The organism is Burkholderia sp. JPY481 (assembly GCF_038900515.1).
GTDB classification, from domain to species: Bacteria; Pseudomonadota; Gammaproteobacteria; order Burkholderiales; family Burkholderiaceae; genus Paraburkholderia; species Paraburkholderia youngii.
Genome location: NZ_JAYMRT010000021.1, coordinates 1 through 56877, shown reverse-complemented (window position 1 = coordinate 56877; position 56877 = coordinate 1). Strand labels below are relative to the sequence as shown.

The window sequence follows — 56877 nt, the reverse complement described above, 5'->3', positions numbered from 1 at the left end:
AAATCCCGACGCGATCATGTACGGCGGCATGGACGCAACCGGTGGCCCGTTCGCCAAGCAGGCGAAGCAGCTCGGCCTGCGCGCGAAGGTGCTGGCAGGTGACGGCGTGTGTACCGACAAGCTGTCGGACCTGGCCGGCGACGCAACCGACAACATCGTCTGCTCGGAAGCCGGCATGGCGCTCGAAAAGATGGCGGGCGGCAAGGCGTTCGAAACGAAGTACGAGAAGCGCTTCGGTCAGCCGATCCAGATTTACGCGCCGTTCACGTATGACGCGGTATACATCATCGTCGACGCGATGAAGCGCGCTAACTCGACCGATCCGGCGAAGATCCTGGCAGCGATGCCGGCGACCGACTACAAGGGCGTGATCGGCGAAACGACGTTCGACTCGAAGGGCGACCTGCAGCACGGCGTGATCTCGCTGTACAACTACAAGCAAGGCAAGAAGACGCTGCTCGACGTCGTCAAGATGTAAATTCGGTGTGATCGAAGGCGGCGTTTGCGCCGCACTTCGATTCGCTGCTTGAGAGGCACGTGGGCCGCGAGGCTTGCGTGCCTTTTCTTTTGATCACCGCGCCTGTCAGATCTTCAAACGCCGCAGCACCTTCGGCCCGGCGAAGGCGATCATCGCGGCGCACACCGCGACGACCGACAGCCCGATCGTCAGATTGGTCACCTGCGCGACGGCGCCGATGATCACCGGTCCGAGCAGCAAGCCGAAATAGGCCAGTCCCGCGACGTGCGCGAGCCCCTCGGCCGCGTGGATACCCTTCACGCTCGCCGCCGCCGCGAACAGCACCGGCATCATGTTCGCGAGGCCCAGGCCGATCAGCGCAAAGCCGGCGAGCGCGGCCACCGGATTCGGCAGCAGCAGCGCGTCGACCATCCCGGCGCAGGCGAGCGTCGCGCTGATCATCACGAGCTGCGGTGCGCCGAAGCGGGCGCGCACCGCGTCGCCGGCAAAACGGGCGGCCGCCATGCCGCCGGAGAACGCCGCGTAGGCGGCGCTGGCGAGCGCTGGCGTCGAGAGCACGACATCGCGCATATAGACCGTGGCCCAGTCGTACATCGCGCCTTCGGCAATCAGTGCGACCAGCGCCATCGTGCCGAGCGCCCATAGCGCCGGCGAGCGCCAGCGGCTCGCACGCGGCGTCGCGGCATCGGGATGCTCGGCGTGCGGCACGTGCGGCAGCACCGACGGGCATGCGAGCACCAGCACGAGCGCGCTGGCCGCCGCGGCGAGCGCGAGATGCAGCGCCGGCGCCATGCCGCGAGACAGCAGCGCCCCGCCGACCGCCGCGCCGAACATGCCGCCAAGGCTGAACATCCCGTGCAGCGACGACATGATCGGTTTGCCGAGCGCCTTTTCGACGGCGCTCGCTTCGGCGTTCATAGCGACGTCGAGCGTGGCCATGCCGGCGCCGAAGACGGCCAGCACGACCAGCAGAATCCAGTACGCCGGCACGACCAGAATCAGCGCCGCGCAGGCGGCCATCGCGAGTCCGCCGGCCAGGCAGGCGCGGCGCGTGCCGACCCGCGCGATCCACGACGCGTTGGTCACCATCGCGCCGATCGATCCGCCCGCCACCGCGAACAACGCGAACGACAGCATCGCCGGATCCAGATGGAAGCGGTCGCGCACCGTCGGCACGTGCACGCCCCACGACGCGTACATCATGCCGGCGATGAAAAACAGCGCCATCGTGGCGATCCGTGCGCGTTGGCGTGCAGTGACGGACAGGTCGCGATGGGCGGCCGGGAGGACGGCGAATTCGGAGGCGTGGTGATCGGGCACGGAGGTCTCGGGGCGGAGGGCGCGAGAAAGCGCATTGAAAGCGGATCTCCGATTTTATCGAAGCGTGGTGGCTAACGCTTGGAGCCGTGGGATCGGGCGCATACGATTGATGGGCAGTGGATGCAACGAAGCGGGATTGCTGGATGTCATGCTTTGGTGCGCCGCAGTTGTCTTTGAAATGCTGCGCGTGACGGCTTTTGCGCCGCTCACCGCTGTCCGTTCGTTTTTTCTTTCACCGAGGAACGCTCAGTTGAACATTCCCGCTCACGCTCCGCTGCATCTGCTGCACACGGCCGCGGTCGGCACGCTCGCCACGCACGCTCGCCAGCCCGAGGGCTTTCCGTATCCGTCGGTGCTGCCGTTCGCGCCGGACGCGCAGCATCGTCCGACGATCCTCGTGAGCCGGCTCGCGGAGCACACGCACAATCTCAACGCCGATCCGCGCGCCGGTTTCCTGGCCGTCGACGCACCCGATGGCGACGTGCTGGGCGGCCAGCGCGTGACGCTGCTCGGCCGTTTCGAGCCGGTCGACTCGAGCCCGGAACTGTTGCGGCGCTACCTGCGCTATCACCCGGACGCGGAGCGCTATCTGGCGTTGGGCGATTTCACCTTCTGGATCATGGAGATCGAGCGGCTGCGCTACATCGGCGGCTTCGGCGCGATGGGCTGGCTCGACGGCGCGGAACTCGATCCGCTGCCACCGCTTGCCGCCAGCGAGGAGGACGCGCTGATCGCGGAGTTCGGCCGCCGGCTCAGTCGCGCGGGCGACATCGAATTGCTGGGCGTCGATCGTTATGGCGCCGATCTGAAACGCAACGGCGTGCGCCGCCGTTTCGCATTCGATGACGCGCGGTCCGATTCCGGGACATTGCATGCGGCGCTCGAAGTCTGCATCGAGCGGCATGCGAATTAAGCATTTATCGTTTATCGAAAAACAAGCCTGCGCCAGTCGCGAGGGAGGGACACTTGTATCAAAAGGCGTGCTTATTCCAGTCAAAGCTTTCATGCCGTGAAATGTTTCATGTGCAATGGGCGCCTCGGGTCTCATTTTCTGATAGTTGAATCGGATCAATATGCGAATCGGCGGCATTTTTTCAGCGGCGTGCGAAATCAGCGATTTGAAAGGCCGTAGTCCGACCCAGAAGCGGCGCAGGAAACTTTTTGAAACGAATTTAAATTAATTTTTTCCAGGCGCTTATCCAGCCTTTCTATTTTGTGTTAATCTCGCCATCAAATTCCGAGGCATGAAACCTTCAAAGGCGAGTCGGCATAAGACCGGCGTCATTTATCCATACCACAAGGGAACCTATGTCTTCCTACAAGGAACTACTCGCGCAGCGCGAGAAGCTCGAAAAGCAGATTGAAGAAGCGAAGTCGCGCGAATACGCGGAAGTGTTGAATGAAATCAAGCAGAAAATGGCCGACTATGGCATTTCGCTGAGCGAACTCGGCGGCGGCCGCGCACCCAAGGGCGCTAAAGCGAGCCGGCCGCGCGCAGGCGTCGCACCTAAATATCGCGATCCCGAAAGCGGCAGCACGTGGTCCGGTCGCGGCAAACCGCCGCGCTGGATCGCAGGGCTTGATCGCGAAAAGTTTCTGATCCAGAAGTAATCGCGATCCGGCGGACGGTAAGGGTTGCCTGCACGTAATGCGAATACTGGCAATCCACCGCGTTTATAGCCTGCTGCTGAATCTCAGAAAGCCGCGCACCGTTCAGGGCGCGGTTTTGTCATTTGCGGCGCCCGTTTTCTGGCGCATGCACTTCAGGCAACTGGAACGCGAATGCTTTTCGTTTCGATAAGCGACTGATTTAAAAAGGTTTTTTCTTGGGCTTCCCTGCGCAAGCGAATTGTGGCGGGTACAATAACAACAATTAACCTTTCCGCCTTTTCAGCATGTCGTCCGCCGCGATCGCCCAAACCGCCGAGAAACAACGCGTTGCACGCAAGAGTACCTTTGCGAGTATTGCGGTCAATACCGTATTGATGACGCTGCAAATCATCATCGGCACGATCGCGCACTCGCAGGCGCTGGTTGCCGACGGTATCCATTCGCTCGCCGATCTGATTTCCGATTTTGTCGTGCTGATTGCCAATCGGCATAGCGGGGCCAAACCCGACGCCGATCACAATTACGGTCATAGCCGTTATGAGACGGTGGCGTCCTTATTTCTCGGCGCGCTGCTGATCTCGGTCGGCGTCGGTATGTTGTGGCGCGCCGGTACGCGGCTCGCCGATCTACAAAATATCCCCGCCGTGCATATCAGCGCACTCGCGGTCGCGGCGCTCGTACTGGTCTCGAAGGAAGCGCTGTTTCGCTACATGCTGAGCGAGGCGAATCGGGTGCGTTCCGCGATGCTGATCGCGAACGCATGGCACGCCCGTTCGGACGCGGCGTCGTCGCTGGTGGTGGGGATCGGCGTGGTCGGCAGTCTGGCCGGCTTGCGGTTGCTCGACCCGATCGCGGCGGCTATCGTCGGCTTCATGGTCGCGCGCATGGGCTGGACCTTCGGTTGGGACGCGCTACAGGATCTGTCGGACCGCGCGCTCGACGAAACCGCCGCCGCCGACATGCGCGCGCTGCTGATGTCCACCCCGGGCGTGCGTGACGTGCACGAAATGCGCACGCGCAAGACGGGCGATTTCGCGCTCGTCGACGCGCATATCCTCGTCGATCCGATGATTTCGGTGTCGGAAGGTCATTACATCGCGGAGTCGGCGCGTCTGCGTGTGCTGACCGACAAGCGCGTGCTCGACGCGCTGATCCACGTTGACCCGGAAAACGACGCGCTCGCGCATCCACCGGTCGATCTGCCACCGCGTGAGCGCGTGACCGCCGAGGTCGACGCGGCGCTGGCTGCCGGTGGCCTGCGGGCCGCTGCGGTGAATCTGCACTACCTGAGCACCGGGCTCGATGTGGAGGTTGTGTTGCCGGCGGCGGGGTCTGCTGAAGGGTGTACTGCGGAGGGCGCCGAAGCCGCTCGTCTGCTGGAGAGCGAGGCGCAGTCGCTCGGCCGCGTCGATCTGGCGGCGCTCAAGCGTCGTCTCGGCGCACGCAACCTCGACGTGCTGCTGCAACGGGATATCTCTGCCGCGCAAGGCGGTTCGACGGCGGAGCTCAAGACCGGCGCGGCCCCCGCCGGTCGGTCAACCGCCAGCGAGCCTCACAACGCCGACTGAGTTTGGCGAGTTTCGGACGCCCGAAACCGCGAACTTCCATGCCGCCCGCGGCAGCGGCATCCGTCACAACGGCAACTGCGTATCAAACTTGATTTCGCGCAGGACCACGCTCGTGCGCACCTGCGCAACGGCCGGAATCTTGAAAATGCGTTCGTGCAGAAAGCTGTCGTACGCCTTAATGTCCGGCGCGACGATCTTCAGGATGTAATCGGATTCACCGGTCGTGCTGTAGCACTCGGTCACTTCAGGGCAGGTAGCGATTTCCCGCTCGAACTGCTCGACGCCGCCTTCGGTGTGACGCGTCAGATGGATATGCGCGAGCGCACACACGTGCAAGCCGAGCTTTTCGCGATCGAGGAGCGCGGTGTAGCGCTGGATCACGCCCGACTGTTCCATATCCTTGATGCGCCGCCAGCACGGCGTGCTCGACAACCCGACCTGGTCGGAGATTTCCTGCACGGAACGGCGTGCGTCGAGCTGCAGCAGGCGCAGGATCTTCTGTGAGAACGTATCGAGTGTCAACTGCGCCTCCGTTAGCGTCGCCGTATCAACGAATGGTAGAGGGCGCGAAAACGAAACGCAATGTAAAACGGCTCTCGCGAGCGAGATTGCCTAATTTACCGGGTCCGGAGCGGCGTTTTGCCCTGAGCCGTCCCCATCATCCTTGCCGTCCCCCGGCAGCTCGGGCTGACGCGCGCGCAAGTCCTTCAGCATGTTGCAAAAGAGGGCACCCTGCTCGATGGCGTCGTCGAGTGCGACGTGCGTGTGCGGATGCTCGTCGAACCAATGTTTCGGAAAGCGCGGCTTGATGTTCTTGCGGTACGGCAGGCCGGTCATCGCGAACGCGAGCGTCTTGATATCGAGCGCCGACCACGAGAACGGGCAGCGGCCGACGAAGCGCATCATGTACCAGAACATATAGGTGAAGTCGAAGCCAGCCGGCATCGCGACGAACACCGGCTTGCCCGGCAGCGCCTCGACCCAGTCGACATAGGCGCTCAGGGCGGCCTCGGGCTTCTGCAAATCCTGGCGGCAAGCCGCCCATGCTTCCGGCTGGGTCTTCCACCACGCTTCCTGCACTGGATGCGGCGCCGCGCCTTCGAGTAGTTCGAGATTCGCCGAGAACGTCGCGATCAGCCGCTTGTCCTCTGTGTACGCGGCGGATGCAAAGCTCAGCATCGAATGCGGGCCTGGAATGGGGCCGTCCGCTTCGACGTCGGTACTGACATAGATTTCGCTGCTCATGCGCCCACTCCGTCGGCGACGTAGGGATTCGTGCGGCGCTCGGCGCCGAACGTCGAGGTTGGGCCGTGGCCCGGCACGAACGTGACGTCGTCGCCGAGCGGCCAAAGTTTGTCGCGGATCGAGCGGATCAGGTCCGCGTGGTTGCCGCGCGGGAAATCCGTGCGGCCGATCGAGCCGGCGAACAGCACGTCGCCGACCAGCGCAAGCCGGTGCGCGCGGCTGAAGAAGACCACGTGGCCCGGCGTGTGGCCGGGGCAGTGGTAGACCTCGAAGGTTTCGTCGCCGAACTGCACGGTGTCGCCGTCTTGTAGCCAGCGGTTCGGCACGAAGGCATCGGCGGCCGGGAAGCCGAAGCGCGTGCTTTGATCCGGCAGCTTGTCGAGCCAGAAGCGTTCGTCGGGATGCGGACCTTCGATCGGGACGCCGTAATGGCCGGCGAGCGTCTTCGCGCCGGCGCAGTGATCGATGTGGCCATGGGTCAGCAAGACCTTCTCGACGGTCACGTTCTGCCGCGCGATCTCACGTTGGATCACGTCGAGGTCGCCGCCCGGATCGACGACGGCCGCGCGCCCCGTGGTCTCGCAAACGAGCAACGAGCAGTTCTGCTGGAACGGCGTGACTGGGATCAGGGTGACTTTCATGGCTGGAACGACGCGCTGGAAAAACGTTGATTGTACCGGCCTCGCGACAGTCTCCGTCGCCGATGCGACGAGGCTTACGCATGGCACTGTTGCGCCTGTGGTAGGGCCATTTTTGCGATAAATGTGAAGATTGATCAAGGATTGGGGGCGCTCGCCATCCCAAAATTTTTTTTGGGTATAATGGAGTCCATGCACAAGAGTTGTGCAGCCACAAGGCGACGCATCCCCACAAAACGGGGACGCCGCTCGCTATTCAAGTAAGGGCTGTCGGCATGCCGATGGCCATCAAGTATCGATGCGTTCGATGCACACGTCTTGCCCAGCCAGGCGCCGCGCGCCTGCTACGGAATTAACCTCCGTGACGCTGGGTGGGGCCTACGCCGCCGTTCCTGCGCGCTGAGTTGCGCGCGCAAGAACGTGTTTGCCACGTTCAATTGGCGGCATGTGGGGTCTGGTCAGGCTGCCGGGGACAGGTTGCGCCAGACGTGAAAATTAACCGTGCGGTAGCGGCTGAGTCAGCCGTATCCGGGCTTTGACGTACTGCGCTTTTTCGCGCGGCGCGTCGTCGTCCCTACCGCCGGAGCCGCAAGCAACATGCCCAGCAGTTTCGCGGGTGACGCGGCTCGACTATGTGTTTGCACGTCTTATGAAAACTCGGCTATCCCGTGGTCTAGGGACTCTTTTTGCCTTTTTTGTACTGGCCGGTTGCGCCACGCCTCCTGGCGCGAGCGACACGTCCGCGAACGACACGCCGCAACGTACGAAGAACGTGCACCTGAGTTCTTTCGGACCTCAATCGTTCGGTAGCGCGCCGGCCTCGAGCCCGAGCACGTCGAACGCGCCTGCGTCGTCGCTGGCTGATGCGAAGCCGCTCACCGACGATGGCGTCGATGTGCCGGACTTCCATCAGATCGGACGCGCGTCGTGGTACGGGCGCTTCTTCCACGGCCGCCGCACCGCCAACGGCGAGCGTTACGACATGCACGCCCTGACGGCCGCGCATCGTACGCTGCCGCTCGGCTCCTACGTGCGCGTGACCAATCCGGCCAATTCGCGCTCGGTGATCGTACGGATCAACGACCGCGGTCCGTACGCGCGCGGCCGCGTGATCGACCTGTCGATGGCGGCCGCCGGCATGCTCGACATGCGCCACAGCGGCACCGCGCGGGTCAAGATCGAAGGGCTCACGCAGCAGGAAGCGCGCGCCGAGCTGAACGAGACGCTCGCGTCGAACTCGGATTCGAACAAGTGATGTGACGTGACGCGCCGGTGATGCCGCGTCGGCAGAACCAACCATCTGTAGACAAGCGAAGGGCCGCGATATGCGGCCCTTTTCTTTTTCTGCCGCTTTGCCCGCCAGGCTTGGCCTTCAGGTGTCGGGCTCGTCTTCCTTCAGTGCGAGCGCGCGCGTGTACAGCGCATTGCGCGATGCGCCCGTGAGCGCCGCCGCGACCTTCGCGGCGCTGCTGACCGTCAATTCTTCCAGCAGGATGCCGAGCAGCGCGTCGTGATCGTGCTCGCCGGACGCTTCGGGCGACGCGCCTTCGACCACCAGCACGAATTCGCCCCGTTGCCGGTTCGCATCGGCGGCGAGCCACGCTGGCCCTTCGGCCAGAGTGCCCTGGTGCAGCGCTTCGTGTAATTTCGTCAGTTCCCGCGCGATCAGCAGACGGCGCGTGCCGCCGAACGCATCGGCGAGCGCCTGCACCGTCTCGACGATTCGGTGCGGTGCTTCGTAGAACACCATCGCGTGAGGATGTTGCGCGAGCGCCTGCAAGGCGGCGGCGCGCGCCTTCGGCTTCGGCGGGAGGAAGCCGAGGAACGAGAACGTCGCGACCCAGTCGCCGGTCGCGCTGAGCGCGGTGGCGAGCGCGCTCGCGCCGGGCAGCGGGACCACCGTGAAGCCGGCCTCGCGCACCGCATCGACGAGCTTGGCGCCCGGGTCAGAGATGCCCGGCGTCCCCGCGTCCGACACGTAGGCCACGCGCTCGCCGGCCTGCAGATACTCGATCACGCGCTGCGCGGCGGCGCGCTCGTTGTGCTGATGCACGGCGACGAGCGGCTTCGAGATGCCGTAGCGCGCGAGCAGCTGACCGGTGTTGCGGGTGTCCTCGGCGGCGATGCGATCCGCGAGTCCGAGCACGTGCAGCGCGCGCAGCGTGATGTCGGCGATGTTGCCGATCGGCGTGGCCACCACATACAGCGCGGCGGCGGGGTACTGCTGCCCTTGCGCGAGTTCGGAGAGAGGAGTCATGACACGGAAGACACAAACAGACGGAACGAGGCCGACATTGTGCCATGTGGGCTTGCGCGAGCAGGGCGCGGCGAGGACTGCGCAAAAGACGCCCATCAACGCCAGCCCAAAAGCCGCTCACAACTTTTCCTGCGCGCACCAGTCCAAATCCGTCGGCGCCGCTTTCGAAGCACGCGCACAAGAATTTTTGCAGCGTCAGCGTCTGTGCTTCGTCGCACGCAACGTGACGTGTCGAGGCGGCGAGATCGATCTCGTCATGAGCGATCGCGACGGCGCGCTGGTGTTCGTCGAAGTTCGCGCGCGTGCGCAGCGGCATTACGGCGGTGCGGCCGCGAGCATCGGTTGGCAGAAGCGGCAGCGCATCGTGCGGGCGGCGCGCCACTATCTCGCGACTCGCGCCGCGACGAACCGCGCCCCGCGCGACGAACCCGCGTGCCGTTTCGACGTCGTCGCGTTCGAGAGCGGCAGGCTCGTGTGGTTGCGCGATGCGTTTCGCGCCGACGAACTCTGACGGCTCACGCGGACAACGCGCGTGAGTGCGATAAACTTGCGCTCGCGTGCCGCGCGAGCTCATCGGCGGCCACAGCCTGGCAGTATGACTTCACAACACGGCCGCAGAGTGCGGTCCATTCGCGGTAGAAGATAGAGACTCGATGTCAGTCGAACGCATCCAACAACACTTCCGCGACAGCGCGGCAGTCAAACTCGAAGCCCTCGAAACCCTGTCGATGCCGATCGCCGCCGCGATCGACACGATGTTCGCCGCGCTCGCCAACGGCAATCGCATCCTCGCGTGCGGCAATGGTGGTTCGGCCGCTGACGCGCAGCATTTCGCGGCCGAGCTGATCGGCCGCTTCGAGCGCGAGCGGCCAGGCCTGCCGGCCATTGCGCTCAGCACCGACACCTCAGTGCTCACCGCGATCGCCAACGACTATTCGTTCGAACAGATTTACGCGAAGCAAGTCTGGGCTCTGGGTCAGCCCGGCGACGTGTTGCTCGCGATCACCACATCCGGCAATTCCACGAACGTGCTCGCCGCGATCGAAGCGGCGCACGAGCGCGAAATGATCGTCGTCGCACTGACCGGCAAGGGCGGCGGACGCGCGCAGGAAGTATTGAGCGACACCGACATCCACGTATGCGTGCCGTCCGAGCGCACCGCGCGCATCCAGGAAGTGCACCTGCTGACCATCCATTGCCTTTGCGACGGCATCGATGCCATGTTGCTCGGCGAAGACTGAGACTGATTTCGAAGGAGAGCTAGTTGATGAGCGCATTCCGCATCAAGAAGACACTGGTGAGAACCGTGCTCGTGGTCGGGTTCGCGGCGGGACTGTCGGCCACGCTGCAAGGCTGCTTTCTCGCCGTCGGGGCCGCGGCGGGTGGCGGCGCGCTGATGGCGACCGACCGTCGCACGCTCGGCGCGCAGACCGAGGATCGCGAGATTCAGGTGAAGGCGCTGTCGCAGATCAGCCAGAATCTGCCGGACTCCGCACACGTGAACGTCACGGTGTTCAACCGCCGCGTGCTGCTGACCGGCGAGGTCGCGGGCGAAGTGTCGAAGCAGCGTGCCGAGAGCATCGTGCGGAACCTGAACAACGTGAATACGATCGTCAATGAACTGGCGATCATGCCGGCGAGTTCATTCTCGTCGCGCACCAACGACACCTACCTCGAAACGCGCGTGAAGACCGCGCTGATCGCCGAGAAGAACATTTCGGCGAACAACTTCAAGGTCGTGGCCGAGCGCGGCAACGTCTATCTGATGGGCCTCGTCACGATGGATGAGGGCAAAATCGGCGCTGATGTCACGAGCCGCGTGCCTGGGGTCGTGCAGGTCGTCAAGGTGTTCCAGTACATCCAGCCGCAGGAAGCGGAGGCCGCTGCTGCCGCTACCGCGACGGCGCCGGTGCCCGCCTCGCAGCCCGAGGTTAGTGAGCCTACTGTCGGCGCGATTCCCGATTCGGGGGTGAGCGCGCGGCCGCTCGATCAGCAGGCGCCTGCGCCAGTCAATTCGTCGACGGCGGTGCGGCCGGGTAATCCGAAGGCGGTGCCTTGATGCGGGGTGTGACGCGTGGGGGTGTTGTCTTCGCGCTGGTGGTCGGTGCGATGGCGGGCATGATGACGTCGGTTGCTTGCGCGGCTGAGGCCGCACTACGCGGCCAGCAGGTCGCCGCGGCGAATGCGTGCATGGGCTGTCACGCGGTGGATCGCAAGTTGGTTGGTCCGTCGTTTCAGCAAATCGCCGCGAAGTACAAAGGCGACGCGCAGGCGCCGGCCAAACTCGCTCGCAAGGTGAAGGACGGCGGCTCCGGCGTATGGGGCATGATTCCGATGCCGGCCCATCAATCGATGAGCGATGCAGATATTCGCACGGTGGTTGATTGGGTGCTCGCCGGCGCGCCGTCCAGATGAGGTTTTCCCGGAGCGGGAGGCTTGGCAAAAGGGAAAATGGCTGTGCTAGAATTATTTTCGTTGGGGGGGTAGCTCAGCTGGGAGAGCGTCGCGTTCGCAATGCGAAGGTCGGGAGTTCGATCCTCCTCCTCTCCACCACCGAATCGTCTCACAGCGTCACGCAACATCTCGAAAGCCGCGAATCTACTGGGTTCGCGGCTTTTTCTTTGTCTCTGGTTGTCTCATGCCGCATCTTGTCATCTTGGGGCAACTGGGGGCAACATCGAGGGCAACCAGCAGATACGCGAAGGAGTTGCCCCCAGATGTCGCTCACCGACACCAAAATCAAGCAGGCCAAGCCACGGGAAAAACTTTACAAGATTTCCGACGAGCGCGGGCTCTATCTCGAGGTCACTTCCACCGGTAGCAAGTGGTGGCGGTTCAAGTACCGAATCGACGGCAAGGAGAAGCGCCTGTCACTCGGCGTCTATCCGGATGTCGGCCTACAGAAGGCGCGTGAGAAGCGCGACGACGCACGAAAGCTGGTCGCCGACGGGGTCGACCCGAGCGTTCATCGTAAAGCTCAGAAACAGGCAAAGGCCGACGCCAACGCTAGTAGCTTCGAGGTCGTGACCCGCGAATGGCTTGAAAAACAGAAGAAGGTCTGGGAAGACAGCCACGCCGAGAAAGTTATCCGTCGCTTCGAGCGCGATGTCTTTCCCTGGCTGGGTAAGCGACCGATAGGTCAAATCAAACCCTTTGAACTCTTGAAGGTTTTGCAGCGAATCGAGGCCCGCGTTGTCGAGACAGCGCACAGGGCGAAGCAGAATTGTGGTCAGGTCTTCCGGTACGCAGTCGCGACGGGCCGAGCGGAACGCGACATCACGGTCGACCTCAAAGGCGCGCTGACACCTTGGAGGGAAGAGCATTTTGCCAGCATCACCAATCCGGAAGAAATTGGCCCGCTGCTTCGCGATATGTATGCCTACAAGGGTACGTTCGAAGTCCAATGTTGCTTGCGGATTGCTCCTCACGTTTTTCTTCGACCAGTAGAGCTTCGGCTTGCCGAGTGGCGGGAGTTCGACCTGGACGATGCCACGTGGGAGGTCCCCGACGAGCGCATGAAGATGAACCGGCCGCACATCGTGCCGTTGTCAACTCAGGTTGTGGACATTCTCCGGGAGCTGCATCCATTGACGGGCGACGGCGTCTTCGTGTTCAGGGGGCGGAATCCTCGGAGCACGATATCCAACAATACCGTCAACAAGGCACTCCGTAGCATGGGCTACTCGACCAAAAACGACATCACGGGACATGGCTTCCGGGCCATGGCCCGCACGGTGCTTGATGAACGGCTGAGATTTCCCGTCGATTGGATAGAGCATCAGCTCGCGCACATGGTGCGCGACGCGAATGGGCGCGCATATAACAGAACTGCCCACCTGGACGGACGACGGGAGATGATGCAGGCCTGGTCGGACTATCTCGACAAGCTCAGGCTGTCCGCAGAAGTGGCTCATGACGAGCCCTAATTGACTATTATTGAAGAATTTCGATAGCTAAATATCATCGTGTAATCGTCCCTGAAACGGCCCAATTTGTCTCGGGCTGTCTCTACACGTTGGACCGAAACTACCAACGGTCCAACGATGACCCTTGAACTTCCTGCCATTCTCCAAACAACCGCCTTTCTCCGGGAGAAGCAGCTTGTCGGAGATGCAAAAAAGCAGATTGCGGGATTGTTGCCGTTTTCACGCGCCACACTTTGGCGACGGGTGAAGGACGGCACCTTCCCGTCACCGCTGAAGCTGTCTGAACGAACCACTGTGTGGCCAACGCCGGAGATTCGAAAATGGGTAATCGACCATAGCGGCCACTCCACGGAAGCGGACGCTCCACGGACTCGCTGCGCGCCGGAGCTTGACGCTGTGTGAGCATTATTGCGGCGTCGATTGAATCTGCGTGAACCGGAAGTCGGCGGTGACACGCCTGGGCCACAGTGCGTGCAACGCCGAGCCATCACCGCGGTCGGGCAGTAATGCAAATCGACGGGCGCAATTCACTGGTAAAGGTGGCAGAGCGCTTGAACTTCCATGTGAACGACGCGGGTCGGACGGCCACCTTCGTTAGATGCTATGGCGTCGCCTGCGTATCTTCGGCAATGTCAGCTGCGAATGCCTCGTCGACTCTCTCTCCGTTTGACGCGACAGACCGGATGTTCCGTTCGCTTTTTGAGCGCTCCTTCCACTGTGCTTCGGTGTATCAAGCACGGCACAGACTTGAATCATGCTGCACATCGGGTGGCGACAATCTGGGACAGTCGACCCGATATGCGGTATCCGTTCACGGTAGCTGGCTTCAGTAATGTGGTTTGGCGGTCCTAGGGCAACCACCAGCTGCGATTCCACCGAAAGACGACCTCGTGAGATTTTCAAGGCGTGCTTGCTCGCTAAAACCCGGGTTGAGCCTCTATGCCTTTTTTGACAGCATTTTGTGCGTGCAGTCACAACTCCTGCTCGATGTATCTCGCAGACCGTCAGCCTTCCTACCAGAATTGCCACTCGCCTCGCACCTTTACAGGTGAAGTTGAGGATAACGATATGGCGTCGCGCAAAGCAGCTCTTACGGCGCACAACTTTTGGAAAACAGCATGACGGTATCGACAACCACTCTGGACAACGTGATAGCCCTTAATCGTGACGCTAGGCCATACAGCGTTCTCTATCGCGATGTAGCAATGAAGAACGGGCTGTTCCTCCGAGTCTCACACGCTGGAAAGCAAGAGTGGTGGGTTCAAAGCAGAAACTCGCTTGGGAAACATTTTCGTCACAGGATAGGCGAGTACCCGACGATGGACCTCGCGGTAGCTCGACGCGAGTGCGAGCGCGTATGTGCTGCGATTGCCGCAGGCAGACGTGGCGCGATGGATTTGCCGGAACAAACACTTTGGCAGGTCTTCGAGAAGTGGGGCAAGCGTGGAAGCCTGAGTGATTCGACGTTGAAAAAATACGAGTGGATACTCAGGAAGTACGCCAACGAATGGCTGGACAAGCCGTTGCATTCGCTGACGCACGCGCGACTGAAAGAGCTGTGTGACCGTATCGCCGAGAACCCCGGGGAGGCGTCGTTGGCTGGTCGACTTATCCGCATTATCCGGGGACTCGCCAATTACGCGAAACTGCCATTGAATCCCGCGATGGGCATGAATATCCCCACTTCGCTGACCAAGTCCGTTGGTCGAAGCATATTATCGCCCGCCATATTGCGGACCTTGTTCGACGCCATCGACACGCTGAACCCTTATCCGCGAGCTTACTTTTACACTCTGCTGTTCACCGGATTTCGCGAGCGCTCCGTTCGCGTGATGGAGTGGTCCCATCTGAAACTGGAAGGTGGGGGGGCGCCTGCGTGTCTCATCTCGGACAGCTCAGCGAGTTTCGGCCATGGTGGCGCTGTGGAAATGCCGTTGCACCCGTACCTGGCGATGGAACTGCGAACGCTGCGGTCACACCACGCCAAACACGGCTTTGGCTCGCCGTACATGTATCCGTTACCTTCCTCGCGCGCGGGCGCTGCGGCGGCGACAAGTAGTCTCCCGAACCCATGGCGTACGGAGCCGTTCAAAAGGTCGCTGGCGCGGCTTCGCGAGCTCACCGGTATGCAGGAATTGCGGCATTGCAATTTTCGCGAAACGGTGGCGAGCTATTCAATGGACCTTTTCGAACAGATATGGGTGACTCAAGGGATGCTCAATCAGCAAACGCCCTCGCGGAAATTTGGACGGCGCGGCATGGCCTCGACAGAGACCTTGCGCCCGTTTGTTGAGAGTTATGGAGACGCACTGCTTATGCTGGCAGGGCGACTGGTGGAGCGCGATATGTCGCCGCTCCAATCCGAGTTCTGGAAAACAAAAGTCAAGCTGCTTTCTGGCGTCGAAGACGATTTCAAGCGTCAGGATGGCCGACAAACGCGGCTACGAAGCGGTGCGGTTTCGCAGGTAGCTCGACCCGTGCTCGCCACCGACGTTTCCAGCGATGAGTAGCGGCGACCGGCCGATGTAGCGTTCTCGAAGCGCTTTTACGTCGGGCGGTCGACGCAAGGTAGCACGATAGATTGGCGGTTTTTCGCGTGGCGCGTGAATCCGCCTTCGACCGTATGGCACTAATGCTGGTATATGACGCGAGGTTGCCGAGCGCCGGCGTCGGCTTGCACGGGAGCTGCAGGCACTTCGCGAACCGTCACGAATGACGCGGGCTGTCAAGCGCGAGCAACTTTGGCTTACTTTGGCAGCCCACCTGCAAACACGTTCTGCACACGCTACTTCGCGAAAAGCCTCCTAGTTCGTCATGTTCAACGCGGTGAAGCGAATCGGGTAATATGAACTACAAATGGCGGTCTAGTCCCATGATACCTTCCGCCTTATGTCGGAACAGTTGACCAATAGATTGAGCTGGCGTGCCGGAACGCTTTCTGCCAGCATTCTCACCGCCTCGTCGACTTGTGCTCCCGCTCTCCTCCGCTGTTTTCAAGCCGGCACCCTCCCACTGCGTCGAGAATCGCCTGCGCGCACCGCACCTCTCCACCGCGCGCTGAAGACGCTCAACCATTTCTTCGCTGATGCCGAGTTCGCGGACGACTTCAATGTCGGTGACCGCGTCGGCTAGCAGCACACCGACGAGTGCACTCGTGCATGCCTCGCTGTCAGCAAGGGGACCGCCGCTCATCTCTTCGATTCTTTTCTCCATGTGCCCTGTAGCGGTGCCTGGTTTAAACGGGGTTCACTTGGGACTTGGTCTGCTGGTCGGACCTCAAGACTTGTTCGGAATGGGCCGTTATCGAATGGGCACATACAACAAGAGAGCAGAAAGATGGCGCAGGAGTACACCGCGGAGATTGGTCGGGCACTGGGATGGGATTTGGCGCACTACGGATGGATTCCGCGGGAAGACGCCCCCGCTGATGTCAGGGAAGGACACGCTGCCGGCAAGGCTCACCATGGGCGCAGGACCAGACATCCAACGCGCTTCGAGCGCAAATGGCTGCAACTTCGTCAGAACGCGCTCCGGCGAGGCCGGGTCGTTCACGAGGGGATAACCGCCAAGTACATCGAGGCGATTGACCATGCCACCTGCCCAGTGACACTTTGTGAGATGACCCATGGGACCGGACTCGACACCGACTGGTCAGTGGACCGGGTGAACAACGATGGAGCCTACGCTGACGGCAACCTTGTCGTCATGAGCGTGCGCGCGAACAAGGCAAAGGACCGCAAGGGCTTCTTCGAAGTCTCGGACATCGTCAAAGCAAATCGCGACATGGACGGTTTGACGGCGAAGGAATGGGCTCGCTTGAAGTGCATAATGCTCGGGGCATGCAATACGGGCAACACTTTGGGCGGCGAATTTCCGCTTGTCACGCGCATTCCCAACCGATGCACTCGTCCACCTTATCATCAGTTGCAGCACATCGCTCTTCTTCTGGCCGCAGCCGAATCGACCAAGCGAAACGCGGGCATGCGCGAGCTAAACCGGGTCCAGGTAGACAAGAACGCCTGCTCGCTGCTGCAGTTAGCTGTCGAGCGCCTGAGGACAGTGCTGAAGACTGTCGATTACAAATACGAAGCTTGTTGCGATACCACTTTTCAGGGTTTATTGGCTCGATGGGTGGAGCGCATACCGGTAGCCAATCAGGCTGCTTATAAGAAGACTCTTCAATCGATGGCTGGTGGGGAAAATCTGTCGGCAAGCGCGCTACGAAATTGGTCCCTAGTGAGCGGTGGCTATTTTGCACGTTGACATGTGACCCGGGAACTGAACCCCACTGTGAAGCCAGTTTCATCGGCGGCGCGAAGACGCGTGCAGCATTTTCTCTTCCCAACCGCGTGATTACTGGGTATTCGGTACCAGAGTAAGCCTTCGTGCTTGTCTACTATGAAGCGAGAAGTTGAGACTACTGAGAAAAAAATCATGCTACGAAAAACTACTGCCACGCTGAAGACCCTTGCAATTGCCAGTCTAGTGCTGGTTTCGTCACGTATCTTTGCGGCTGATGAAAGCCCTTGGTTGCTAAACACCAATGTCACGGAGGCTGCGGCAGTGCGGCTCGTGCATATCCATTATGTGATAGTCGATAGGTTCGGCAAAGTGGAACGCGCGACTGATGGTTCTGCCTTTCTATTGGACGGACAGCACGCAATCACGGCTGCTCATGTTGTCCGAGAGGCGTTTGAGCATCATGAACCCATAATGGTACAAGTAGGTGCCATGCGCTCCGGTAACTATTTGACCACAGCTAAAGTTGAGCGCATCGACTTTCGACGGGACTTGGCGATGCTGTTAGTTAACACATACAGTCTTATTCCGAACCCCCAGAACGCCGAAGAGTCCCTGCTAGTCCCAGGCGCTCCTGAATTAGACAAAAACCCTGCTCGGGTTTGCTCGTCGAGGGTTCCTGCAGGCAGCCAATATGCACTAGGTGGGCTGGCAAAGGAGTCGACTGGTAACGCGGGAGAAATAGAATTTCATTGGATTCCCCAAAAATTCGACGCGGTACTGGACATGACCACTTTGCCTAAGCTAACAAGTGACTCACAGATACCCAATTGGAACTGGCATCCCGGAGACCCTGTACTGGTCCTCGCGGTTTCAGCCAATGAAGGGGACTCCGGCGGTGCGGTTCTGTCGATAGACGGTTGTTTGATGGGAATAACGAGCGCGCGCGCCACGATACCGTATCACGACGTCTCAGCCCGAACTGTGACTCTCGCGGTGCCAATTTCGACCGGCGACCCGTTCCTGAAAGGGACTAAGGCCGGGCAGCCATGACATTGGTAGTGCATGAGTAGACTTGCGTCGCTGCGTTGCGGATTGCAATGCGGCGCGCTTTCCGGGGCGGGACTTTGTACATCCCGCTTTCCAGATTTGCCAGAGCTTTGGGAGAAGTGCGACCTCGGCTGAACTGGGTGACTTCTCGGGCCTTCAGCTTTTGGGTTTATGCGATTTGCATAAAATGCATTCTGCGTGATTCGCGAAGAAAACTCAAAAGCAAGGCGAGCCGTGCCGTTGACGTTGGTTGCGCTGCGCCCTAACATGTGGGCAAATAAAGCGGGGCGGCTGAGAAACAAAAAAATATAGCGCCTAATTTCGTCGATGTGGGATATTTCCGCTCCGCACATATCCTTTTTTTAGATGTTGGGCCACTCGCGGAGACGAGGTGTCACGTCGTCGATTGCATTGATTCGATGTGGCTCTGCGCATCCACTCAGAAGAGCGAGACCTAGATATGCAAATGCTGTTGACCTCTCCCGACTCAGTTCTGGTCTCGGGGACGCCACACCCATCTATCGTTAAAGTGCTGGCTGACTTCGCAGCGGCAGGAAACCCGGTCGCTCTTTTGTCGAATCACTCAGAACCTCTCTGGTTCCAGCAAGCATTTGCCAACACAAAAGTTCAATTCCTTCGCAGCCCCGGGCGGCAAGATGGAGGAGTTGTCTCGCATAATGCAAATCGCTTCAATCTGCAAAACCACGACGTGCTGGTACTGGCGTCGAAGCTAGACGACATCCAGATGGCGAAGAATGGTCACGCTGTGGTGATTGGGGCAGGGTGGGCGAACAATAAATACGTTGCAGACTTGGGCATTCGAGCCGCGAATCCCACGGAGCTAGCTCAAGTCATCTCCTTGACAGCGGGATGGCAGGGGCAATGGTGGTACCAAGGCAACACGCCGGGGTACAGCGTGCACGTGTTGGCCGACCTGTCTCAGATGGGCAAGGGAATCGACCAACAGATATTTGCAGGAAAACTTAAGCAGACTGTCAAAAATGGAGGCGTCCACCTGAATGCGTTGCTCGCGGTGACTGCACGGTCGATGATGTTTATGGGTGCCGGTGGCGTCTCAGACCTTCTGTGGGGCGTCTACCCCTCGTCCAGCAGCGACAACTCTGATGACGAGACGCTTAGCGATTTCACCCATCGGCTTCGCACGACGGTTTCGCGCGTCCGAATGGCAGAACGCGGTCAGCCTCTATTCATTCGACACACGCCTTCGGTCAAGCGGTCCAGTGGTAGCTTTAGCGGTGACAGGCGAGACCCTACGGGACAGGTCACGACCATTCATTTGAATCCCTTCTACGCGGGCAAGCTCCGCGGGAAGAACGTTGTAGTGGTCGATGACTGCACAACGTATGGCGTCTCCTTCGGTGTCGCCGCCGCCTTTCTGCGTAAGGCGGGAGCGGCGTCAATTACCGGAATCGCTCTGGGCAAGTTCGGAAACCAACTCAGTGCTTACCACATCGAGTTGAAGACGGACCCGTTTGCACCGGTGCAGGCATCAGACTTCACTTGGTCATATAGCGCGTTTCCCGGTAGCACCAACTACGGAAGCCAAGCCGCGTTGGCATCGCTGTTGGGATAGCGCCGTCAGGCGGACACTCGGTAAGGCAGAAAAAATCAAGAACTACTCCGAACTTGGAGACCAGAATGACCAACGTTGTTTTGTTCGACTTCGACAGTACTTTGGTGAAAACGCGTTCGGTTCGGGAGATACGGGAGTCCCTCGAATACGATTTGCTCACACCGGAGACGATGGCGCAGGTCGCGCCATACCGACCCGTTCCAGAGTTGATTCGGGAATTGAGAGAACGAGGCGTCCTGCTCGGAATTGTGTCGAACGCGGGTCGAGGCTACGTCGACCGCATTCTTGCCCATTTGGAGATGCGAGACGACTTTGACGTGGTTGTCACGTATTCCGATGTCAAGCGCGCGGGCAAGGAGCCGAAGCCGGCGCCCGATGGAATCCTGCTCGCACTTGAGCGACTTGGGGAGGAACCCGGTCCAAACGTTCTTTATGTCGGTGACGAGTACATCGATATCGTGGCGGCGTACAACGCTGGCGTTACGCCGGTCGTTCCAACCTGGGCATCACGCGAGACTGTCTCAACAGCGCCAGCGGCGACCTTGTCGTCGCGCAACCTGATTGACTACTTTGACGACCCGGGCGACTTTCGCTTCTTTGCGGAGCGCGCTGCGGAGAACCAGTCTATTAACTTCACCCGAGGCGCGACGTATTTCCTGCCTCTTGACCTTTCTGGCAACGTCGTAACCGTCGTCGAACAACTGCGGATTCTGTGTCTCGGCCGCTACTACAGCCAGAAGGCAGTGGTTACGGCCACACTCCACGAAGCGCATGCGCTGTCACAAGACATCGTACGCAAAGAAAGTGTCCCGCAATTTGAGCTTCAGTCATATTGGGTCGACGTTGTTTTGCACGTCCTTCGACGCGGCCCGGAATACCTGTTCCACAATGAACATCCCTTTGACCTCATCACTGTCGTGCCAGGGAAGGTCGGCGGTCACCCTCGCTTGGAAAATTTCCTTCGACGCGTACAGCAAGCTGCCGGGCCAGAGTTCGCCGGAGTGAGTTTCGATGCCACTTTGTTGCGGTATGCCGACGATGCACAAAAGCAGAAGACCCTCTCCGCCGACCAGCGGGCGGCAGAAGCCAAGCGAGCGCTACAGCTCGCAGGGGGTTCTGCCGAACGCATCCAGGGGCGCCACGTTCTCGTAATCGACGACGTTGTGACGACGGGGTCAACTATCGCTCGCGCCATCGACCTGTTGGAAACAGCAGGGGCGGCATCGGTGACCGGCTTGGCCTTCGCGAAAACGGTGAGCGTTCAGCAGGATGACAAAAGCTGCCCGCGGTGCACGCGCCCGATGCGGCTTCGTCGCAATCAGGTCGATGGAACCCATTTCTGGGGCTGCTCAGGGTACTATGCGGACGCGGTACCCGACCGATGCAACTACACCGAGGACATGCACCCAAAATACTGCAGGGTCTGCGACAGACTAATGGTCCGCCGTACCAATCGACAGAATGGCAACCGGTTTTGGGGCTGCACCGGATACAATCAGACACCGTCCTGTAACTACACCGAAGACATTCAATAGTGGCTGTATCTGACTACACAATTCGTGTACTGATTGCGAGCAAAGTGAAGGGGGTCGGCCGGAAGACTCTCCAAGCTTTGGCCGCAGAGCCACTGTTTTTTCAAGTTAAGCTGGACGATTTGGCTGAAACCTTCCCCGAACTCGCGCCGCTGCAGCCTGCGAGCTTGGGCTATGACAAGGCGCTCAAGGCGGCGGAGGATGACCTTCGGCAAGCGTCAGAACGTGGCCATACGATATTGAGTCCGCTGGACCCAGAATATCCGCAGCTTTTGGCAGCAACGGAAGACAGACCTGCGCTTCTGTATGTCGCGGGAGACCCTGCGCGATTCTCTACCAAGGCTATAGCGGTCATCGGTACTCGAGAGCCGTCGGAGCACGGAATCGAAACCGCTCGGCGAATCACTCAGTACTTTGGGAATTCCGGGTGGCAAATAGTCAGCGGGCTTGCTCTTGGCTTGGACACTGTCGCACATAAAGAGGCGCTCAAGCACGAGAGCTCGACGGTGGCCGCTATGGCTCATGGACTGGACGCCGTCTATCCCAAATCGAATGCTTCTTTGGCCGAGGCCATCGTGGAGACGGGCGGCTTGCTAGTCTCAGAGTACCCGTATGGCACCCCGGCATTTTCAGGACACTTTGTCGAACGCGACAGAATCCAAGCGGCGCTCGCGAAGGCAGTAGTGATGGCTCAATCTGACAGGGGCGGTGGTAGTCTGCATGCGAGTCGGGCCGCACTTCGGTACGGTCGATTTTTGATAGTCCCGTTCGCGACGCACAGGGATGTCGACAGCGGGTACGAGAAGGCGCGCGGCAATATTGCATTGACCACCGGCAGTGTCAGCGAGAAGCTCTCGATACTCAAGTGCCAGGAGTCCGACTTGGAGCGCCTTATCGCTCTTCGGTCGAGAAACGACTACGAGGCGATTGAGTCAACACTGCTTGCGTGAAATGTAAGCACGCGGCTCCCGCTCCAGTACGGTTACCGCCAACCCCGGGGTTGACCGCGATTTGACGAGTTCGGAAAATGCCGGCTTTCCGTCACCATCATCTCGACATCGGTGAGATAGACGAGCACAAGTACCTCTCCGTCGCGGCCGCGAGCGCTGTATTCCATGACCTCGTATTCGTCGATGTCGTCATTGTCGAACCACACTTCCGCAGGTTGCTTTCCCTGCGACTCCTTGCCTAGCGTCAAGACGTCGTAGGCGAGACTGTCTTCGTCGAGGTGACGTTTGAGGAACCACCTTTTGGGGACATCTGGTGACCGCGATAGCCACCGCAGTTCATTCCCACGGTAGCAGGCAACGATAAGCGGGAGCGTGTCGATTTGTGCAAGTCGAATACAGGTTGCAGTGCGACTCGTCTGGAAAATCTCAGCGAATTCGTTGATGTGCCTGAAGCCGGGGCGTCCAACGGTCTTGACCATCGGCTGCAACAGCGGACGTGGCATCAAAAGATGGGCTGCATACTCGTCCGCATGTTTTTCTAGGTCACTGTTCGATGCAAGGTTTTCGCCTGGGTCGTCTACGCGACAACGGAACGACTTGCCGCGATGCATTTTCCAATGGCCAAGTTCATGCCCAATGGAAAAGCGCTCTCGTCCGACGACGTTCGATGGCCGAATGGTTGCAATAGCTCGATTTCCGTAACCGACAAGAGTTGCCTCACAGCCCTCCAATTCATCGAACACGACTTCGAGGCCAGCATCGTAGGCAAAAGCTTCTACATCCAACTCGTCAGGGGACGTAATACCGAACTCCTCTATGAGACTCTCAGCGCGCTCACCAGGGCTCATTTTTTGTCGGCCTCGCCTGAATCTTGGGAGCCCTCCAGCCTTTTGAGCTGGGCATAGATTCGTCGCAAGTCGGACTCTGTCATTTCATCCAGATTTCGCGCAGCCAAGGTGTATTGGCCGTCGTTCGATGCTTGCCGTATATAGGCCTTGATTTCATCTAATTTGACGTCGTGTCGGCCCGTCAGGCCTAATGTGCGACCTGCGGACATCGATTCCCTAGCTGCAGCGAGCCGCTGTTTCCCGGCGGCGGACTTCGCCGCTTTTAGCAGCTTCAAACCGTTTTTCTTGGCCGCTTCCCCGTCCCTTCCCTCAAGGACATCTTCATCGGACATGCCGAGCAGCTCTCGCTCCAAGGCATCCGACAGGTGGTCGAAGGGCTCGCCCTTCGTCTTAATGTTCATTGTTTCACCCTTCCTCTTGAGGTGCGAGCCGGCGCAGCAAACGCTTCCGCGCTGCGTCAAAGCGCTTCTTGTCCCAACCTAGCTCGGCCGCCGCTTCGGTGCCGCGCGTTCCCTCAATCCACAACATAAATAACAAACCAGCTTCCTCATCGTCGGATAGTTCCGATTCAATCTGCTCGACCAGTTGCCGGCCGGCGAGCCAGTCGTCCGGCGTTTCCGACGTTGTAGCAACCGCGTAGGGCCGACCGCCCTCTTGGTCGGGAGTTTCATCGGTCGTCGATACAACCGCGAACGTGTCAATCGGACCATTCATCTCCTTCTTGAGCTCATTCGAAGAAATGCTCCGCATTGCGCCGAACAGGGCCTTGAGCGGCTCGAGGCCCCTCGGCCACCTACGACGCATGTTGAGGAACTTCTCCATTGCCATCTGCAGCAAGTCGTTGCCCTCGCAGCCAGCAAGGCTTCTTGACAAAAAGTCCGCGTAAATCTGAGCCCGCGTCCAGTCAGCTTCGCTCAGCTTCAGCAACTCTTCCTCGACCTCGCGTTTGCTCAGCCGGCTGTCGTTCTCCACGGTCTCGGCCATCCCCGTACCCGCTCCTGATATATGACTCTTCAACCGGCATCGGTGGACGCGCTAAAAATATTTTTATGTTCGGCGTCCACGGACGGCTTCTCGAGAGTCCTGTCCAGTAAGGGCACAAGCGCATGGTGCGTAGCGCCCACACTGTATAAGGACAATTGAAAGATGGTAAATCGCAAAACTCGCAATATCAACAGGGACTTGGCGCATCTCCGCGCGGGCGAGCAGTACCTACTGGGACTGCCGCTCAGCACGATTCAGCCGGAACGGCTGGAACGTGCCGGCCTCGGTACGCGTCCCGTAAATGGCACTCGCGTGCTACCGCCGGCGGTCGGCGGCGGGGCGAGCCGCCGCAACGCGAATGGGTTCGACATCATTCATCGCGACCGGCCAAAGGAAACGCGGTATCGCCAAATCAGCTGGACCTGGACCGAGCGCCACGGCCGCGACACCGTCGAGCAGACGGGGGTGAAAGACGTGCCCTATCTGCGGTACCCTCGTACGTTCGTTCCTCCCTACGCGGTTGAACTGCAGATTCAGATGCGGCCTGACGGTGCGTCGTTTGTGGTTGCCGGGCCTTTCACCGTCGGCAGCGACCTCGACACGACCGCGACCAACACAGCAAACGTCTTCTGTGAGCAGTTTGGCGGCTTCGAAGTGTTGTCGTTGGCCCTCGGCTCGTGGGTAGCGGCTCCTGTTCGCCGCGTGAACTGGGAACTGCTGCCGCCCGGTCGCAATCCCTGGCTCGGCGCAAAGCCGGCGCTCGACCGCATCGTCGCGAGCGCTCCCGCAGGCAATCGCGAAGTCATCGCTGCTCGCTTTGCCGCCATCGGCAAGCACACGCCCGATTTCGTCGCAGTTGGCGCGGCCGGTTTCGATGGATACGCCGTGTTCGGATTCCCGAGCCAAGGTTTTTGCCTGCTCGAGAGCCGGCAGGTGAACAACGCAACTTATGTGCTTTCCGACACTAACTGGGAACGCGTATCACAGATGTCGAAAGCCGAAATCCTCTCGGCTGGCGCCCACGAGGGGCGGCTTATTCACACGCGCAGCTGGTTTGATGAACTCGAACTGGTGTTTGCCCGTCCGAGGCGCCGCGCAGCCTAACCAAACCGAAAGGCATACCTCACGACTAGGGGCGGGAGAGCGTCGCGGTTTCAGCGCGACGCCTCGCCGAAACAGAAAGGAAATCGAAGATGGCGAACCCGCGCGAATGCGATGAGCAGCAGAAGTTACTCCTCGAAATCATCAAGCGGTTCCTGCGACCACGCAACTTGTTCGAACAGTAGTTACAGGTCAAACTCTTCAACTCGAGCAAGCAGCATCCGCTTACATCGACAGCCCGTACGACCGGTCGTCCCGAGATATGCCCAAGATTTTTGCCCAACGTGCGCCCTCCATTTCCATTGACTTGGTTAGCGCGCGAGCGTTGTCGCCAATTGCCTGAAAAATCATGTACGGAGGCAGTTCGGTCGAAATCAAGCCCGACTGGTCGCTCAGCCATTTGAACGCGGCTTGCACACCATCAAATGATGCTGGCGACTTACTGCACAACGCTCCGGTTAGTAAAGTTGGAAAGGATTCGCCACAATCGCGCCAGTCAACGTCACAGCCAGTCGCCGTCCAGGTGCTCGCCGAGGTCTTCTCGGTGAAACCATAACGTCGATTTATCGCCGCCTTGGACTGCGGAATTGCAACCGCAGGAATCGAGGCTAGGCCACTGTTGCGTACGGAAAGTAGCGCGTGCATTGAGAAACTGCCGAGGTCGGGGCCGGTGGAGCTTTTCCAGGCACTGAAACTGTCGCACACCATCCTGCCAAACATCAATCTTGTCCGTTTTACGGTCGTCCCTCTTGAACTGGATAAATGCGAGGCGCACACGAACGGATTTACCAAATTTCGTGCAAAGCGCAAGCATGATGTCGGCGCCCGTCCTAGTCTCGGCTTTCTTGTTGAGGAACGTTCCGCGCACCGCGTGCACATATCCATCGGGCAATCCGAGTGCAACGCACAAACTCGGACCCCAAGCCCGAATCTGCTGCTCCCACGCATTACACCAATCAATGGCGAACGCGTCTTCAGCATAACCGGCCCCGTATGCCTTCGCGTGGTAGTCGCTCGTTGCCTTGATTGCTGTCCAGAAGGTAATCCAAGCGTCTGGCCGGACGAAGCTTCCGGGCGTCACCGCTGCTCTGAACGCGACCTGTAAGCGGTCTTGCGGGTCAGTCGCGGGTGGCTTCACCGCGGGTTTAAGTTGTCTCGTGATACCTTCTGCCGTTGCGAGTGCGTACGCGGTGCTATCTGAGCCACTCAACTCGCTCGCACAGTTCGCCACTAGAAATTCACTGTGAATTTCTAGTGCTTTTTTTAAGATGCCTGCTTGGGCGACTCGTGTCGGCAACTCCCTGCGAGCAAACTCTTGCAGTTCTCCGAGTTGCTGCGTCACATAAATGAGGTCAAGTTGCATGGCGCCGGTAGGGAGGAGCGGCTCCTGGTATTCAATTCCAAGTGCATTGTTCCCGTGCTGCAAAATTGCCCTTGTATAGACCTGCGCCAGGTCGTTCAGCTCCTTTTCGAGCTTTTTGATTTCGAGGAGATAGTTGGAGCTGTCGTCGGATTGCTTCACCGTTTTGACGGCGCTTGGGCGATTAACTAGCTCGTATGCCTTGAATTCTGTTACTTCTACCTCAACTTGGTTCGAGCGCTTACCCACTACATCGCGTTGCCGTTCCAAGGCTCGCGCATACTCTTTTCGCAGCAACAGACGGCTCCAGAACGGTTTCGCTTCAATCGCCTTTACCAGACGAATGGCCTCTTTGAGCTCTTGCAATGTAGCTTCTTTCGAAGCACTCAATTGAGGGTTGGCCAGCCAGAAATCTTTCTCGAGAACGTCATCGACGGTTCCATTGACAATCCGCTTTTCCGATTCAATCTTTAACTTGTTGAGCGTTTTTGACAGGCTTTCTACGTTTGGTAAGAGCATTTTCAATTATTCGCTTTTTCGCTGATGAGGTCGTGTGCTGACCGCATCTCTCGCAGTCCTTTGGCGGGGGCGAGACTTAAGGGACACAGTCCAACTATGTCGGTTCGTGACGAAGACGTTTTTCGCCGACACGGTCTGTGATTTGCTCTTCACTCAAGCCGGGTCGAAGAAAGCCGCGACGTCCGCATAAGACAACAGGTCGATGGAAGCTGCGCCCAGTTTCAAGAGCGCGCCGCGGTGCCGGTCGCTCAGCCACAAGCCCCGGCCTTCACCGTGCAACACTGCCCGCATATCACGGATGTCCGAAGGAGAGGCGAACAGTTGAGTCAGGCAAGTTTCCGGGTCGACACGGCCAGCCTCCGCTGCTGCGGCCAAACTATCCATCACCCACACGAGGGTGGGCGCGCCCGGCATTGCCAGCAAATCCCCGACCTTGATTGGCGTCAGAGTCGCCTTTTCCGCGTTCCAGCCGCCAAACTCGATGCACGCAGACGCTTTCCGGGCGCCCTCGTCTGTGTCGAAAATCAATGAAGAAACTTGAGGGATGTAAGCGTTCACTGTCGGCATTTTTTGGTCTCAATGTTCGATTGTCAGATTGCCCAATCAATGACGGGCCATCCGGTTAACGGTCGACAAGGCCACGCCTTTAGCGGTGACGCCATATGCTCCGCTGCCACGACTACCCCGTTTGGGGCCTTTACCGAACTTCTGATGTTGTGTCCCTTGGATGTCTTTGCTGGCCAGGTTGCGGCCTCCTTTCCACATTTCCCATGATAAAGGGGTGTCGCGTCGACACGCAGGTCTGTAGGGAACGTTGCCGAAAGCGCCTTTGTTACGCGATGCTGTACATCTATACCGCATCGAGGACGTCGCCGTGCCTCCTCGCACTATGCCGCAGGTGCCTTCGCTGTCGCTGGCAGAGCTGCGTCGAAGCATGGGTCCGGTTCGGAGGACGACGACACGGTCCGGCGCCTGATAGCTGAGGTCGTCAGGATGCCCAGCTTGTGGTCCAGATGGACGCTCTTTGCGGAGCAGTTCAGCGGGCCTGGCGCGACCAGGCCCGCTCGAATCGGGTAGCACTCAAGCGCCTGCGGATTTTGTTCAACATGGATGGTAATTGCGCTGTGCAGCGCAATGATGGTGACTGAAATCGTGGGTGGCAGCCTGTTTGGCTCACTGGCGCTCGTCGCCGACGGCCTGCACATGTCGACACATGCCGGCGCGATGTTGATAGCGGCGCTGGCTTGCACATATGCCCGCAAGCACGCTACGGACTCGCGATTCGTCTTTGGGACCGGCAAACTAGGTGGCCTTGCGGGCTTCACCAGCGCCATTGTGCTGGCGATGATTGCTCTGCTGATTCGATATGAGGCTGTATTGCGCTTCATCTCACCCGTGCCCATCCACTTCAACCAGGCTATTCCCATCGCCGTGGTTGGCCTGCTGGTCAATCTCGCCAGTGTCTGGTTGCTGAGCGGGGGCCATCACGACCGACATAGCCACAGTCATGGACATAGCCACAGTCATGGGCACAGCCACGAACATGAAGACGAACATACCAACGAGGATGAGGTTCAACGCATCTTCGATAGCTCCGGGGTGTTCGCCGTGTCCATCTTTGAAGATGGCGTACCGCCGGTGTTCCGGATTACGCCCGAGACAACGACTTCGAGGCAAACCGCGGATGCTGTTTCTGTAACGACGGTTCGACCCGACGGCAGACGTCACGCCTTTTCGTTTGCTGACTGGGGCGATTACCTAGAATCGAAAGAAGAGATTCCCGAACCGCATGCGTTCAAGGCCGTCGTTCACCTGGCGGACCAATGAACATCGAATCGAATTCGAAGAGCACAGCCATGACCATCACGACACGCATGCTGCCGCGACTCGTGACCACAATATCCGGTCCGCGTACATTCACGTCATGGCAGACGCAGCCGTGTCAGTGCTTGCAATCATCGGTCTGTTGCTCGCACGCGCATACGGCTGGCTCTGGATGGACCCGCTCGCGGGTGTTATCGGCGCACTTGTGATTGCGAACTGGTCGTGGGGCCTGATGCGCGATACGGGAGGCATTCTGCTCGACATGAGTCAGGACCGACGAATGGCTGACAACGTCCGTCACGCGATTGAAGACAATGGTGACACGGTGCTCGACCTTCTTGTGTGGCGTCTCGGTCCAGGGCACATGAGTGCTGTCGTATCGGTTGCGACCAATGAGGTGCAACGCAGTCCGAGCTTCTATCACGCTGCTCTCAAGCGTTTCAAGGGACTTTCGCACGTGACAGTTGAAGTCAACTCGACCCGATTTACAGGATAAGCGATGGCAGTGCAATCGCCATGCATCGATGTATGCAGCCTTGATGGCAAGACAGGCTACTGTGTCTGTTGTCTTCGAACGCGGGAAGAAATCCGGGACTGGAAAAAGATGACCGACCACAGGCGCCATCAGGTTCTCAAATGACAGGCCCCGGCGACAGGCAAAGTTGAAACGTGAATCGACTGTATCCAACGCTGACACGTGTGCATCAACCGAAGAGCCACGCAGCAACTGAGGTCAATAGTACCAATGCCCACGATGGGCGCCGTAAAGCGCTTACCAGAGTTACGGGCAGACTTCGCAGAAGCAATATTGATATCGCGCGGATATACCAATAGCGGATGATGGACCCAGCCACCATGGTATTGCGGAGACTTGACGGCACACCAACCTAGTTTTCCGTGCGACCTAGGTTGGCCCGCAAGATTTTGCACACAATCGCGACGCTGCCGTCATCGGGCTGATAGCAAACTCGCTCCGTGTCCCAACTCGGAGTCCGACTCATGACGCAGGCGGTGGCTTCGCCGTTGTGTGCGTACGCGTCGAGGCGTGTCACCGGCTCGACCTCCATATCGCCTCCGTCTTTGCGACCGATAAAAACGGTGAAACAGTCGCCTCGCGGGGGCGGGGTCGCGTACTTCTCGGCCCACATCTCTAACAACTTCCAAGTCTCTTCGAGCGTCGAGAAGTGCTCCGTGTGATGGGAGGTGATACACCCTTCAATGACGCATATCTTTACGAGAGATAACATATCTCCGAAGAACTGACCGTCATACACCGATACGACGAGCAATGCCTCGTCTTCGCTTGCCATGATTGGCTCCTCGTTGGTACTCGTCAGCTAGGCTATCGGCGAGACGCAGCGCGATGCGATATCGAGCGCCTCGCCGTATTGCTTGCATCGGCGATTTGTCTCCTAGTGACCCTCTACGCGACATCACCAGGTCGAAAATCATTTCTGCTGGCAGGGCTGGTGGAAGGCGTCCGAGCAGTTTGGCCAGTCGGTGTCGATTGAGGGTGTTGTCCCCCAGAAACGCGGGGTAGTGTAGGTGACCGTCAACTCGCATGGCAGAGACATCGCCGCGGCGCGCTAGTCGGGCCAGTTCTGCGCGGGAAATGCCTTTGCGCCGGCAAAACTCCCCGGACGACAGGAGAATCCGTTTGCGCACAAAGGCTCGACGGACAAGTCTGGCAGAGCGCATGGCCTCACTCATTGGCGTGGCAATCGATTGCTTGCAGTGGCTCGGAAGACAAGATGACAACCCACCGCGGGTATTGCTTGTCTGTCTGGGGATTCCAGCCAAGGGAGAGCCCGTATTCGGCCGGGTGATAGACGCTCGAAAAAATCCCGTCAGCTGACGTGTGACGTTCACATGTCCAGACGTCCCTCGCGATTAACACGTGAGTTACCTCTTCGGCAGCGCTGACATCGGCATACGGCGCAAGGTAGAGGACGACCGCATCGGGGTCGGCGTCTTGCAGGCAATGCAGCAGGTCCCTCACTTTCACGATTGCGCCTCCTCCTACATAGCCGCCACAACGAGCCGAGGTTGCGGGCGGTCACTATTCGCACGCGCGTTCGAGCCACATTCGCAGCCGTCTGCGCACGAGCAGGGCGCCGAGTGCGGTATCTGAATCTGTGCGCAGGAAATGGTCTTTATAGGCGGCCACGGTCCACGCTTCGGCATCCACCGCGAACCAATTTGTGAGACCACACTTCTTTGAGTGGCGGATGATACACGCGGTCTTGGATGTACCTCCGACCTCGCCGAAGCGCAGAAATGTATTGAGCGTCGTATCCTAAACCCTCCAACGCAGCTCGTTTGGTAACAGTACAGTGGCTTTTTCAGCGCCTAAGGTGCGCAGCGTTGGTCTCCGCGCCGTCGCCGTCGTATATCGTGATTTGGAGCATGGGGACAGTCTTCACTCATTCGTCACAGTTTTGCTTCCGACTTGGATTTTTCGGCGTATCCGCCGCCTGCCTGTGCTCACAATGCCGCTAGCTGGAAGCCGTGTTGTTGTCCCTGCGTTGTACTCACGCGCGAGCCGGGCCGGCGACACTTCGATGCGCAACTTACGGAAAACTTCTGCCGCGATACTCTCGAACGGCGCCGCCGGCGCCAGCTAGCCCGTCCAATTATTGATACAAGTATTGCAGTACACCCCTTTGCTCACACGCAGAAGTCGACCATCGCTCAACCGCCGGGACAAAACCCGACTAACTTGAGCGGCGCTTCCAAGATGTGCGACTTCTGAGCGCAAAATAACGACGCTGCGTTGCCGGATTGAGCGGATGATTCGGCTTTCAATAGTCATCGGCTGAACACTGTGAATCAGCATATGGAGGCGGGCATGATAGTCAAGGAGCTACTGGCGCGGCTAGCGCACGTGGACCCGGAAGCGGAAGTGCTATTCCTCGGCTCGTACGCCGACGTGAGCGAAGCCGATGAGGTGCAGCACGTAGACATCCGCTCGGAAACATGGACACACGAAAAGGGCATGTGCGCCGGCGAGCAATACGAAGCGCGCTACCCCGGCAATCCTGCTGAGCGTGAAAGCGACTACACCAATGTCGTGACCTGCCGCGTGCGGGTTGTGGTGTTGTCGGCAGGCCCAACCAACCTGCGCTACGCATCCTTTTAGCACTTAACGCTGCCCAACAAGGAAATCCTGCCAATCGTGTGCCCACGCGCACCCGGGAAGCGGCACGCCCGAGAACTCGATGCTCCTCGCGAAAAACGTCCTTGCGGGCTCCGGGATTTCGGCAAGGCGTACATACCGGCGCCCGCCGTCATCTACATGCACGGGCACATCAGGGAGCGAGGGCCTTGGTGGCAATTCTTCCCAGCCGCCAGTGAGCGCGGCAGCAATCGCTCTTGCTACCAAGTCCCATACGCTGGCCGACCAACGCGGGTAGTCGCATATATAGGCAGTGTCGCCAACTGAACCCAGACGACTCTCCTTGAGGTCCACCTCGTAATCAGCAAGCGCACCATTGCGGACGCGGCTTATGTCGGCAGTGGCGATAACCCGCTTTCCGCTTTCCCGACCCCCTGGCCACAGTTCAACCGTTACACGCAGCAAGGTTACTCTCCTATAGTTTTCTGAAGCTGCTCGGCCAGCGCGACAGCGTTTTCAGGTGTCATCGGTAGCGGCTCCAATGGAGCGACGTGCAACACCCAGTCGGCGAGGCAGCGCACGAGCGTGCCATCGTCGGCGGAGAGATTCAGTGTCGCCAGTGTGCGTGTTACGACGGCCTGTACGCATTCTTCGACGCTGTTGACAGGTAGGCCCTCTGTATCGACGCGCTGCAAACAGCAATCGTAAAGAGCATCAAAGGCCGCGCGGAGACGGGTCGATGGCGTCAGCGATACTTCGCGTGCATCCCGAATAAAGGCCTCGTAGCTCATGATTCGCTCGTGAATCCGTCAAAGGACGAAAACGGTTGCGACCAGACGCGGCCATGCCTTCCGAAGTCTCGCCGGCACGATGTACGGCGCCTCAGGCAGTTCATCTTCGGCGATATTTTCCGGCGTGGGCTCCGGCTGATACCAAAGGTCGCGTTCGAGCAGCACGTGTTCGAACATCAGCGCCCAGCGTCCATGCAGCACTTCCGGCGAACAACTGGCGACCCATGCGAACAGGTCAGCCGACTGTAACGACCACGGAGCGGCGCGTTCTGACTCGTCGTCCGCGACCAGGCTGGCGACGACGCGGTCGAGCCACTCTTGCAAGCTGAGCTCGTTGCGCTGTGCCGAGACAACAGCCGCAGCCATGACAGCAGGCGACATATGAAGAACGGTTCGTATTCCTTGAGATTGTCTATCCAAGAAGGTCGATTCCATTCAATGGCCTCCGTTCGTGTGTGGTTTGATGGGACGAAGAATGGAGCATGGTTACGGAATATGCACGCACTTTTTATTACGAAATTCGGCGGTGACTACACGCAGTGATGCTGGCTCGTTGCCGGCGATTTCGAGGTCATCGATGAACAGAGGAAGAAGAGGAATAACCGCTGCCGATGTTGTACGTGCGTGCGTCGCGTTGCGCAAGCAACGAAGGCGCATCAGCGCAGTGAACGTGAGAATCGAACTTGGAACAGGCAGCTTCGGGACCATAGGGAGGCACTTACGGATGCTGGCATTTTGCGAGTACGACACCCGTCGGTCTCGACCGTAGGCGCTTTTCGGCGTTCCATCAACGGTCTATAAAAGTCTTGAATTGCCGGCGTGTGTGGTTGAACGTCGAAGACGGCTCGATGTCGATACCTATACGCTGTTCACACAACGGTGTTCACACAAGGGAATACGCTCGAGTGTGAATTTCATTATGCCTGACGTTGCTCTGGCTGCATGTGAGCAAATGGCTGGGGTGTACACGAGGCGCAGTGCCGCGTGCATTGACGCTGATGTATTTTTCGCGTAGAAAAATCGTGAACTGATTATTGGGGGGGTCCGCTATGCGGACCCCGATTGCTTTTAATTCAGACTACGCAAGGGAAACGGTCTAGAACGGGCCAACTGCGGTTACAAGGCTGCAATCTTTTAAATCCCCTGAATCGGACGAACCAAAACTATGACGCGCTTGCTCATCTTGGACTGATGCGGTCTTGCGTGCCGGTCTGGGTCTCCTTCTAGAACCTTTGGAAATCACACGGCCTTCCTGCCAGTCCGTCTTCGAACCCCACTCTGGAGGGTTCGTTCTTGTCAATGATTTTCGCTAATTTTTCGTCGCCGTATTTTTCTCCGTGGTAACAACGACGGAGACCGCGGCAATAAGCATAGGCATAGTCAAACTGTTCAACCGTCTGATAATAATTCAGAAGCAGTTTGGCGGCAGTGATGTGTTTGATAGATTCCGAATGGGCAATCGTAGTCATAGGAGCATGAGATAGACGGGTTCTGGTGCGTTAAGTTGACGCTGCGGAAAATTCTTGGAAAACATCGAATTCGGCGAACTGGGCCTATAGGCCATTTCGATGTTCAATCCAGTACTTGGCGGTTGTTGCTCGCTTCAGTAGAGGACTCGTCGGATTTTTATCGCTAAACGCTTGCCGGATTTCAAGCGCCCATTTGATTTGCCTTGGTGACCCGGAGAGTTCTGGTAGGTTCCTTGCCGCGGCTGCAACCTGTAGGCTCTGAATTGCATCTGCCGTCGCGCGAGCTTTCGCGGCTAACGCTTCGCAATACGTACACGGCCCCGTGGGTTCCGAAAGTCGAGCGACAAGTCCGTCCACAGACCTGGCGAAAATTTCACCGAAATGGCCGCAAGGCTTGTAGCGGGTGACGGTGAAGCTGTTCAGTTCAAGCTGGTCATTGACGCTTACTTCGGTAACCTCAAGCCGCTCGCCGTCGGCGGTCAGTTCGTCGACCTCGGCTTGCACTTGAGGAAGTAACTCCATTCGCCGCTTGCCTTTCTGCCGTGCATGCATGACTTTTGCAAAGTTTTGCGGACTCATGGTCCGTAGGCGTTCGGCTAGCTCCTGGCGGTCTAGCCCGACGAGCGAAGTTTCGACCAGCTCGAAGAATACCTCGGGACCTTCGCTCCTGTTCGATTGAGCATATCCATATGCCCTGTACACGCCATCGCCGGTGAGTGCGTAGTTGACCGACCCACTTCGCTTCGAGCCACTACGGTCGTCGTGCAAAGCGAGGCGTTTTGTAATCAACTCGCCACGCTCCGACATCCCTACGATTTTTTCACAGATTCCAGGACCGTATGCGCCGCCTCCTGAAACCACACCGTAAAAGTATTCTAGGTCCGCGCCGGATTTTCCGAATCTAAGTTGGTTCATGTTCCCTGCTGTATGTGTTGAGCGTTACAGCGACGAGCGTTGGATTCTCCGCCTGTGAGGACAATCGAAACTCGAGTTCTAGTCTGCGATTTCACTTCCTGTTGTCACACAGATGAAGCGGACGGACGCTAGCAAGCTCGTCATATCACATTGCGTCTTGAACATATAGCAACGAGGTGTTTATATCGACGGAAGAATCTCTTTAGATTTGAGTTTTTTGCCACGTCGATGTCAGGGCGGGAAGGCATGGGCGCGACCACTGACGGGTAGACAGAGACGTCTGTGCACAAGAAAAGGCCACCCATCGAGGGTGGCCATAATGCTGTGCGGCGTGTTCACGCCGCCTGAGGAACTTCCGGCTCGGTGACCTTTGGGGTCGTCGGTTTCCCGATTTTTGCCGCTTCAAAAGCGATGATGAGCAAGGTACCTGTCGGCTTTCCTTCGCGAGACAGGTAGAAGTCGGTCTTCAGCTTTCCCGTCACTTTCACAAAGTCGCCCTTCGAAAGCTGCAAATCTACGTCCCGCATGACCCGAACCGAGTACCAGGTCGGACTATCGTCTGTGCCGCGCTGACTTTCGCACATACGAAATTCCCAATACCCTTTCCCGCTCGCCTTGGCCTCTTTCCGGACCGGCTCGGTTGCGACGTTTCCGAATGCCTGCATGATTTATGTCCTCAATCGATTGAAGATGGGGAGGTCCCATCTCGTCGTATAGCAAGTGCTATGAATCGATGTTTGGTACCGGTTGCCGTAGCGGCGAAGTCGGTCGAGTCCATGTTCCAAGACTCGACGGTCGTCGATACGGCAGGTAGTTTTCGGCAAGCCAGCCGCTCAAAGGGTGTTTGTTCTTGGCGTCAAGGCGGACTTTCGGAAGCCAGGTGGGAACGAGTTGAATGATGACGTGGCCGATGCATCGACTATCAAGGCCAATGCGACCGTCAGGCCGCTCCTGCTCGACTTCGGTCCACACCTCAAAGATGCCTTCCTCAATCTCGCGGAAGGTCCGCTCCCCTGGCGCATGAGGTCTGTCCGATGCATACTCCTGGTCTCGAAGAATGGCGAGAGCGCGTTTGAGGATGCGCTCGTTTTTGGTGTGCACAACTACCCGCCGTAGTACGTCACCTGTTACCAGTTTGCTGCCTACGCGTCGCGTCAGTCCCGCGAGCGCCGCTTCACGGTCGGCGCCGCGCTTGCTGCGGTCAATCTCGTGCCACGTTACTCCGTCGGTCTCATAGGAAATGACGTCGGGGCGGAGAATGCAATTCCGGTTGCCAGCAAGAACCGTGGCAAATCCCTGCTTCACGGCGCTGCCGCTCTCGCGGTCTCGATTCAGGTGCTGGAGCGCTTCTGATTCCGTTTGTGTGGACAGGCCTCGTGCCTCGCTGGCGAGCGTGACGAAATGAATCCAGAGGCTATGTTCCGGATTGCTCATGTCGGCGACTCGCCGTACAGATGGCGAGGCGTCCATGCCGTGCTCGTCGAGCCATCGGGCGCCGCGCTCCGTTAGACCATAGACATGCTGAAAGCGGTCCGTGCGATAACGAAGCAGCAGCTTCTCTTTTGTCATCGAGCGCATCGCCCGCTGCGCTGCCGACAGTGCGGCTTTGTAGGGACGCTCAGGAAAGCAGGCGATGGCGACGTCAATAGTACGGATAACGCGAAACCGGTTTGCGAGCGACAATGCGCGAAGACGAATCGCGTGACGGAGCTGGTTGGGCGCAATGGTGGCAACAAGGCCGCGGTCAATTTTCCGCGCCGCCGGTTTTCCGGTCGAGTGTCCTGTTGATGCCGCCGGGAGCATCTCGGTGGTGCCCTCAGATGGCGCAGCGGATGCGACCGCCGGCGTCTCATGGTTTCCGCATTTCGTGACGCAGGGTGCATCAGGCGGTGTCGATGTGTGGTCAACGGCGGTATCCGTCGCGACTGTCGAATGAGTCTCCGAGATACCGATGCAGGTATCGTCGGTGACTATGTTTTGTACTTCGTGTGTTGGGCGCATTGATGTGCTCCAAGAGGGGGACGTTTTCGATGCCGCCGTGCCATCGCCTGTATCGTCAGCGCACATGGCGGCGGTACGTCCTATAGCAACGCTACGCTAGCGCCCCACAATAAGCTGCCCACCATGTGCGCCAGGGGGACGTTGGTGGCGTCAACGACTCGTCGCCCGGCCGGACGAGGGCAGGGGGCAACTGTCTCTTCCCCTCGACCAGCCTTGCGCGCTTGGGGCGCGCAGCACCGATGTATTCGTCGCGACGTCCAACAAAGCGACTGTTCTTCCCGCCCGGCTGCGCCGGTGCGGAACCCCGCCGCCGCCCAATACCGTTTTCTCAATGCCCGATGTTCTTCGATGGTCGGCGACACCAACTGTGCTCTCTGCATGGCGTGCTGTCCCGGCTGCCCCGCGGTGCGCAATCAACCGACTCATCGACGCAGCGCGGGGACCCCGCGCCGATACCGTGCTGCGCGCTGTTGCGCTTGCACGTGCTCGCGAGGAAGCCATGCGCTGGGACGGCGGCGGGGTTCCGCCCCGCCTTGCCGGTCCCGGTCGCGCGCAGCTTTTCTCCCGTAACCGTGCGCCCAACGCCGCAGTGACCCGTGCACGCAGCGAGGCGCCTTTTCACGGTCCGCGGCTGCACGCCGCGCCGTCCGTCCGCTTGTCCGCCGATGTGCGCAGGTTCGGTGCCGTCGGGCCGGGCGTGCATAGATGACGCACTGACCGATGCTGAGGGTTCTCTCATCGCGTATCCCGATGACGCATGCTTTCGAGGAAGCCTGCGTCCACCGACCACGCCGCCCTGTGTTTACAGGATGCGTCGTCGCCGCACCCATTGATACCAACCGTTTTATCCAACGAGCCTATACGTTGTATCCCTTACTCGTGGAGACCACGAAAAATGAAACTTCGTCTTTTTGAACGCAATGGCCTAGCGATGATTTATCGCGAACAATATTTTCCCAAAGGCACCCTCAGCGACACATACAGTCGTGTGCAGAGTGAATTTGTCGGCGGGGTGTCGATGGGGTCCTCAGAGGTTCCTTCACGCCTCGCGGCGAAGCTGTCGCCCGCGGAGCTCGCGGATGTCATCGCCTTTTGCCTGCGCAAGGAGGCCTCAGATGAAAATTAACAAGCGCAACGGACGAGCGTCGCTGTACCGCTTGCGGTACGTGCGAAAAGGCGCTGAGGGCAACACGCACGGCTTTCACGACCCTAAATTTGTCGGCAGCTTGCCCCTCGACTCGCAAGAAATTCCTGAGCAACTGGCGGCAAAGCTGACGCCAGCGGAGATTGCCGACGTCGACAAGAAGGTCATAGTGCCGGCACGGCGTGCAGCCGAGTATGCGCGGAGAGAGGAAGAAGCAGCCCGTAGTGCGAAAGCGGCCCGTGAGCGTGACCCGCGCTGGCGTATTGAGGAGGCGCTGCGTCTGCTGACAGAAGCCGAAACGTTAGCTTCTGATACGGGGTTTCGGATGGATGCGACTCGGGTAAAATCCTTGTACAAGACGCTCGATGCAGTGGCGGCGAAAGCCAACGCGCGCCCTGACCCGTTGGACGAGATTCTGCGGTCGGTTGTGTCGGCGACCACGGTCATCAACTCGGGCCATTACGGCCTGGCGCCCGCCGGTAACGTGCGCGATACAGCTGTCTACAAGCGGTGGCGTAGCATCGACGAGGCCGTCAATTCGGGGAGGGATAGCCTGCTTAAAGCCTTGCAGGCCAAGGGGTGGGTGAAGGTGAGAGGGTAGCTGCTCATGGATTATTGTTTCACACATGCATTCAGCTATGGAAAGGCGATGACGAGCAGGTACGCCGAGATTGATGCGGACAATGTGGCTTCTGAATGAATTTGGCCGATGAACCGCAGTGACCACGAGGGCGACCGCCCTAAATTGCTCGGCGACCCAGCCGCCAAGGCTGTTCGAATCACGCTGCTGCGCGAGCCGCACATTGCACCACTCACGGATTTTGTGGATGAGCTTCGGCATGAAGCGGGGCCAGGAGCGGCAGTTCCCGACTTTGACCCGTGGGATGCTGGGGTAGCCGCTGAAGTTCTTTTTTTGCTCGAGGCGCCCGGTGCCAAAGCCGTCGCGTCCACTTTCGTTTCACGTAACAACCCAGACGAAACAGCGAAAAACATGTTCGAGCTGAATCGCGATGCCGGCATTGCCCGTACGCGGTCCCTGCTTTGGAATGCTGTTCCTTGGTACATCGGTGAAGAAGACAGAACGCGTATTCGAGCTGCCACGGCAGCAGACCTAGAGAGGGGACTCGAACCGCTTCCCCGACTGATTGGAATGCTCCCAAACCTGCGTGCTGTCGTTTTTATGGGCGAAAAGGCACAGAGGGCGCGAGAGCAAGTCGAGCAACTGCGCCCAGACCTTGTTCTTTTTTCGTCTCCGCATCCAAGCCCATTGTTCGTTAACAACCGTCCGGGCAACCGCGACATTATTCTCGGCGTCCTCCGGGAAGTTGCGAAGTATCTCGACGATTCTCCCGGAGCCGCGCCGATGCCGATTGCGTCGGCGAATACTTGCCCTGCTGTGTCGGATAAGCCGCAGCCTGAAACAGTCGCAGGTTGCGTCAGCGCTGTGCTTCAATCGCTTTCCGTCCTCGCCCAGCAGCCTCAGGAGGCGGGAGAAACCTTGTCGCCTTGTTTTGCTTCGGAAATTGCAGCTCTCCGAAAGGCCCTGGAGCTTCTCGGCGTGGCTCCCAAATAAGGCATTGCAAGCAAAAGGGAACTCCCGTACGCAGGAGGTACTGGATGGGGCGAACAAACACACGCCCTGCCTCCAAAACGACGGATGCGTCTATTCCTCGCCGAAATAGTCGAGGTCTATCTTCTTGACCACATATTGTGTCGTGGCTGATACGCCGACGTTGAAGTCAATCATCAGGGCGGCCAGTTCTTCCCCGTCGATAAGCACAACCTTTTGCTGGAGATGTTTGACGAACTGTCTGGCGTCATCAGTAAACCGCGAGGTGGTGAGCATGACGCCTTTGCCTGCACCTTTGCCGACAAGGCTGCCTACAAACGCCTGAACTTGCGGCCGCCCGACCGGGTTCTGCCAGCGCTTCGCTTGCAGGTAGATGATGTCCAGACCGAGCCGGTCTTCCTTGATGATGCCATCGATGCCTTCATCGCCGCTTTGTCCGACAGCCTTGCCTGCATCCACCCGAGAACCGCCGTAGCCCATTGCAACCAGGAGGTCGACCACTAGTTGCTCGAAGAAGGCGGGGGACGTATTCAATACCTGCTGCAGCAGTGCCTGCACCAGTTCTTTGCGAAGTGCCAGGTAGCTGGATTCCAGCCGTTCCTCTGGCGTTTCGCCCGCGACCACTTGCTCTTCTGTGCTGTTGCTGGCGTTGTCGTCGGTACCTGCTTGTTGAAACGCCTGAAATTCCGGATACTTCTTCAACGACCGAACGTCGAGTTCGGCCGGATTAGTTGCCAATAGTTCGCGGCCCCGCTGAGTAATCCGAAAACGGCCTCTTCCGGACGATTCCACCAGAAGGGCCTTCGACAGGTACGTACGGGTCCATGCAACTCGATTCCTGAGCCGAGTCACGCGCCCACTGGGCAGGACTTCATTGGCATCGTCTTGTGACAGGTTGAACGTCTTTGCCAGATGGTCCATCAGGTCTTGCAGACCGTATTCCTTCCCATCGGAGATGCAGTTCAGAAACGGCAAAAAGAAGTGCTGGAACGAAGGGATTGCCATGTTGCTGTCCTCAAGTTGCGCCCCCCAAATTTTACTCGCGCTTTGTGCTAAGGACACTGCTAGCTTGTGAGTTCACTGAGGATGCGTTCGGATACTGCGGCGAACGTCTGAAAACGGGCTGCTTGAGAACTCTGCCAAATTGATGCTAGCGGAGATTACCACGTCGAAAACGAGGTTCTTTGCACGGCGCGCAGCAGAAGATGCGTCCGGAGCAGGAGGCAGCCCATAAGGCGGCCGCTGCCCGCGAACGTGACCCCCGTCGCCAGTCGACGACGCGCTGTGACTGCTTGTCGAGGCTGGCCGCGTGGTTGGCGACAGCGAGGTTCGCATCGACGCCACGAAGGTCTTTGCATTGAACAAGGCGCTCGACCCCTTGTGCACTGTCGCTAGGATTCAGCGGGACCCACACGATGTGGTGTTTGCCGTCATCAACGAGGCGAGCGCTGCCGTGAGGGCAGGACACTACGGAACGGCTCCTGCCGACAATGTCCGACTACAAGCTGAGGCGCAGCATCGGCGAAGCCGTCGATTCGGGTAAGGACAGCCTGCTCGAGGCCTTGCAAACAAAAGAGTGGGCCGCGGTTCGAGCCAAATAAATGGGAAACCACGAGGGCGTGAGTCGACAAACTGCCGAAACGCGCCCTAACAGTTGGACTACTTTGATTCTATGCCGTCGAGAATGCGACGAGCAACCGTACGGGCGACGGTTGGGTCGGCGAAGTCGACGAGATTGAACGTAAGCCGAGATACATGAACGGATGCGAACGGGGTTGTGCGACACCACTCTCCGTCGGACTCCGGGTAATCGGTGTTCATCCAAATCTTGTGATACCAGTTTGTACCTTCTGGAAGTGTTTCGGTCGCGCGGTACACATACACGAGCAGCAGGCTCTCTGCGGACTCGGCGGGAACAGACGTGCGCCCTTCGAGTTCATTCGTGTCGGAAATCAGGCGGAAATCAACTAGAAAATCTCCCGCTTCCGGATTGTTTTGGGGTTCCGGATTATCCTTGCGGGCAGCGAGAAAGAGGTGCGATGCGCCCAGCATCGGTAGGAAATCTTTGCCCGTCTTCTTTTCAAACGGATTGACGTTGTAGCTCCGTGGGGGATAGTTTGGATATGCTGCAGAGTAGTAGGTTGCACCCACCTCCTGGGCGATGTCGTTCACGAGAGTCAAGAGCGCCGACTGATAATCGGCGAGAAGTCGATATGCCTTGCGCACGTCCTTCAGGACGTCAATCAGGTCGTCGCGTGAGGTCATTTGTGAAAGGAGAATCTCTCGAAGTTGATGTTCAGACGTGTTAGACCAAAAACGGATGCGAAGGGGGAAGCAGGTCGGTCTGTGGCAGCCGCAGAAGGAGTTTTTGGACAAGTTGCAACTGCGAGCGCGAAAGTCTCGGCCTTAAGATTCGCTCTGCGCAGTTCGTGCAAACGTACTTCAGGTTTGCGGACGAGTCCATGGAAGCTTAGACCTGCCGCGACGTCATCTCGCATTCGTTGATATCCCGGATGCAAGTGTGCGATTGCGGCGAACGCGTTGAGCATGTCTGCCCACTTAACGGCACGAATCTCTACCTCGCTGAATACTTGCTCGCCAACAAGCTGCTTCTGTACCAAGGCTTCGAACGCCAAAGTCGCTTCTGGTGAGGTATCCTGCCGGCCGCCGACAAGAAGGAGGACAAGTGGCAAGTCTTTTGCGAGAGGCTCTGTTTTGGCAACTGCGAGTATCTCTTGCGCTACCTGCGGCGAATATTGCTGGTCCATCTGGTCCCAACGCTTCGCTTCGACGACAACCAATGCACTCTCGGTTACGAGAACTACATCGGGCTCTACGAATCCGCCATTGAGTTCCAAGCGTGGCCAAAACTCAATAGATTCGATGCGCCCGAACGGACGAACATCTGCAGGTAAGAGGGCAGCCCAGAACGCTGAGAGCGCGTCGTCGGTGAGATAAGACACTCGCTCGAAGACGAGGGAGGTCAAGAGGTCCTCGGAGCCGGTGGCATTGGAAAGCAGATGAGCCATTCCCTCTAACCCCGAGCCTCTTCGCTTTCCCTGCAATATTGCGGTCAACATGTGGTGTCTCGCGCATTAGCGCTTGTTAGTTTCTTGTTCGGTAAAGGGGGCCGGCATTTTGTTCTGGGCCGAACACGCCGCAGCGTTGACTTTACCATCTCAAATCATTCTGGTGTTCGACCCGAGTAGTCACGAAAAGGCGACGTAAAGCTTCGCTGGGTTGTCGAGTGTGATACGAACGAGGAACCACACACGGGCCAGCTCCTGCGACAGAAATATAAACACGTCGCACTAAATGCTCTGTTACGGCGCCTCGCGGCACGTAACGGCACGTGTTGGCAACAAACGCCCTCCCGTGTCCCAGAAAACCATTTCTTTGGGACCACAACCTTGAAACTGCTTGACCTTGACGAACTTGCTGCGCTTCTTGGACGCAGCCCCGAGACCATCAAAAAAGACTTGCGCCGCAATCCAGCGGCCGTGCCGCCGCGCCTGCATATTCCCGGTACACGTCTGCTGCGCTGGCGCGAATGTGATGTCGAGGCGTGGCTTGCGGAACACGTGGTCGGGGGTTCCCGATGAAGACGCTCACCGAGTTCAAAATGAACATCCGGGCGATGCTATCCACGTCACCTCCTGAGCTCGACCATGTCTTGCCTGGATTGCTGGCGGGTTCGGTCGGTGTCATTGCAGCGCCCGGCGGAACGGGCAAAAGCATGCTCCTTACGCAACTCGCGCTGGCAATCGCCGCTGGAGGGCCGTTTGTCGGCGGTGCTCTGGAGGGGTGTTCGGTATCGGCGCCGCGCAAGGTCGTTACTTTCTTTGCAGAAGAAACCACGGCGGTAATGCATCACCGTCTTCACGGGTCGGTTAGGCAGTTGTTTGCCGATATGCAAGCGGATAACCGTGACGACCGTTTGACCATCGTTGACCGCCTGGCTGAGAACCTCTTTATGTATCCGCTGGGAGGAGAGGGGCGACTCGTCTCTATGTCCGGTGACGCTATGCGCGGGGATGGCTTTCGCGAGTTGCTTGCCTGTTGTGAGGGCGCGCGACTAATTGTGGGGGACCCGCTGCGCCGATTCCACGACGGCGACGAAAACGATAGTGGTCGTATGACCAACGTAATAGAAGGATTCCAATCTCTCGCCAAGAGAACGGGAGCTGCAGTCCTGCTTGCGCATCATACAAACCGCAATTCGACATTGAGTGGGACCGGAGACCAGGCATCAGCATCACGTGGGTCGTCGGCTCTAACCGATGGCGTGAGATGGCAAGCGAATCTGTCTAGCTTGTCCGACTCATTTGCCGAGACACTTGGAATAACGAAGGAAGAACGCCCACAATTCATTAGACTCGATATCTCGAAGGCCAACTATGTACAGTCGCCATCACCCGTCGTCTTGCGAAGGGTTCCGGACACGGGGGCGTTGGTTCGATGGTCCAACGAGAAGTCAGGGTCAGCTGGCGCGGGATGCGGACGAACGTCGAGGAAGCAGCGATGAGCGAATGGAGCAAGTTCGTTGAAATTCGCCTGGTCCGCTACGATACGGCTCTTGCGTATTCAGGCGCGTTTTGCTCCTTACCAAATAATGCGCGGCCAAAGCTCGATATCTCTCACGAGTTCGGTGGAGTAACGTGGAATTGGCGCGGCCCAGACATGCTTGGGATTCCGGAGCAGAGCCTTCTGCTTGTGCTGCTTGAGCTGGCGCAAGAGCAATCGAATGCATCGGAACATGGTGCTAGAGTTGCTGCGATGGAGGATGAGTTGTATCCGAGTAACGAGTCACAGAGACCTCCGCTCGCCAGCATCAATGTGAGCTTTGCGGAACTCGGTCGGAGGCTCGGACGAAAGGAGGACGGAGGCAGCGCATCCCGCCAGATTCGTAAAGAACTCGAGCGCCTATGCGAGGTGACGGTCTGGCGTCGCGAGGTCGAGGGCAAGCAGATGTCCTCGCGATTGTTGGCCTGGCGTCGAAGCGACAGCGCTGGTGTGGACGTCGTCCTCAATTGGCGACTCGCCGAAACGTTGTTCGGTGGTCAGTACTCGCCTGTGTCGTTGGGGCAGCGCCTTCTCCTTTCGACCGACTGTGCGAGAGCGTTACATTGTAGTCTGTCCGTTTACATTCGGCCCGGCTGCTCCATGCAGTTCAAGCTCGATACCTTGGCTACGTTTGTGTGGCTAGATGACGAAGTCGCCGACGGTACTCGTCGGAGGCGCCGGCAGGCAATCCGCGACGCATTGGAGCAGCTCGTAGCCGTCAGAGGCTGGACGGTCAAGCAACTGCCCAACACTCCGGGCACTGTGCGAATTGTGCGATGGTCAGAAGACTGGGAACCCAAAGCACGCAGCAGAGTCGGTACGGTTCGCGCTAAAGCTGGCCGAGGTCCAGATGGACATAAAGACGACCTTTCGCGTCCTCCGGGCAAGCCTGCTCCTAATGCAGCGGTGGACATCTCCGCGCTGTGTGTCTGAAACGCCGAAGCAAAAGGAACGCGCCAGTTATTGACGCGTGCTGTCGAGATAGGGGGCGTTCACGTTATGCCGGGGCATTTCGTGAACGGAGGTCGGCATTTGATGAACAGGGCCGAGCGGCGAAAGGCCTACCTCGCAAGGCTTTGCGAGACTTTTGACATCGTCACTCTACTCTTTCTAAAGAAAGAGTATTTCGGATTAAAGGGGCTGGCAACCTCCGACGCCAGTTCACCTTTGCGCCGCGGTTAATTAGGGGGCATCTGGCGAAATGGCTGGAAGGCAAGCCCTGCAAGACTGTGCAGGAAAACAGCCCTTCAGATAACCGCTTCTTCCGAAAAGGACTCGTTTATAAAACCAGAAGGAGAGGAAAGTAAGCTCCTTAACCTCGCCCCGACGCGGCGCTCGCGACAGGCGGCCTTGCACAGGTGAAAGAGGTGCCGGTAGGTCAGAGGGAAGCATGCAGCGCGAGACCTCGGGCAAGACCTGACGCTAATTGTCAGTGCGATTGCGGACTGCGGCAGGGGAGAGCGCTGCTCTCCCGAAAACCAGTTTCCGTACCCGTCGGGAGTTGGCACTTTGGTCTCTGACGATACGGCGGTCAAGGGGCGGCGCGTTGCGCCGCACAGGGCAGGGCGCGGCGCGCTCGACGGCTTGATGCGTCGCGCAACTGTTATACCTAGGCTTCAGGCGTGTCGGCGGAGTAACACCTACAATCCACCCGTCGACCTGAGCCACAGCACGTTCGGACGCAGTCGGCGGAGGGTGCAACGCCGATTGCAAGCGCCCGTCTAGGTCGGCAAGCCGCAGCCATACTGCGACGGCGTAGGCGTCGTACTGGTCGCCAGTCATGTTCTCCGGCACGACAAGACCGCGTCTCCACATGGACGGATAGGCCTCGACAATCGCAAAGCGGCCTGGCGGAATGTCCCATTGGTAGGACGGCCAGAAGCGGACCTTGTCACAGAGCTGGCAGAGCAGGAAGAGCAGGCACCGGATACCGGAATGTTTCACTTCGCGTCGAAGTGAAACATGGACTTCGCCTGGCGGGGCTCTTCAGTTATGCGTCGCCGTCTGGGGTCTCGCTGCCGGGCGCTGGTTTTGCCGGTGAGGCTGCGCACACCACCCATGGGAGCGGTCGTCGTGCAGGGTAACCATGCCAGCCGCTTTTCGGCGCTATATGCATATCGACTATTCAGGCGCGAAGACGGCCCAGTTACTGGACCCCTAAACTGAGGAGTTTTATGAGCCGCGCCGCTCCGATAGTTCAAATTGATGATGGCGCTGCTAGGTTGTGGTATCCAAAGGGCCTATAGCCCAGCACTCACGCCCCCTCCTTCTTTGGCGCGCGGGACTTTTGCCAAAGTCTTTGGCCCTCAATACGGATGCCGCAAACTACCTATGCTCCGGCGGTCATATAACGTACGCGGGCGGGGCGCATGGCGTACAGCCCGACTGCGGCCTTTTTAATTTGATGAGAATGTCCTGTTTTCTCTATTATTCGGGGTGCAGTGTCTAAAGCTTTGCTTACGACAAGGGGTCACGCCTGTCACGGACCGGACGGGTGCTCCTTGTGGCAGTGACAATAAAAACGAATTGATTTCGGGAATTCAAACCACATGCTTCTCTTCGCACCAGGCTCGCGTGCCGTCATCCGTGACGAGGAATGGCTTATTCGCCGTGTCGACCCCACGACCGACGGCGGCTCGATGTTGACTTGCGACGGCGTCTCCGCGCTGGTTCAAGGTCGGTCAGCGCTGTTTCTGACCGAACTGGAAGACACAATCAAGGTCCTCGACCCAGCGGAAACCGAACTGGTGCCCGACACTAGCCCCACGTACAACGCCACCGTCCTGTACCTCGAAAGCCTGCGCCGCCGTGGCGTGGCGAACGACGCGCGCATCCATCTCGGTCACCGCGGCGTGATGAACGTTGTGCCGTATCAGCTCGACCCTGCGCTGCAGGCGCTGAATCAACCGCGCTCGCGCATTCTGATTGCCGACGCGGTCGGTCTTGGTAAGACGCTGGAAGCAGGAATTCTTACAACCGAGCTGATTCAGCGCGGGCGTGGCAAGCGCATCCTCGTCGTCACGCAGAAGGCGATGCTGACGCAATTTCAAAAGGAATGGTGGAGTCGCTTCACGATTCCTCTGGTCCGTCTCGATTCGGTGGGCCTTGCCCGCGTGCGCAACCGGATTCCAACAAACCATAACCCGTTCAATTACTTCGACCGCAGCATCATCTCCGTCGATACGCTCAAGAGCAATCTCGAGTATCGAAATTATCTTGAGAATGCGTGGTGGGACATCATCGTCATTGACGAATGCCATAACGTGGCCGCTCGGGCCGGAGAAGGCGGCCTGTCTCGTCGTGCGCGCCTGGCGCGGCTGCTGTCAAGCCGCTCAGATACGCTTATCCTCCTGTCTGCGACACCTCATGATGGCTCGGCTCGAAGCTTTGCGTCGCTAATGAGCCTGCTGGACCCGACAGCCATCCCCGACCCGGATAACTACACGCCAGAGGATTTCCGCAGCAAGGGCCTGGTTATCCGTCGGTTCAAGAAGGACATCAAGGACCAGGTGCAATCGGATTTCCAAGAGCGCAGGACCCTTCGCTTGCGCCAGAATGCCAGTGCAGAGGAGGAGGCTGCGTACCGTGCGCTGCTCGAAGTGCCTTTCACGCAGGGCGGCCAGAGGAACGGGGGGCGCCAGCAGGAACTGCAGCGCGTGGGCATGCAGAAGGCGCTCTTCTCGAGTCCCGCGGCGGCCCTTAAATCGACTGACAGGCGTGTTGCGGTGTTGCGGAATAAGTCAGGTCCTACGCCCGAAGAATTGTCCGAGGTGGAAGGTCTTGAAGTCCTGGCTGATGCGCTCAAGGTGCTTGTCAATGACTCTACGGCGCGCAGCTTCAGCAAGTACCAGCGGCTGCTCGAACAGTTGCGCTCAGACGAGTTCGGTTGGCAGCCGCGTAACGCCGATGACCGTCTGGTCATCTTCTCCGAGCGTATCGACACGCTGGAGTGGCTGCAAAGGCAGCTTGCGATTGACCTCGAGCTCAAGTCGAATCAGCTTGCCGTATTGCATGGCGGCTTGCCCGATACCGACCAGCAGTCTCTGGTTGAGCGCTTTGGTCGCAAGGAGGACTCGCTGCGTGTGTTGCTGTGTTCCGACGTCGCGAGCGAAGGCCTGAACCTGCATTACTTCTGCCATCGCCTCGTGCACTTCGACCTACCTTGGTCGCTGATGGTGTTCCAGCAGCGCAATGGTCGCGTAGACCGATATGGGCAGAAGCATCAGCCGAACATCCTCTATCTGTTTACCGAAACAGTGAACGAAAAAATTCGTGGTGACCTGCGCATTCTTGAAATCTTGCAGGCCAAGGATGACCAGGCATACCAGAATCTCGGTGACCCATCGGCGTTTCTCAACGTTTTCGACCCGGATAAAGAGGAGGCAAAGGTCGCCGATTTCATGGCGGATGGAATGCAACCCGAGGAAGTTGAAGCTCAGCTCGACCAGAATGCCGCAAACGACGGCGTCGACGAAGACGGTGGCGATTGGTTGATGCAGCTCTTTGGTGGTGGTACGGACAGCGAAGACGGTCGCGCAGACAAAACGCCGCCCGCGCTTGCCTGTAGCAGTCTCGACCAGATTGACGACCGTGCATCGCTGTTTGAGAGTGACTACCACTACGCGAATACTGCCCTTACGCAGCTCAATCAGGGGCAGACATTGTGCGACTGGACCTCGCACGACGAGGAACAGGTCATCGCGTTGACCGCTCCGCGCGACCTTCAGGAACGTCTACGTCAACTCCCTCGTGAAGTGCAAGCCGACAACGACCATTACACGCTCTGCGCCAGCGCGAAGCGTATGATGGACGCGATTGAAATCGCCCGTCAGGCGCGCTCAGAAGAAGAAACGTGGCCGCAGCAGCACTACCTATGGCCGCAGCATCCCATCATGGAGTGGCTCGGTGACCGGGTGCTCACGCACTTCGGTCGTCACAAGGCGCCGTTGCTGCAAAGCCACAAGGTCGCGCCTGATGAACAGGCGTTCATTCTGATGAGCCTGATTCCAAACCGAAAAGGCCAGCCGCTGCTGGTCGATTGGCAGGTAGCCAGCCGCAACGGCGACGGCGCGTTCGCGTTGGAATCGTTCGATGCTTTTATCGAACGCGCGGGCATCCGCGCGGGTGGGCTGCCAAACCGTGGAGAAACGCTCTCGCTGCAGGTAGTCCAAGCGAAGATGCAGCAAGCGCTGCCACTGGCGGTGAAACACATGCACGAGTTCATGGTGGAACGTCAGCAGACCTTCTCCGCCGACATGCAGGCGAGGCTGAAGGACACCCTTGCCGAGCTGGAGCGCCTCCAAAGGCGCCAGATGGAACAGCTTGCACTGAACCTGGAAAAGCAGCTCGAAACCGTCAAGCAAGGCCGCTTCGAGCGGCGTAGCCAGCAAATCCACAAAGTATTTGATGACTACCGCCGCTGGGTGGAGGACACCCTGACCACTGAACCGCGCCCCTGGATTCAGGTACTGGCCGGTGTGTGCCATCCCGAAGCTGCCGGAGTCTAACTATGCCCGTACTCGACGCCGTACAGACTTTTGCTGGTATCAGCAACGAAAACGAGTTCTACAGCCACACGTACCTGACCGCGGTATTCAAGGACGACATCAGGGACCTTCTGGCCGACTGGGATGCCGAGGAGACACAGCACCCTGGCGATGAGGCTCACCGCGCTCCATACAAACGGCTGCAGGGCTGGGCGCAGCGCTGGTTTGCCCTACGGGGTCAGGTTGCGCGTGGCCGTGATGAATATGAGCGCTGGCAGCTTTTCATGGAGCTGCAGACTGGCCTGATGCAGGCGCTCGGCTATCGCCAGCCGCCGCGCACGCTCACGTTGCACGAGTTCGTCAACGGATTACCAGTGCCAGTCTGGGATGTACAGAGCGCGCGCCTCGCCATAATTCCAGCCTACCATCCCGGCGCCGAAGACGACGACCTCCTCGACCACCAACTCACTACGTTCCATTACGGAGGTGAGCCTGTGCCCGCCGAATTGCGTGGGGAGACTGGGGCGGTGATGCTGTCCGACGCCGTATTCGGCGCCGACAATCCGCCCCGCTATGTGTTGCTGGTCGGTCTTGATGAGTGGTTGCTGCTTGACCGTTACAAGTGGCCGAATAACCGCGCTCTGCGATTCAATTGGGCCGACATTCTCGACCGCAAGGACGCGGACACGCTCAAAGCTTGTGCGGCGCTGCTGCATCAGGATTGCCTTGCCCCCGGCGAGGGCAGTAGTTTGCTTGAGAGTTTGGATAGCAATGCACACAAGCATGCGTTCGGCGTCAGCGAGGACCTCAAATTCGCATTGCGTGAGGCCATCGAAATCTTTGGCAATGAGGCCGCACGCCAGCTCGATGAACTCGCTACGGGCAGCAAGAAGAGCATTTACTCCGGCGCCTACAAGCTCGAAGCCGGTGCGCTGAGTCTCGAATGCCTGCGTCTCGTGTACCGGTTGCTCTTTATGTTTTACATTGAAGCTCGACCCGAGCTGGGCTATGTGCCAATCCAGAAGAGCGAGGTCTACCTCAAGGGCTATAGCCTCGAAAGCCTGCGCGACCTCGAGATGCAGCCACTCGCCACTCAACACGCGCGCGAGGGCAGATACTTTGACCTGACGCTGCGGCGCCTGTTCAGGCTGGTCGCCCATGGCTGCGGCGTGGAGAATCAGCATCATTTGCACGACGTAGCCCAAGGTGCGATGGACGTTTTTGCACTGGCACCGCTCGACAGTCGCCTGTTCGACGACAGTGCGATGCCACTGCTTGATAAGGTGCAGTTTCCGAATGAGGTGTGGCAGCGCGTCATCCGTCTGCTATCGCTCAGCAAGGCGCAGGGAAAGGGTCGTCGCCTTGGTCGCGTCAGTTACCAGATGCTTTCCATCAATCAGCTGGGGGCGGTTTACGAGGCGCTGCTCAGCTACCGCGGCTTTTTCGCCGAAGAAGACCTGTACGAAGTCAAACCCGCGCCGAAGAACGCGGGCGCGGCGACAAGTGGCGATGACGAAGACGGCGATGCTGGCGACGGAGACGACAGCGCTAGCCGCCGCGCGCGCGCGAGCGATTCCGCAGCCGACAAGCTCGAAAACGCATGGTTCGTGCCGCATGGCCGCATCGACGAATACCGCGACGACGAAAAGGTCTACGACGTCGACGACAACGGCCGTCGCAGGCTGCGCATGTACCCGAAGGGCTCATTCATTTACCGGCTGGCCGGCCGCGACCGGCAGAAGAGCGCGAGCTATTACACGCCCCAAGTGCTTACGCAGTGCCTCGTAAAATATGCGCTCAAGGAGTTGCTGAGCAGCACCCGCGTGAAATGCGCCGACGATATGCTGACGCTTACGATATGCGAACCCGCAATGGGAAGCGCGGCGTTTCTGAATGAGGCTGTCAATCAACTGGCGGAAGCCTACCTGGAGCGCAAACAAGCGGAACTCAGGCAACGCATTCCTCACGACGTGTACCCGCGGGAACTGCAGAAGGTTCGAATGTATATGGCGGACCGCAACGCGTTCGGTGTTGACCTGAACCCCGTCGCGGTTGAGCTCGCCGAGGTGTCCATCTGGCTGAACGCCATTTACGGCGGTGAGGACGCGGAAGGGAAGCCGTTGCCAGCGCGTGTGCCCTGGTTCGGTTACCAGCTCTTTACTGGCAATAGTCTCATCGGCGCGCGTCATCGAGTGTTCAAAGCCACCGCGTTGCTCAAGGGCGCCAAGCCTGCGTGGCACGAAGAGCCGCCGCGTCGAGCGACTGCGACGGACCCGCGGCAGCCGGATGAAATATGGCACTTCCTGTTGCCGGACCCGGGCATGGTGAACTTCACCGATAAGGACGCGAAAAAACTTTACGCGGAACACTTCAAGCACCTTCAGGCTTGGCGTAAAGGTTTCACTGCACCGCTGGCGGACTTCGAGATTGCTCGCCTGCAGCAGCTCAGTGCACGGGTGGACGAACTCTGGGCGGAGCATACCGAGGCGCTTACGCGTGACCGCAATCGTACCGAGGACGCGCTGGATGTGTGGCCGCACAGAGACCGTGCGCAACGACCTGGTGCCGGCCATATCAGCCGAGCCGAGAAAGACAGAATTCGCCGTGAGGGCTTACTGAACGAGGACGGCGACCTTGCCACGCCGTTTCGACGTCTAAAGCTGGTGATGGACTACTGGTGTGCGCTGTGGTTCTGGCCCGTTACTGAATCCGCGCAATTGCCGAACCGCGAACAGTGGTGGATGGAAATTGGAGCAATCCTCGAAGGCAACGTAGTGGACGTGGTCCCGCAATATGGCCTCGACCTGCAACCCGTCGAACCCGAACTACCGCAAGCGCTTGTGCCAGAGGTTCAGGGCAGCCTGATTGGTTTCCAGACCCAGCTGTCTCTGACTAAATTGGCAGACCCACCGGAATTGCATGACAAGCTAGGCCAGTTGCGTATCAGCAAGCTGAGACAGTACTTCCCACGTGTGGCCATGGTCGAAGCGATTGCCGATGCGCGTCGCTTCATGCACTGGGAACTGTGCTTCGCAGATGTACTGTTGAGTAGGGGGGGCTTCGACCTGATTCTCGGTAATCCGCCTTGGATTAAAGTGGAGTGGAACGAGGCCGGCATCCTAGGCGAGAAAAATCCTCTGTTCGCTATCCGAAAGCTCGGTGCCAGCGATTTAGCTAAGCTGCGCGGCGAGGCCTTTTCTGAGTTCTCCGGCCTGCAGACCGCGTGGACCGAGGAATTGCAAGAAGCGGAAGGTACTCAAAGTTTTTTGAGTTCAGTACAGAACTACTCGCTGCTCAAGGGCGTCCAGACTAATCTGTACAAATGCTTTATGCCGCTTGCTTGGCGTCTCACCAGTGCATCGGGTGTGACCGGGCTGCTGCATCCTGAAGGGCCATACGACGACCCCGAAGGCGGCACACTGCGCGAAGCCATATATAGGCGATTGCGGTTTCATTTTCAGTTTCAGAATCAGAAGATGTTGTTCCCAATCGCTCATCGGGAAAAATACAGCATCAACATTTACGGGCCGCCATTGCAACACCCATCTTTCGACACTATTGCTAACCTTTTTGTGCCGAACACCGTAGATGCCTGTTACCAGCATGACGGGATGGGATTGCCTGGAGGTATTAAGAACGAAGAAGGCCAATGGAACACAGCCGGACACCACCACCGCATTGTCCGCGTCGACGAGCAGGGACTGCAAGTGTTCGCTCGACTTTATGACGAGCCGGGCACGTCAGCCCGCCGCGCCAGACTACCGTCGTTGCACGCCTCAAGTCTCAACTCGGTCCTCCTCAAGCTTGCTTCTGTCAAGCGCCGGCTTTCGGACTTGCATGACGTGTCAATAGTGAACGAGATGTGGCATGAAACTCGTCAGCAGGCCGACGGAACAATAGGTCGGCGCTTGCCGACTGATACCGCGTTTCCTAAGTCGTCCGATGACTGGGTTCTTTCCGGCCCTCATTTCTTCTTGGCTAACCCGTTCAACAAGACTCCGCGCCAGGTGTCTACCGAGAAGGGCCACTACGACGTTATCGACCTCGAAACCTTGCCGAGCGATTACCTCCCTAGAACAAACTTTTGGCCGAAATCGGACAGGAATTCGTACTTCCTCGGAGTCCCCCGGGTGGGCTGGATGGAAGACACCAGCAGTGTGAAGAGGGCGTCCACCGACTATTTCAGACACGTACACAGGCGGGCAATTGGAAGCTCGTCAGAGCGGAGTGCTATTTGTGCACTGGTGCCACCAGGTGTGGGACATATCGACAGCTGTGTATCTATCGTATTCCGAAGCTATTCAGAATTAACCGCATTTTCTGGTGCAATGGCGTCGCTGCCGTTTGACTTTTTTGTCAAGAGCACCGGAAAAGGTGATATGCGCGGGGAACTTGTAGGTAGATTGCCATTCTTGGGCTGGATTCCGGAAGTCGCTTCTCGTTATCTGGTCCTTAATTGCCTAGCGGACCACTATGGTCCTCTATGGGAGCAGACATACGACGTGACCTTTTCTGAGCAACGCTGGAGTCAGCCAGATAATCGGCGCTTGCCACAGAATCATTGGACCGCACTTACCAGCACATGGACACGCGATTGCGCGTTGCGTAGCGACTACGGCCGCCGCATGGCACTCGTGGAGATGGACGTTCTAGTGGCGCAGGCACTCGGTTTGACGCTCAACGAACTTCTTCTTATCTATCGTGTGCAATTCCCCGTGATGCAGGGCTATGAGCGTGACACCTGGTACGACATCAACGGCCGTATTGTATTCACGAACAGCAAAGGCTTGATTGGCGTCGGCCTGCCGCGCAAGGGTACCCGTAACGGGCCGAAAGCGCGCATCGCGACTCCAGACGGCAAGTCGCGCGAAGGCAATTTAGGTTGGGAGGACCTCTGGGACTACGCTGAAGCGGAGGCTAGCGACAGCGAGGAAGTTGTCAAGGCCGGCGGCAAAGCGAAGGTTCCTGACGGAACCGTCATTACGCAATGGGTAACCGATGACACACTTCCGGGAGGCCCGCGCACCGTAGAACGCACCTATATAGCACCCTTCGCCCGAGCCAATAGGGAAGACGACTATCACACAGCGTGGGCGGCGTTTGCGTTAAGGTCAATGGTTGAGCATGACTAACTGTTTCGGCCCAAACTGACACCGCGATAGAAAACCCAATAGGACGAAGCGAAAAATGCTGCCTTCGCTGCTCGCAAAAGACATTCAGACTGGCCTGAAGCAGTTCCTCATATCGGCGTATGAACCGGCCGATTCATTCACCCACGGCCTGATGAGCCGCTTTGTCGAGGGTGAGGACAACTGGTTGAAGGGCCCCTATGTGCAGATTGGACTGCCCTTCAGCACCGGCACGGCCGGCCACAAATTCTTTACCACCTTCAAAACGCAGTACGAGGGATTCACCCATCAGGAGAGGGCGTGGGAGCGGCTATCCAGTGACCGCAAGGCGCTGAGCGCGTTGGTCGCAACCGGTACCGGCAGCGGCAAAACGGAGTGCTTTTTATACCCGGTGCTCGACCACTGTGCACGTGCCCGCGCGGCGGGTGAGGCTGGCATTAAGGCACTGGTCATCTACCCGATGAATGCACTGGCTTCTGACCAGGCACGCCGTATCGCGGAACTGGTGGCCAAGGTGCCCGCCTTCGCAGGTTTGCGTGTCGGTCTGTACGTCGGCGGCCAGATGGCATCTCCCGGTCAGGGGACCGTGATGACGCCCAATAGTGTCATTACCGACCGCGAAACGCTTCGCAAAAATCCGCCGGACATCTTGCTGACCAACTACAAGATGCTCGACTACCTGATGCTGCGTCCAAAGGACCGGCAGCTATGGGCATCCAACACACCGACCACGTTGCGCTATGTGGTGGTCGATGAACTGCACACCTTCGACGGTGCCCAAGGAACGGACCTTGCGCTGCTGCTGCGCCGCCTGCGTGCGCGGCTCCGAATGCCGGAGAATCATCTCATATGCGCGGGCACATCGGCGACGCTTGGCGGCACATCGGATACCAGTCCGCTGCGGCAGTACGCAGAAGAAGTATTCGGCGTGGCTTTTCCGGAAGACTCGGTCATCACCGAAAGCCGCCAGTCGATGGACGATTTCCTCGGTGACTCGACTGTCGATTACATGTTTGCCTATCATCCGGATGTGATTGACAGTCTCGACCCAACGCACTATACCAGTCCCGAGGAAGCCGTGGCGGCCTGGTTTCCGCTGTTTTTCATGGGCGCTGCCGAGCTGCCGGATGTGGGCAACACCGAATGGCGCGAGAAACTCGGGACGCTGCTCAAGTGCCACCAGCTGTTCGTCAACCTGCTCAGACTCGCCAAAGACGGAACTGTTGGTTACCGGGACCTGACTGAAGCTTTCGCGCGTAGCATGCCGGCGGCGAGCGGCGACGATGTTGCCAAGGTTACCGACGCGTTACTCGTGCTTGTTGCATGGGCGCGCCGGGAGCACAACCAACCACTGGTCACGCTTCGCACCCAGCTCTGGATACGGGAGCTGCGTCGCATGGTCGGCAAGCTCAGTACCGTGAAGGAGGAAGTCCAACTGCGTAGCGAGCGTGATTTGCCGGGCGAGCGTGATGGCGTCTATTTGCCTATGGTGCAATGCAGCCAGTGCCGCACCACAGGGTGGCTGAAGCGCCCCGGGTTTTCCGGAGACTCCACTTCTTGAGAAAATGGAGCTATGGAAAACACGAAGAAGAAGTCCCCGAGGTACTCGCCGGAAGTTCGTGAGCGGGCTGTGCGAATGGTACTGGAACA

52 protein-coding genes, 1 tRNA gene and 2 pseudogenes (1 of these 55 only partly in view) are annotated in these 56877 nt (G+C 58.7%); 32 read left to right on the top strand and 23 right to left on the bottom strand.

Features of this window, described 5'->3' with window-relative positions; genetic code table 11:
* A protein-coding gene (locus tag VSR82_RS33015) for a branched-chain amino acid ABC transporter substrate-binding protein (RefSeq protein ID WP_429461191.1) crosses the window boundary here: on the top strand, positions 1–478 show its final stretch. The gene continues 668 nt to the left of window position 1, outside the view; the window shows 478 of its 1146 coding nt (coding positions 669–1146); its start codon lies off the left edge, out of view; it ends in the stop codon at positions 476–478.
* A gap of 105 nt (positions 479–583) precedes the next feature.
* Here VSR82_RS33015 and VSR82_RS33010 read toward each other — a convergent pair whose 3' ends face one another.
* Entirely contained in the window at positions 584–1798 is a 1215-nt protein-coding gene (locus VSR82_RS33010) for an MFS transporter (protein WP_368583272.1), read from the bottom strand.
* Between the two features lie 250 nt (positions 1799–2048).
* On the opposite strand from VSR82_RS33010, the gene VSR82_RS33005 reads away from it, so the two are divergent.
* Both VSR82_RS33005 and VSR82_RS33000 read left to right on the top strand, forming a co-directional pair.
* A complete protein-coding gene (locus VSR82_RS33005; protein ID WP_429461189.1) occupies positions 2049–2711 on the top strand; it encodes a HugZ family pyridoxamine 5'-phosphate oxidase in 663 nt (220 codons plus the stop codon).
* A gap of 395 nt (positions 2712–3106) precedes the next feature.
* Entirely contained in the window at positions 3107–3409 is a 303-nt protein-coding gene (locus tag VSR82_RS33000; RefSeq protein ID WP_008921239.1) for an H-NS histone family protein, read from the top strand.
* A gap of 152 nt (positions 3410–3561) precedes the next feature.
* Here the strand turns inward: VSR82_RS33000 and VSR82_RS32995 are convergent, their stop codons facing one another.
* On the bottom strand, positions 3562–3795 hold the full coding sequence (locus tag VSR82_RS32995) for a hypothetical protein (protein ID WP_498858437.1): 234 nt from the start codon (positions 3793–3795) through the stop codon (positions 3562–3564).
* Here VSR82_RS32995 and VSR82_RS32990 point away from each other — a divergent pair.
* The gene (locus tag VSR82_RS32990) at positions 3694–4977 is read left to right on the top strand and encodes a cation diffusion facilitator family transporter (RefSeq protein ID WP_429461187.1); all 1284 of its coding nucleotides are present in this window, start codon (positions 3694–3696) and stop codon (positions 4975–4977) included. The genes VSR82_RS32995 and VSR82_RS32990 overlap by 102 nt on opposite strands.
* Before the next feature lie 63 nt (positions 4978–5040).
* Here the strand turns inward: VSR82_RS32990 and VSR82_RS32985 are convergent, their stop codons facing one another.
* The 3 genes from VSR82_RS32985 to VSR82_RS32975 all read right to left on the bottom strand — a co-directional run bounded on the left by VSR82_RS32985 (position 5041) and on the right by VSR82_RS32975 (position 6863).
* Entirely contained in the window at positions 5041–5499 is a 459-nt protein-coding gene (locus VSR82_RS32985; protein WP_012431468.1) for an Lrp/AsnC family transcriptional regulator, read from the bottom strand.
* A gap of 90 nt (positions 5500–5589) precedes the next feature.
* Complete coding sequence (locus VSR82_RS32980) at positions 5590–6222, bottom strand: 3'-5' exonuclease family protein (protein ID WP_368583275.1); 633 nt, start codon at positions 6220–6222, stop codon at positions 5590–5592.
* The gene (locus VSR82_RS32975) at positions 6219–6863 is read right to left on the bottom strand and encodes an MBL fold metallo-hydrolase (protein ID WP_429461184.1); all 645 of its coding nucleotides are present in this window, start codon (positions 6861–6863) and stop codon (positions 6219–6221) included. Before VSR82_RS32975 ends, VSR82_RS32980 begins: the two co-directional genes overlap by 4 nt.
* 646 nt (positions 6864–7509) lie before the next feature.
* On the opposite strand from VSR82_RS32975, the gene VSR82_RS32970 reads away from it, so the two are divergent.
* Positions 7510–8115 (top strand): septal ring lytic transglycosylase RlpA family protein, encoded by a 606-nt coding sequence (locus VSR82_RS32970; RefSeq protein WP_429461182.1) that lies wholly within the window; start codon positions 7510–7512, stop codon positions 8113–8115.
* 117 nt (positions 8116–8232) lie between these two features.
* On the opposite strand, the gene rsmI is transcribed toward VSR82_RS32970, so the two are convergent.
* A complete protein-coding gene (gene rsmI, locus VSR82_RS32965; protein WP_429461180.1) occupies positions 8233–9117 on the bottom strand; it encodes a 16S rRNA (cytidine(1402)-2'-O)-methyltransferase in 885 nt (294 codons plus the stop codon).
* Positions 9118–9154: 37 nt separating this feature from the next.
* On the opposite strand from rsmI, the gene VSR82_RS32960 reads away from it, so the two are divergent.
* The 8 genes from VSR82_RS32960 to VSR82_RS32925 all read left to right on the top strand — a co-directional run bounded on the left by VSR82_RS32960 (position 9155) and on the right by VSR82_RS32925 (position 15553).
* A complete protein-coding gene (locus VSR82_RS32960) occupies positions 9155–9628 on the top strand; it encodes a YraN family protein (protein ID WP_429461949.1) in 474 nt (157 codons plus the stop codon).
* Between the two features lie 142 nt (positions 9629–9770).
* On the top strand, positions 9771–10358 hold the full coding sequence (locus VSR82_RS32955; protein WP_429461178.1) for a phosphoheptose isomerase: 588 nt from the start codon (positions 9771–9773) through the stop codon (positions 10356–10358).
* A gap of 26 nt (positions 10359–10384) precedes the next feature.
* A complete protein-coding gene (locus tag VSR82_RS32950; protein WP_429461176.1) occupies positions 10385–11176 on the top strand; it encodes a BON domain-containing protein in 792 nt (263 codons plus the stop codon).
* A complete protein-coding gene (locus tag VSR82_RS32945; RefSeq protein ID WP_368583281.1) occupies positions 11176–11532 on the top strand; it encodes a c-type cytochrome in 357 nt (118 codons plus the stop codon). The genes VSR82_RS32950 and VSR82_RS32945 overlap by 1 nt, the downstream gene beginning before the upstream one ends.
* A 62-nt stretch (positions 11533–11594) precedes the next feature.
* Positions 11595–11670: transfer RNA gene (locus VSR82_RS32940), tRNA-Ala, on the top strand.
* Positions 11671–11834: 164 nt separating this feature from the next.
* The gene (locus VSR82_RS32935) at positions 11835–13043 is read left to right on the top strand and encodes a tyrosine-type recombinase/integrase (RefSeq protein ID WP_498858433.1); all 1209 of its coding nucleotides are present in this window, start codon (positions 11835–11837) and stop codon (positions 13041–13043) included.
* Positions 13044–13160: 117 nt separating this feature from the next.
* Positions 13161–13445: a helix-turn-helix transcriptional regulator gene (locus VSR82_RS32930; protein ID WP_498858432.1), complete on the top strand. Its 285-nt coding sequence runs from the start codon at positions 13161–13163 to the stop codon at positions 13443–13445.
* Between the two features lie 716 nt (positions 13446–14161).
* The gene (locus tag VSR82_RS32925; RefSeq protein ID WP_498858431.1) at positions 14162–15553 is read left to right on the top strand and encodes a site-specific integrase family protein; all 1392 of its coding nucleotides are present in this window, start codon (positions 14162–14164) and stop codon (positions 15551–15553) included.
* Positions 15554–15893: 340 nt separating this feature from the next.
* Here VSR82_RS32925 and VSR82_RS32920 read toward each other — a convergent pair whose 3' ends face one another.
* Positions 15894–16256, bottom strand: coding sequence for a hypothetical protein (locus VSR82_RS32920; protein WP_498858430.1), 363 nt, complete (start codon positions 16254–16256; stop codon positions 15894–15896).
* Between the two features lie 123 nt (positions 16257–16379).
* On the opposite strand from VSR82_RS32920, the gene VSR82_RS32915 reads away from it, so the two are divergent.
* The 5 genes from VSR82_RS32915 to VSR82_RS32895 all read left to right on the top strand — a co-directional run bounded on the left by VSR82_RS32915 (position 16380) and on the right by VSR82_RS32895 (position 22408).
* On the top strand, positions 16380–17306 hold the full coding sequence (locus VSR82_RS32915) for a hypothetical protein (RefSeq protein ID WP_498858429.1): 927 nt from the start codon (positions 16380–16382) through the stop codon (positions 17304–17306).
* A 171-nt stretch (positions 17307–17477) separates the two neighbouring features.
* On the top strand, positions 17478–18335 hold the full coding sequence (locus tag VSR82_RS32910) for a trypsin-like peptidase domain-containing protein (RefSeq protein WP_498858428.1): 858 nt from the start codon (positions 17478–17480) through the stop codon (positions 18333–18335).
* Positions 18336–18792: 457 nt separating this feature from the next.
* Entirely contained in the window at positions 18793–19926 is a 1134-nt protein-coding gene (locus VSR82_RS32905; protein WP_498858427.1) for a phosphoribosyltransferase, read from the top strand.
* Positions 19927–19991: 65 nt separating this feature from the next.
* Positions 19992–21461 carry an HAD-IA family hydrolase gene (locus tag VSR82_RS32900; protein WP_498858426.1) on the top strand — a complete coding sequence of 490 codons (1470 nt, stop codon included), beginning with the start codon at positions 19992–19994 and terminating at the stop codon, positions 21459–21461.
* Positions 21461–22408, top strand: coding sequence for a DNA-processing protein DprA (locus tag VSR82_RS32895; protein ID WP_498858425.1), 948 nt, complete (start codon positions 21461–21463; stop codon positions 22406–22408). Before VSR82_RS32900 ends, VSR82_RS32895 begins: the two co-directional genes overlap by 1 nt.
* Before the next feature lie 32 nt (positions 22409–22440).
* On the opposite strand, the gene VSR82_RS32890 is transcribed toward VSR82_RS32895, so the two are convergent.
* The 3 genes from VSR82_RS32890 to VSR82_RS32880 are packed head-to-tail and all read right to left on the bottom strand — an operon-like array spanning position 22441 to position 24240.
* A complete protein-coding gene (locus tag VSR82_RS32890) occupies positions 22441–23256 on the bottom strand; it encodes an ImmA/IrrE family metallo-endopeptidase (RefSeq protein ID WP_498858424.1) in 816 nt (271 codons plus the stop codon).
* Positions 23253–23657 (bottom strand): hypothetical protein, encoded by a 405-nt coding sequence (locus tag VSR82_RS32885; RefSeq protein ID WP_498858423.1) that lies wholly within the window; start codon positions 23655–23657, stop codon positions 23253–23255. The genes VSR82_RS32890 and VSR82_RS32885 overlap by 4 nt, the downstream gene beginning before the upstream one ends.
* A gap of 4 nt (positions 23658–23661) precedes the next feature.
* Complete coding sequence (locus VSR82_RS32880) at positions 23662–24240, bottom strand: hypothetical protein (RefSeq protein WP_498858422.1); 579 nt, start codon at positions 24238–24240, stop codon at positions 23662–23664.
* A gap of 162 nt (positions 24241–24402) precedes the next feature.
* Between VSR82_RS32880 and VSR82_RS32875 the strand changes: the two genes are divergently transcribed.
* Positions 24403–25344, top strand: a complete 942-nt coding sequence (locus VSR82_RS32875; RefSeq protein ID WP_498858421.1) for a hypothetical protein — start codon at positions 24403–24405, stop codon at positions 25342–25344.
* Positions 25345–25843: 499 nt separating this feature from the next.
* Here the strand turns inward: VSR82_RS32875 and VSR82_RS32870 are convergent, their stop codons facing one another.
* On the bottom strand, positions 25844–27226 hold the full coding sequence (locus VSR82_RS32870; protein WP_498858420.1) for a hypothetical protein: 1383 nt from the start codon (positions 27224–27226) through the stop codon (positions 25844–25846).
* Between the two features lie 147 nt (positions 27227–27373).
* Complete coding sequence (locus VSR82_RS32865) at positions 27374–27787, bottom strand: hypothetical protein (protein ID WP_498858419.1); 414 nt, start codon at positions 27785–27787, stop codon at positions 27374–27376.
* Positions 27788–28324: 537 nt separating this feature from the next.
* Here VSR82_RS32865 and dmeF point away from each other — a divergent pair.
* Positions 28325–29540 (top strand): annotated as a pseudogene (gene dmeF, locus VSR82_RS32860) (CDF family Co(II)/Ni(II) efflux transporter DmeF); the annotation flags it as partial.
* Between the two features lie 3 nt (positions 29541–29543).
* A pseudogene (locus VSR82_RS32855) lies at positions 29544–29775 on the top strand (DUF1289 domain-containing protein).
* A 156-nt stretch (positions 29776–29931) separates the two neighbouring features.
* On the opposite strand, the gene VSR82_RS32850 reads toward VSR82_RS32855, so the two are convergent.
* From VSR82_RS32850 to VSR82_RS32840, 3 genes are all read right to left on the bottom strand, one after another.
* Positions 29932–30354: a hypothetical protein gene (locus VSR82_RS32850; RefSeq protein ID WP_498858418.1), complete on the bottom strand. Its 423-nt coding sequence runs from the start codon at positions 30352–30354 to the stop codon at positions 29932–29934.
* Positions 30355–30746: 392 nt separating this feature from the next.
* Positions 30747–31049 carry a hypothetical protein gene (locus tag VSR82_RS32845; protein WP_498858417.1) on the bottom strand — a complete coding sequence of 101 codons (303 nt, stop codon included), beginning with the start codon at positions 31047–31049 and terminating at the stop codon, positions 30747–30749.
* Between the two features lie 615 nt (positions 31050–31664).
* Complete coding sequence (locus VSR82_RS32840) at positions 31665–31856, bottom strand: type IV toxin-antitoxin system AbiEi family antitoxin domain-containing protein (RefSeq protein ID WP_498858435.1); 192 nt, start codon at positions 31854–31856, stop codon at positions 31665–31667.
* A 36-nt stretch (positions 31857–31892) separates the two neighbouring features.
* On the opposite strand from VSR82_RS32840, the gene VSR82_RS32835 reads away from it, so the two are divergent.
* On the top strand, positions 31893–32183 hold the full coding sequence (locus VSR82_RS32835; protein WP_498858416.1) for a hypothetical protein: 291 nt from the start codon (positions 31893–31895) through the stop codon (positions 32181–32183).
* 443 nt (positions 32184–32626) lie between these two features.
* Here the strand turns inward: VSR82_RS32835 and VSR82_RS32830 are convergent, their stop codons facing one another.
* Positions 32627–32950, bottom strand: a complete 324-nt coding sequence (locus VSR82_RS32830; RefSeq protein ID WP_498858415.1) for a hypothetical protein — start codon at positions 32948–32950, stop codon at positions 32627–32629.
* An 18-nt stretch (positions 32951–32968) separates the two neighbouring features.
* Positions 32969–33385 carry a hypothetical protein gene (locus VSR82_RS32825; RefSeq protein WP_498858414.1) on the bottom strand — a complete coding sequence of 139 codons (417 nt, stop codon included), beginning with the start codon at positions 33383–33385 and terminating at the stop codon, positions 32969–32971.
* A 28-nt stretch (positions 33386–33413) separates the two neighbouring features.
* Here VSR82_RS32825 and VSR82_RS32820 point away from each other — a divergent pair, with 28 nt between their 5' ends.
* Positions 33414–33719: a DNA-binding protein gene (locus VSR82_RS32820; RefSeq protein WP_498858413.1), complete on the top strand. Its 306-nt coding sequence runs from the start codon at positions 33414–33416 to the stop codon at positions 33717–33719.
* 784 nt (positions 33720–34503) lie between these two features.
* Here VSR82_RS32820 and VSR82_RS32815 read toward each other — a convergent pair.
* The 3 genes from VSR82_RS32815 to VSR82_RS32805 all read right to left on the bottom strand — a co-directional run bounded on the left by VSR82_RS32815 (position 34504) and on the right by VSR82_RS32805 (position 37335).
* A complete protein-coding gene (locus tag VSR82_RS32815; RefSeq protein WP_498858412.1) occupies positions 34504–35334 on the bottom strand; it encodes a hypothetical protein in 831 nt (276 codons plus the stop codon).
* A 335-nt stretch (positions 35335–35669) separates the two neighbouring features.
* Positions 35670–35999, bottom strand: coding sequence for a single stranded DNA-binding domain-containing protein (locus tag VSR82_RS32810; RefSeq protein ID WP_498858411.1), 330 nt, complete (start codon positions 35997–35999; stop codon positions 35670–35672).
* A 58-nt stretch (positions 36000–36057) separates the two neighbouring features.
* The gene (locus VSR82_RS32805) at positions 36058–37335 is read right to left on the bottom strand and encodes a hypothetical protein (protein WP_498858410.1); all 1278 of its coding nucleotides are present in this window, start codon (positions 37333–37335) and stop codon (positions 36058–36060) included.
* A gap of 895 nt (positions 37336–38230) precedes the next feature.
* On the opposite strand from VSR82_RS32805, the gene VSR82_RS32800 reads away from it, so the two are divergent.
* The 3 genes from VSR82_RS32800 (at position 38231) to VSR82_RS32790 (ending at position 40052) form a co-directional block, all read left to right on the top strand.
* The gene (locus VSR82_RS32800; protein ID WP_498858409.1) at positions 38231–38461 is read left to right on the top strand and encodes a hypothetical protein; all 231 of its coding nucleotides are present in this window, start codon (positions 38231–38233) and stop codon (positions 38459–38461) included.
* Entirely contained in the window at positions 38451–39080 is a 630-nt protein-coding gene (locus tag VSR82_RS32795; protein WP_498858408.1) for a hypothetical protein, read from the top strand. The genes VSR82_RS32800 and VSR82_RS32795 overlap by 11 nt, the downstream gene beginning before the upstream one ends.
* Positions 39081–39188: 108 nt before the next feature.
* On the top strand, positions 39189–40052 hold the full coding sequence (locus VSR82_RS32790) for a uracil-DNA glycosylase (RefSeq protein ID WP_498858407.1): 864 nt from the start codon (positions 39189–39191) through the stop codon (positions 40050–40052).
* 90 nt (positions 40053–40142) lie between these two features.
* Here the strand turns inward: VSR82_RS32790 and VSR82_RS32785 are convergent, their stop codons facing one another.
* The 3 genes from VSR82_RS32785 to VSR82_RS32775 all read right to left on the bottom strand — a co-directional run bounded on the left by VSR82_RS32785 (position 40143) and on the right by VSR82_RS32775 (position 43078).
* On the bottom strand, positions 40143–41054 hold the full coding sequence (locus VSR82_RS32785) for a restriction endonuclease (protein WP_498858406.1): 912 nt from the start codon (positions 41052–41054) through the stop codon (positions 40143–40145).
* A 654-nt stretch (positions 41055–41708) separates the two neighbouring features.
* Positions 41709–42314 carry a PM0109 family protein gene (locus tag VSR82_RS32780; protein ID WP_498858405.1) on the bottom strand — a complete coding sequence of 202 codons (606 nt, stop codon included), beginning with the start codon at positions 42312–42314 and terminating at the stop codon, positions 41709–41711.
* On the bottom strand, positions 42311–43078 hold the full coding sequence (locus tag VSR82_RS32775) for a hypothetical protein (protein ID WP_498858404.1): 768 nt from the start codon (positions 43076–43078) through the stop codon (positions 42311–42313). The genes VSR82_RS32780 and VSR82_RS32775 overlap by 4 nt, the downstream gene beginning before the upstream one ends.
* Before the next feature lie 381 nt (positions 43079–43459).
* Between VSR82_RS32775 and VSR82_RS32770 the strand changes: the two genes are divergently transcribed.
* The 6 genes from VSR82_RS32770 (at position 43460) to VSR82_RS32745 (ending at position 56788) form a co-directional block, all read left to right on the top strand.
* A complete protein-coding gene (locus VSR82_RS32770) occupies positions 43460–43651 on the top strand; it encodes a hypothetical protein (protein ID WP_498858403.1) in 192 nt (63 codons plus the stop codon).
* On the top strand, positions 43648–44574 hold the full coding sequence (locus VSR82_RS32765) for a helicase RepA family protein (RefSeq protein WP_498858402.1): 927 nt from the start codon (positions 43648–43650) through the stop codon (positions 44572–44574). The genes VSR82_RS32770 and VSR82_RS32765 overlap by 4 nt, the downstream gene beginning before the upstream one ends.
* A complete protein-coding gene (gene repC, locus VSR82_RS32760; protein ID WP_498858401.1) occupies positions 44571–45545 on the top strand; it encodes a replication protein C, IncQ-type in 975 nt (324 codons plus the stop codon). Before VSR82_RS32765 ends, repC begins: the two co-directional genes overlap by 4 nt.
* 1616 nt (positions 45546–47161) lie before the next feature.
* Entirely contained in the window at positions 47162–50119 is a 2958-nt protein-coding gene (locus VSR82_RS32755) for a DEAD/DEAH box helicase (RefSeq protein ID WP_498858400.1), read from the top strand.
* 2 nt (positions 50120–50121) lie between these two features.
* Positions 50122–55230, top strand: a complete 5109-nt coding sequence (locus VSR82_RS32750) for a DNA methyltransferase family protein (protein WP_498858399.1) — start codon at positions 50122–50124, stop codon at positions 55228–55230.
* Between the two features lie 55 nt (positions 55231–55285).
* The gene (locus tag VSR82_RS32745; protein WP_498858398.1) at positions 55286–56788 is read left to right on the top strand and encodes a DEAD/DEAH box helicase; all 1503 of its coding nucleotides are present in this window, start codon (positions 55286–55288) and stop codon (positions 56786–56788) included.
* Positions 56789–56877 lie beyond the last annotated feature (89 nt).

Excerpts from the sequence above, each read along its gene's own strand:
- VSR82_RS32750 (WP_498858399.1), top strand. The coding sequence starts at position 50,122 with ATGCCCGTACTCGACGCCGTACAGACTTTTGCTGGTATCAGCAACGAA.
- VSR82_RS33000 (WP_008921239.1), top strand. The coding sequence starts at position 3,107 with ATGTCTTCCTACAAGGAACTACTCGCGCAGCGCGAGAAGCTCGAAAAG.
- VSR82_RS32800 (WP_498858409.1), top strand. The coding sequence starts at position 38,231 with ATGAAACTTCGTCTTTTTGAACGCAATGGCCTAGCGATGATTTATCGC.
- VSR82_RS32765 (WP_498858402.1), top strand. The coding sequence starts at position 43,648 with ATGAAGACGCTCACCGAGTTCAAAATGAACATCCGGGCGATGCTATCC.
- VSR82_RS32990 (WP_429461187.1), top strand. The coding sequence starts at position 3,694 with ATGTCGTCCGCCGCGATCGCCCAAACCGCCGAGAAACAACGCGTTGCA.
- VSR82_RS32945 (WP_368583281.1), top strand. The coding sequence starts at position 11,176 with ATGCGGGGTGTGACGCGTGGGGGTGTTGTCTTCGCGCTGGTGGTCGGT.
- rsmI (WP_429461180.1), bottom strand. The coding sequence starts at position 9,117 with ATGACTCCTCTCTCCGAACTCGCGCAAGGGCAGCAGTACCCCGCCGCC.
- VSR82_RS32755 (WP_498858400.1), top strand. The coding sequence starts at position 47,162 with ATGCTTCTCTTCGCACCAGGCTCGCGTGCCGTCATCCGTGACGAGGAA.
- VSR82_RS32840 (WP_498858435.1), bottom strand. The coding sequence starts at position 31,856 with ATGACTATTGAAAGCCGAATCATCCGCTCAATCCGGCAACGCAGCGTC.
- VSR82_RS32900 (WP_498858426.1), top strand. The coding sequence starts at position 19,992 with ATGACCAACGTTGTTTTGTTCGACTTCGACAGTACTTTGGTGAAAACG.
- VSR82_RS32850 (WP_498858418.1), bottom strand. The coding sequence starts at position 30,354 with ATGGCAAGCGAAGACGAGGCATTGCTCGTCGTATCGGTGTATGACGGT.
- VSR82_RS32835 (WP_498858416.1), top strand. The coding sequence starts at position 31,893 with ATGATAGTCAAGGAGCTACTGGCGCGGCTAGCGCACGTGGACCCGGAA.
- VSR82_RS32785 (WP_498858406.1), bottom strand. The coding sequence starts at position 41,054 with ATGGCAATCCCTTCGTTCCAGCACTTCTTTTTGCCGTTTCTGAACTGC.
- VSR82_RS32795 (WP_498858408.1), top strand. The coding sequence starts at position 38,451 with ATGAAAATTAACAAGCGCAACGGACGAGCGTCGCTGTACCGCTTGCGG.
- VSR82_RS32780 (WP_498858405.1), bottom strand. The coding sequence starts at position 42,314 with ATGACCTCACGCGACGACCTGATTGACGTCCTGAAGGACGTGCGCAAG.
- VSR82_RS32885 (WP_498858423.1), bottom strand. The coding sequence starts at position 23,657 with ATGAACATTAAGACGAAGGGCGAGCCCTTCGACCACCTGTCGGATGCC.
- VSR82_RS32865 (WP_498858419.1), bottom strand. The coding sequence starts at position 27,787 with ATGCCGACAGTGAACGCTTACATCCCTCAAGTTTCTTCATTGATTTTC.
- VSR82_RS32745 (WP_498858398.1), top strand. The coding sequence starts at position 55,286 with ATGCTGCCTTCGCTGCTCGCAAAAGACATTCAGACTGGCCTGAAGCAG.
- VSR82_RS32775 (WP_498858404.1), bottom strand. The coding sequence starts at position 43,078 with ATGGCTCATCTGCTTTCCAATGCCACCGGCTCCGAGGACCTCTTGACC.
- VSR82_RS32955 (WP_429461178.1), top strand. The coding sequence starts at position 9,771 with ATGTCAGTCGAACGCATCCAACAACACTTCCGCGACAGCGCGGCAGTC.
- VSR82_RS32820 (WP_498858413.1), top strand. The coding sequence starts at position 33,414 with ATGGGACGAAGAATGGAGCATGGTTACGGAATATGCACGCACTTTTTA.
- VSR82_RS32830 (WP_498858415.1), bottom strand. The coding sequence starts at position 32,950 with ATGAGCTACGAGGCCTTTATTCGGGATGCACGCGAAGTATCGCTGACG.
- VSR82_RS32880 (WP_498858422.1), bottom strand. The coding sequence starts at position 24,240 with ATGGCCGAGACCGTGGAGAACGACAGCCGGCTGAGCAAACGCGAGGTC.
- VSR82_RS32890 (WP_498858424.1), bottom strand. The coding sequence starts at position 23,256 with ATGAGCCCTGGTGAGCGCGCTGAGAGTCTCATAGAGGAGTTCGGTATT.
- VSR82_RS32810 (WP_498858411.1), bottom strand. The coding sequence starts at position 35,999 with ATGCAGGCATTCGGAAACGTCGCAACCGAGCCGGTCCGGAAAGAGGCC.
- VSR82_RS32790 (WP_498858407.1), top strand. The coding sequence starts at position 39,189 with ATGAACCGCAGTGACCACGAGGGCGACCGCCCTAAATTGCTCGGCGAC.
- VSR82_RS32905 (WP_498858427.1), top strand. The coding sequence starts at position 18,793 with ATGCAAATGCTGTTGACCTCTCCCGACTCAGTTCTGGTCTCGGGGACG.
- VSR82_RS32825 (WP_498858414.1), bottom strand. The coding sequence starts at position 33,385 with ATGGAATCGACCTTCTTGGATAGACAATCTCAAGGAATACGAACCGTT.
- VSR82_RS32920 (WP_498858430.1), bottom strand. The coding sequence starts at position 16,256 with ATGGAGAAAAGAATCGAAGAGATGAGCGGCGGTCCCCTTGCTGACAGC.
- VSR82_RS32915 (WP_498858429.1), top strand. The coding sequence starts at position 16,380 with ATGGCGCAGGAGTACACCGCGGAGATTGGTCGGGCACTGGGATGGGAT.
- VSR82_RS32950 (WP_429461176.1), top strand. The coding sequence starts at position 10,385 with ATGAGCGCATTCCGCATCAAGAAGACACTGGTGAGAACCGTGCTCGTG.
- VSR82_RS32930 (WP_498858432.1), top strand. The coding sequence starts at position 13,161 with ATGACCCTTGAACTTCCTGCCATTCTCCAAACAACCGCCTTTCTCCGG.
- VSR82_RS32975 (WP_429461184.1), bottom strand. The coding sequence starts at position 6,863 with ATGAAAGTCACCCTGATCCCAGTCACGCCGTTCCAGCAGAACTGCTCG.
- VSR82_RS32815 (WP_498858412.1), bottom strand. The coding sequence starts at position 35,334 with ATGAACCAACTTAGATTCGGAAAATCCGGCGCGGACCTAGAATACTTT.
- VSR82_RS32875 (WP_498858421.1), top strand. The coding sequence starts at position 24,403 with ATGGTAAATCGCAAAACTCGCAATATCAACAGGGACTTGGCGCATCTC.
- VSR82_RS32970 (WP_429461182.1), top strand. The coding sequence starts at position 7,510 with ATGAAAACTCGGCTATCCCGTGGTCTAGGGACTCTTTTTGCCTTTTTT.
- VSR82_RS32910 (WP_498858428.1), top strand. The coding sequence starts at position 17,478 with ATGCTACGAAAAACTACTGCCACGCTGAAGACCCTTGCAATTGCCAGT.
- VSR82_RS32925 (WP_498858431.1), top strand. The coding sequence starts at position 14,162 with ATGACGGTATCGACAACCACTCTGGACAACGTGATAGCCCTTAATCGT.
- VSR82_RS32805 (WP_498858410.1), bottom strand. The coding sequence starts at position 37,335 with ATGCGCCCAACACACGAAGTACAAAACATAGTCACCGACGATACCTGC.
- VSR82_RS32935 (WP_498858433.1), top strand. The coding sequence starts at position 11,835 with ATGTCGCTCACCGACACCAAAATCAAGCAGGCCAAGCCACGGGAAAAA.
- VSR82_RS32980 (WP_368583275.1), bottom strand. The coding sequence starts at position 6,222 with ATGAGCAGCGAAATCTATGTCAGTACCGACGTCGAAGCGGACGGCCCC.
- repC (WP_498858401.1), top strand. The coding sequence starts at position 44,571 with ATGAGCGAATGGAGCAAGTTCGTTGAAATTCGCCTGGTCCGCTACGAT.